Source organism: Mucilaginibacter sabulilitoris, from assembly GCF_034262375.1.
GTDB classification, from domain to species: Bacteria; Bacteroidota; Bacteroidia; order Sphingobacteriales; family Sphingobacteriaceae; genus Mucilaginibacter; species Mucilaginibacter sabulilitoris.
The window spans coordinates 1,384,116-1,441,786 of sequence record NZ_CP139558.1; the positions used below are offsets into that span (position 1 = coordinate 1,384,116).

A 57,671-nucleotide genomic window follows, 5' to 3' on the forward strand; every position below is an offset into this window, starting at 1 on the left:
TATGCCCCTCCAGCCCCGCAGGCCACCAAGTTCTGCCTGCTTTCATACGAAGCTTATCTGCTTACGGGAAGAATAATTTAAATTAAAAATGATGCAATAGATTAAGAATGGTACAAATACTTTATGTCATGCCGAATTTATTTCACTGTTGTCCGGTAAACGATTTTTTCAGAAAAGAATAAGGGGAAGCTTTTAGACTTCCCCTTTTGTGTTGATATTAGAGTTACCACACTTCAATAGGCAACATGAGCAAAAGTACTTTTTTTACCGGACAGCCGGTACTCAACCAGCTACTTAATTTGATTGACCGGAACTCGGTTAAAGCCTTGGCCCGGTCCGGGCAGCATGATCGTTATTATCGCTACTTTGATACCTATACCCATTTGATAACGATGCTGTATTGTGTACTCAATAAGTGCACTAGTAGCCGTGAAGTAGTTAGTGGCCTGCAGGCCTGCAGTAATAAACTACCACATACAGGTATAAGAAAGGCACCAGGAAGAAGTACTTTATGTGATGCCAACATGAAACGTTCCTACCTGGTCTTTGAACAATTGTATGAACAGCTTTACCGCAAATACAAGCGTTTTTTACCGGACAGCCGGACTGGATTTAACGTCAAATTATTTATCGCAGATGCATCAACTATCACTTTATTCCAGCAGATACTTAAGGCGCCAAGTCCCGGTAAACAGAATGGAAAGAGAAAAGGAGGCATCAAAGTCCATACCCTGATGGATGCGGCTGATGATGTAGCCATTCAGGTCAGCTTTACAGCGGCCAGCGCTAACGACATGACCTTTCTGCAGCAGATCAACCTCGAAGCCGGTTCATTCATCGTTTTTGATAAAGGATATGTTGATTATAGTCAATATCAGCGACTGACAAATGAAGGTGTATACTTTGTTACCCGGCAAAAGAAAGACGCCCGTTATGTAGTGACGGCCGCAAACGAGATAGCTGCCCAGGCCAGGGAGGCAGGCATAATGGCTGACCGGATGATCGTTTTAGGAACCCGGACGCATCGTAACAAGGTTAGGCTCCAAAGCCGGCAGATCACTTTCTATGATAAGGAAAAAGGCAGATCGTTTGAATTCCTGACCAATAACTTCTCCTTATCGGCTCAGCAAATAGCTGATCTTTACAAAAAACGCTGGCAGATAGAAATCCTCTTCAAACGAATCAAACAAAACTTTCCACTCAAATATTTCCTCGGTGACAATGAAAATGCTATCAAAATACAGATCTGGTGTGCCTTTATTGCTGATCTGCTTATTAAACTGGTACAGGCACAGCTTAAAAGAAAATGGGCTTTTTCTAATCTCAGATCTATCATCAGACTACACCTGATGAGTTATATTCACCTATTTGACTTTCTCAACAATCCTGAAAGGCTTGCTGCTATCAATACGCATTCAAAGCAACTTAAACTAGGGGGCTTGGATATTTATTTCAAAACATAATCCTTTATCCTGATATAAAAACGAATCCTTTATAGATATTAACATCTTTTACCGGACAACAGAACTTGTTTCGGCACCTCACACGCAGAGCTTTATGGAGGCGGTGTTAAACCCTACATCCCCTTCAACAATTCAACCCCAAACCTTTCAGCAAGCATGTTCAGGTCAACAGCTACGGCGTCGACGAGCGGGATGCCATGAGTGGCACGGTGTGCTTCGGCCTCCAGTTCGGGCTCGCCGGGGATGATCACTTTTTGGGTAGGGTCAACAGTGACCGAGGTTTTAAAGCGCGCTATCCAATTGTCCAGACTGGCTTTAAATTCATCAACCGGACGGAAACCATCAACACGCATAGCACCCACAAAATGGCCTATACCTTTGCCAACCGGGTTTTCAGGTGGATCAAGAAATGCCACAAAAGGGGGCACCCAGGGCCCGTAGTTGGCGCCTGATAACACTGCCGACAAAATATCAACGGTAGCGCTCAGTCCGAAACCTTTATGACTGCCATGGTCACGGTCGCCACCCAGCGGAAGCAACGCCCCCCCGGTTTTTAAAGCATGCGGATCGGTAGTATAATTACCTTTTTTATCCTGTATCCAGCCCTCGGGCACCTGTTTGCCCAAACGTTGGGCAATTTCTAATTTGCCATTGGCAGCGGCAGAGGTAGCCAGGTCAACTACCACGGGCGGATAATGACCGGCAGGGAAAGCGTAACACATAGGATTGGTGCCCAACAAACGTTCACTTGAATAGGTAGGGGCTACCAGCGGACTGGCATTGGTCATGGCAAAGCCTATCATGTCTTTTTCAACAGCCATGAGGGCATGATAGCCCGCAATACCAAAATGATTGGAGTTGCGTACCGATACCCAGCCAGAGCCATATTGTTCGGCTTTTTGAATAGCCACCTGCATAGCAAACGGGGCAACCACCAGGCCGAGGCCCGCATCACCGTCAACGGTGGCGGTGGTGGGTGTTTCATGCGCTATTTGAATATTGGGTGTGGCATTAATGCGGTTCTTCTCCCACAGACGTACATAACCGCTCAAGCGGGCTACACCGTGAGAGTCAATACCCCTAAGATCAGAGCGCAGCAAAACATCGGCAGCAAGTGTGGCATGTTCTGTACTGCAGCCAATGGCCAGAAAAATATTTTGAGTGAAAACACGCAGAACGGAAGGGTTTACAAGCATGGTATGATGTGTTAAAGGACAAACTACAAAATGAAAAATGCGTCATTGCGAGGTACGAAGCAATCCCCGATTAGCAGAGCCGCTCTGTATAGCATAGAGATTGCTTCATACCTCGCAATGACGATTTGGGTTAGGCTAAATATATCAATTATCCAGTTGCTTCAGCAAATCTAATCCCTGGGGCCAGTCGCCAAAGCCAGATGTAACGTTGATATGGCCGGCATCGCCTATGTTAATCAACTGACTACCCCAGCTTTTAGCAAATAAGGCGGCGCGTTCTGCGGTTACATAATAATCGTTACTGCTGACCACTACAATGCTTTTAAAAGGCAGCTTTATTAAAGGTACGGGTTTGAAACCTGTAGTGCCGGGAGGATAAGTATCAGCTTCTGTATCGCTTGGTGCAACCAATAATGCGCCCTTTATATGCACGTTATATTTTTGTGCCCAGTAAGCTATTGCGGTACAGGCCAGGCTATGGCCCACCAGTATTACGTTCTCCGGACCACGCTGTTGCACATAATCATTCATGGTGGTTATCCAATCGGCACAAACGGGCGTTTCCCAATCCTGCTGTTCAACACGCGTAAAGTTAAATTGCTTTTCCCATAGTGACTGCCAATGTTCGGGGCCCGAATTACCAAGACCGGGATGAGTAAGAATAGTAGATTGAAAGGTCATTGAATAAATAAGGTTAATCAGATAAACTATTAAAACACCTAAGCTCCCCCTTTAGGGGGCAGGGGGGGCTCAGCAATTTGCTTTATCACCAGATTGCGTTTCTCTAACAGCCGGGTCATGTACTGCTTTAAAAAAACAACATTGGCAACATGTCCCCAAAAGCCATAGGGCGATTCAAACATAAAGATATCTTTCATCAATGTTTGATCGTTCACCGGGAAAAAGTAATGCTCATGCCTGAAGTTTTTAAAGGCTCCTTCAACCATTTCATCGGTAAAAAAATTAGGGTATTCAAACTCGGTTACCTTTGAGGTTAAGGTTTGCCACCTGCCAAAATGTTTGGCCCGCCAGGTAACAGATTCGCCCAGTTCAATCAAGCCGCTGGTACGACCTGCAATGGCTGTTTCGCCAGTTTGCCTGGTTGACGCCACATGCACATCAATGCTCCTGGCCAGGTCAAAACATCTCCGGATAGGAGCATTAATGTGTGTAGCTAATTCAATGATGGGCATATATATATAGTGATTACACCGATTTGATGAAAATGATTACACCGATTAATCTATGTGGACTAATCGGTGTAATCAAAAATCATCAGTGAAATCATTTATAATTTAAAATTCTGCGTTTTTCGGGAACCTTGGGAAAGGGATCACATCGCGGATATTACCCATGCCGGTTACAAACAACACCAAACGTTCAAAGCCTAAACCAAAGCCGGCGTGCGGACAAGCGCCAAAGCGGCGGGTATCCAGGTACCACCATAACTCATCTTTAGGGATGCCCATTTCGTCCATGCGCTGCTCCAACTTATCTAAACGTTCTTCACGCTGCGAGCCGCCAACAATTTCGCCGATACCCGGGAAAAGGATGTCCATAGCACGTACGGTTTTGCCGTCGTCGTTCTGGCGCATGTAAAACGCTTTGATCTCTTTAGGATAATCTGTAAGGATAACCGGTTTTTTAAAGTGCTTTTCAACCAGGTAACGCTCATGTTCGCTTTGCAGGTCGGTTCCCCAGCCTTCTACGGGGTACTGGAATTTTTTCTTTTTGTTCGGGGTCGATTCCTTTAATATTTCAATAGCCTCGGTATAGGTAAGGCGCTCAAAGTTATGATCTAAGCAAAACTGCAGTTTCTCCAGCAGGGTCATTTCCTGGCGTTCATTCTGCGGTTTTTGTTTTTCCTCTTCCTGCAGGCGTTGGGTTAAAAACTCAATATCATCTGCATTTTTTTCCAATGCGTATTTGATCACGTATTTCAGCATGTCCTCGGCAAGGTCCATGTTGTCAACCAGGTCGTTAAAGGCTACTTCGGGCTCAATCATCCAAAACTCGGCCAGGTGGCGGGTAGTGTTGGAGTTTTCGGCGCGGAAAGTAGGACCGAAGGTATAGATATCACTCAGGGCCATAGCGCCAAGCTCACCTTCCAGCTGCCCGGATACGGTAAGGTTGGTAGGGCGGCCAAAAAAGTCCTGCTTGAAATCAATCTCGCCAGTATCTGTTTTAGGGATATTGTCGAGATCAAAGTTGGTTACGTGGAAAGTTTCGCCGGCTCCTTCCGCGTCAGATGCGGTGATCACTGGCGTATGCAGGTAAACAAACCCACGCTCCTGAAAAAACTGGTGCACCGCGAAGGCCAGACTGTTACGTACCCTGAAAATAGCGCCAAATGTACTGGTGCGGAAACGCAGGTGGGCGTTTTCCCTTAAAAATTCCAGGCTATGCTTTTTAGGCTGAATAGGGTATTTTTCAGGATCACTATCACCCAGTATCTCAATATCTGTCGCTATAACTTCCACAGTTTGACCTTTACCCTGTGATGCCACAAGCTTGCCGGCAACGCTTAAAGCGGCCCCAACAGTGATGCGCTTTAACAGGGTAGGGTCTGTGTTTTCGAAATCGACAACAATTTGGATGTTATTATTAGTTGAGCCGTCGTTTAAAGCAATGAAACGATTGGAACGGAATGCGCGCACCCATCCTTTTACTGTTACATCAATTTCTGTTTGCTGACTTTGCAGCAATGCTTTAATCTTTACTCGCTGACTCATATTATATATTTTTTGAGTCGCAAAAATACAATTATTTATGTAAAGCCACTTTGAATTTTCCGTTTAAAAAGGCAATCTTATCGGGATAACTGCCCGTTGGATTATCATAGGTTTTTATGAATTTTATTTGGAAAGTTCCGGCAATAATTCCGGCGGTCTTGTCGTAGGTGGTAACTTTTACAGTGTTGGCAAAAGTATCGTCAAGCTTATAACCACTAACGGATACATCCTGGCCTACAGTGTTATAATAATAGGCCTGCTTACCGTCTAAATTATAGGTACCCTCAGCATTTACTTTTAACAGAAAACCAAAAACTTCCTCAGGATTGGTTTTATAATTACTTCCATAAACGTTAATGGTATCTTGTGAATAAGTGGCTGTTGCCGGGGACACCTCCCATTGTACGCCGCTTTTTTCGGCAGTAAGAAATGGTTTGTCATTTTTTGGTGTTACGCAGCAGTCTTTTCTGCCACAGGCTGTAAAAAATAATAATGCGAAGGAAAAGCAGATAAGCAGGTTCTTTTTCATGATAACGGGTTTTATTATCATTACGCAGACAGCAAAAAGTTCGCTACAGTGGGTTAAATATTTACTTTACAAATATTTACAAACCGCTTTTTAAAAAGCTAATTGCTTAAGTTTGCGGCTTATTTTTTACGTCTATGAACCCCAAACTTAGCCTTGTTATCGGTATTCTGTGCATCTCATTTTCGCCGATATTTGTAAAGCTGGCGGGGGTATCGCCCATTGGTTCGGCATTTTACCGCATATTTATTGCCTGGCTGTGCATAACGCCTTATTGCATTGTTAAAAAGAAACTCCGCATTGATAAAAAGCAGCTGATTACCGCAGTATTAGCGGGTGTGGTTTTTGCATCAGATGTGGCGGTGTGGAATATTTCGTTATTAAAAATCAGCGCAACAGTATCAACCTTAATTGCCAACCTCGCGCCGGTTTGGGTAGGCCTAATGAGCTTTTTGCTTTTCAGAAAACGTTCGGGTATACTATTTTGGACGGGCACACTGGTGGCCATTGCTGGCATGGTAGTGCTGGTAGGCTATCAGCATATTTTACACCTTGACCTCAATGCCGGCATTTTGCTGGCAACCCTGGCCAGTTTATTTTACGCAACCTATATCATGATCACCAAAAACATTATGGCGCGGATAGATGTATTCACCTTTATGTTTTACAGCATGCTGGGTTCCAGCGTATTTTTACTGCTGGTAAGCTACCTTATGGGAAGCAGCATTACCGGCTTTTCGTTAAATGTTTGGCTGTGTTTTGTGGGGATGGGACTTATTTGTCAGCTGAGTGGGTGGCTAACTATTAATTACTCATTGCGTTACCTTGAATCGACAAAGGTAGCTGTCGCTTTACTGAGCCAAACCGTGTTTGCCGGAATACTCGCGGCATTTTTGCTGAACGAAAAGCTTACAGCTAACGAAATAATTGGCAGTGTAATTGTATTGGCGGGCATAGTAATAACATTTTTAAGGCCACGCAATCAATTAAATAAAACAGTATCTTAACGTTTGTTAATTATCATTTAATGATTTGCCCTACATTTGCATTTTAGCACATGATCCAAAAATCTACCATCGACCGTATTATGGAATCCATCGACATTGTGGAGGTGATAGGGGAATTTGTGCAATTAAAAAAACGTGGTGCAAACTATGTGGGCCTGTCGCCTTTTGCCAATGAACGTACCCCATCGTTCACAGTTTCACCGGCGAAAGGAATCTTTAAAGATTTCTCAACGGGCAAGGGCGGTTCTGCTGTTACCTTTTTAATGGAACTGGAAAAGTTTTCTTATCCAGAGGCGTTAAAATGGCTGGCCAAAAAGTACGGTATCGAGGTTGAAGAAACCATCGATCATCCCGAAAACCGTGAGGAAGACCAGCGCCGCGAAAGCCTTATGATCGTGACGGCTTTTGCCGCCAAGTTTTTTCATGAAAGCCTGCTTGATAGTGATGAAGGTAAAAGCATTGGTTTAAGTTACTTTAAAGAACGCGGCTTCAGCACCGAAACCATTAAAAAATTTGAGCTGGGTTATTCACCCGATCAATGGGAGGCTTTTACCGGTACGGCCATAAAGGAAGGCTACCAGGAACAGTTCCTGGTGGAAAGCGGTCTGTCTGTTAAGCGAGATAACGGCGCTTTGTACGACCGTTACCGTGGCAGGGTGATGTTCCCGATACATAGTTTTACAGGCAGGGTAATTGCCTTTGGCGGTCGTACCTTAAAAAAAGATAAAAACGTACCCAAATATGTAAACTCGCCCGAATCGGAGATATACCATAAATCAAATGTGCTTTATGGCTTGTACTTTGCCAAGAAAGCTATTCGCGAGGAGGATAACTGTTACCTGGTTGAGGGTTATGCCGATGTGCTTTCTGTTCACCAGGCGGGTATCGAAAACGTAGTGGCTTCGTCAGGTACTTCGTTAACGGCTGAACAGATCAGACTGATTGGCCGGTTCACCAAGAATATCACCATTTTATATGATGGCGATGCGGCAGGTATAAAAGCATCCCTCCGCGGGTTGGATATGATACTGGAAGAAGGGCTCAATGTAAAGGTTGTTTCTTTTCCGGATGGGCATGACCCCGACTCGTATGTGCGTCTGGTGGGTACCAGCGCGTTTAAAAAACACATTGAGGAAACCAAAAAGGATTTTATCCTTTACAAAGCAAATCTCCTTTTAAAAGATGCCGGTAATGATCCGATCAAAAAAGCGGAGATCATCCGCGAAATTGTAGAGAGCATCGCCAAAATTCCTGATTCTATCAAAGCTTCGGTTTTTATAAAGGAGTGCAGCTATATTCTACAGATAGACGAGCGTTCGCTGCTGTCTGAATTGAATAAAATGCGGCAGGCTAAAGCAAAAAAGGATGGCCAGCATCAGCAGAATCAAAATACCCGATATGCGCCCCAGCCTGATGAACCTGACTTTTTTGACGAACCCGAGGTAAAGGAACCCAAGGATGAAAGCACACAGGAAAAGGAAATTATAAGATTATTGCTGCTGTATGGTAATAAAATGATTGACTGGGACGGTATTGCCAATACCTATATTGGCCCGTTCATGATAGCTGAATTAGGTGATGTTACTTTTGAGCACCCTGTTTGTAAGCTGTTTACGGAGATATACCGGCAGGAGGTAGAGAACGGTGTGCTGCCCGACGAAACGCATTTTATTCACCACGGGGATAAGGGTATTGTTGATTTGACCGTGACTATGCTGGCTACCAAATATACCCTGAGCGAAAACTGGTATGAAATGCATAACATACTGGTAAACGATGAAACGGCTAATATGAAGGCTGCCATTTTGGGCGCCATTTTCCATCTAAAAAAACATAAAGTGGGCAAAATACTGGAAAGCCTGCGTAATGATCTGCAAAAGGCCGAAACCGAGGCCGACCAGGAAATACTGCTGAACCAGTATATCCGTATGAAAAAAGTTGAAAAAAGCATCTCCGACTTTTTAGGGTCGGTAATTATCAAATAATGGCTCAATACCTTGATCTGGGCCGTGCCGGCGAAGCTTTAGCCAAAACTCATCTTGAAAATGCCGGTTATGAAATACTCGACGAAAACTGGACACACGGTAAAGCCGAGATTGACCTGATTGCTTATAAAGACAAGGTTATTATATTTACCGAAGTTAAAACCCGAACAGGTAACGGCTTTGGCGAACCAGAGGATTTTGTTGACACCCGGAAAAAAAAATTGCTGGCCCAGGCGGCAGATGAATATATCTACCTCATGAACCACCAGGGCGTGCGGTTTGATATTATCGCTATTTTGTTCGACAGAAATAAAAATTATATACTAAATCATATTGAAGATGCGTTTTGGCCATCGGCTACCTAACATATTATGAATAATAAAATAAAAGGTCTTTTTTTTGCCTGCGCTTTGCTGGCGTTTGGTTGTAACAATAATAAACCGCAGGAGAGCGCTTCCGATTTTTCTATAAGCCCCGAAGCGGGTACTACTTACAAAGCAGGCGATGAAGTAAAAATAAAAGTAAGTATCCCAGCAGACACCAAAGTTGATTCGGTTGTGTACATGCTTGATGCCTTAAAATTAGGCGTTGGTAAGGATACATCTGGCATCAGCTTAAAAACCGATACCATTTCTTTAGGCATTAAGGTTATTACCGCAAAAGTTTACGCTGCGGGTAAAGACCAGGATGTAACTACTAATATATTGCTGCTTGCCGCTAAAGCGCCTGAGCAATTTACCTATAGGGTTGAAAAAACTTTTCCGCATGATACCAGCGCCTATACCGAGGGTTTGCAATATATAGATGGTGTAATGTTTGAAAGTACCGGAGAGCCCGGGCACTCAACTATACAAAAGGTAAATCTGCAAACAGGAAAGGCTATTCAAACAACCAAGTTAAGAGATGATTATTTTGGTGAAGGTTTATCGGTTATTGGAGATAAAGTTGTGCAGCTTACCTGGAAAAATAAAATTGGCCTGGTGTATGATAAAGCCAGCCTGAAACTGCTTAGTACCTTTGCTAATAATGTAGGTGTTGAAGGCTGGGGGATGTGCTTTGACGGCAAGAAACTTTATATGGACGACAGTACCAACCGCATCTTTTTTCTGAATAAAGATACTTATCAGCAAATAGGTTTTATTGATGTATGCGACGATAAAGGGCAAATTGATAGCCTAAATGAACTGGAATATATTGACGGTAAATTATACGCCAACGTATACCAAACAGATGATATTTTGGTAATTGACCCTAAAACCGGGGCTGTGCTGCAAAGAATTGATATGAAGGAGCTTTACCCCGAGGCCAGCAGACCGCAGGACAGGGACTGGGGCAATAATGTGCTTAACGGCATTGCCTATGATGCCCCAACTAAACGCATTTTTGTAACCGGAAAAAAATGGCCGCACATGTACCAGGTTAAGTTTGTGAAGAAATAGAGCCTCACCCAACCCTCTCCAAAGGAGAGGGCTTTAATAAAAAAGCGATGAATGTCATTCATCGCTTTTTTATTGTATTGTTTTTTCAAAGTCCTCTCCTTTGGAGAGGATTTAGGTGAGGTCCTATCTCCAGGCTTTATACTGATTAATCAAACCATTGGTTGATGAATCATGGCTGCTGATCTCGCTATTGTCTTTAAGTTCAGGAAGAATTTTGCCGGCCAGTTGCTTGCCCAGCTCAACACCCCATTGGTCAAAGCTGTAAATGTTCCAGATAATGCCCTGAACAAATATTTTATGCTCATACATGGCTATCAGTGAACCCAGGCTGTGTGGGGTGATTTTTTTAAGCAGGAATGAATTTGTTGGCCTGTTGCCCTCAAATACTTTAAACGGTGCAATGGCGGCTATTTCCGCTTCTGATTTTCCGGCAGCTTTCAGTTCTTCAATAACAACCTCTTCGGTTTTGCCGTTCATTAAAGCTTCGGTTTGCGCAAAAAAGTTTGACAGCAGCATGTTATGGTGCTCGCCAAGCGGATTGTGTGATTGTGCCGGGGCAATAAAGTCGCAAGGGATCAGTTTAGTGCCCTGGTGTATCAGCTGGTAAAAAGCATGCTGACCATTGGTGCCCGGCTCGCCCCAGATAATTGGGCCGGTTTGGTATTCCACATGTTTGCCATTGCGGTCCACATGTTTACCGTTACTTTCCATATCGCCCTGCTGAAAATAAGCAGCAAAGCGGTGCATGTACTGGTCGTATGGTAAAATGGCGTTGGTTTCGGCCTCAAAAAAGTTATTGTACCATACGCCAAGCAATGCCAGTGTAACCGGGATGTTTTGCTCAAATTCAGCCGTTCTGAAATGTTCGTCGGTAGCATGTGCACCGTCCAACAGTTCGGCAAAATTATCAAAGCCTATGCTTAGGGCTATAGAAAGACCGATAGCACTCCATAAAGAGTAACGGCCGCCCACCCAATCCCAAAACTCAAACATGTTTTTGGTATCAATGCCGAATTTTTCAACCGCTGCAGCATTAGTAGATAAGGCAGCGAAGTGCTTGGCTACATCAGCTTCTTTGGCGCCCGCAGCTAAGAACCAATCGCGCGCGCTGTGCGCGTTGCCCATGGTTTCCTGCGTGGTAAAAGTTTTTGAAGCAACCAGGAACAATGTAGTTTCCGGATCAACTGCTTTTAAGGTCTCCACGATATGGGTACCATCCACATTACTTACAAAGTGTAGGTTAAGGTGGTTTTTGTAGGCCTTTAATGCCTCGGTAACCATTACCGGACCCAGGTCTGAGCCGCCGATACCTATGTTAACTACGTCGGTAATAGGTTTGCCGGTATAACCTTTCCATTCGCCTGAGATAATGGCGTGGCTAAAGGCCTTCATCTGGTCAAGAACTTTATTTACATCGGGCATCACATCTTTTCCGTCAACATAAATGGGTTTGTTGCTGCGGTTGCGCAGAGCGATATGCAGTACCGGCCGACCTTCGGTAACGTTGATCTTTTCGCCCGAGAACATGGCTTCAATTGCCTTGTTTACTGAACATTCTTTAGCCAGTTGTATCAATAAGGCGATGGTTTGGTCGTCGATACGGTTTTTGGAATAATCCAGCAAAATGTCCTCAAACTGAATGGAGAATTTTTTAAATCGTTGATTATCAGTATTAAAAAGCTCTTTTAAGCTTTTAGATACGATGTCGATGTAGTGGTCTGCTAAATATTTGTAAGACTGCGTGGTAGTGAAATCTGTATTTGGCAACATAATTGAAGTGGTTTTTTAACAAAAGTAGCAAGTTAATTGTTAGGTGGATATTAAATTCAAAACTAACTATTCTTAGTGTTACTTCAACACGGTTTACATAGTGTTTGTTTTACACCAAAAAATTACGAAAATTTTAAAAATATTTGACAATTGTTTTGAAATTTAAAATGATTATTTAATATCTTTGTCTTGTTGGTAATCAAATGAGTGATTTATCATCAATATGTAAATTTAAGTAAAAATATACGAGGTTATGTTTGAGAAACTTTTTTTGCTTGTAAAAGATAACGCCGGGACGGCAGTTGTCAACAATCCGGTAATAGCTGCAAAACATCATGATGCGGTAATGATTGAAGCCTCAAGTTCAATTATTGAGGTTTTAAAAGGCCATATGGAAAATGGTAAGTTGAAAGAACTGGTAAAGTACTTTCAGTCGTCGGGTATTTACAATCATTCTTTAGTGTCGAGCATAGTTAACCGATTTGCCAACCGGTTAAACACTTTTTATCATATTGATCCTGCTCATGCGCTTTCAATTGCAAAAAACCTGATACCTCAGGTGATGCACGAGTTGGTAAAAGCGTCAAAAAGTGAACAGATCAAAGAATTTGGATTAACAAATATGCTTACCAAACTAAATGGTAACCGTGCAGACTTGAGTTTGCTGGTTAACAAATTAATGGTTGCTTAAAAATATTATAATCTACTTGTTAGGCCTGTGAATTGATTAAACAATTTGCAGGCCTTTTTATTTAAGCCGATTATCAAATTGTATATATTTGCCAAATGACTAAAGAACAGATTCAGGATTTAAGGGATAGATTAGTTTCCCTGAGGAGGCATCTTTGACATCGACAAGAAGCTTGAACTATTACAAACAGAACAGGAAATAACAGTAGGCCCTCATTTCTGGGATCATCCCAAAGACGCCGAAAAGGTACTGGCATCCATCAAAACAAAAAAAGTTTGGACAGATGAATTTCAGAAGGTAGCATCGGTAATTGATGATACTGGCGTGCTTTTTGAATTTTACCAGGCCGGTGATGCTACTGAGGCCGAAATGCAGGAGCAGTATAACCAGGCCATTAAGGTGGTTGAAGAACTGGAGTTTAAAAACATGCTCTCGGCCGAAGAAGACCAGTTTAATGCCGTATTGCAAATTACAGCGGGTGCTGGCGGTACCGAAAGCTGCGACTGGGCTGGCATGCTCATGCGTATGTACATTATGTGGGGCGAAAAGAACGGCTATAAGGTTACCGAGCAGGATTATCAGCCCGGTGATGTGGCTGGCGTTAAAACCGTAACCCTGCAATTGGAAGGTGATTTTGCCTACGGCTATTTAAAAGGCGAGAACGGTGTACACCGCCTGGTGAGGGTATCACCTTTTGATGCTAATGCCAAGCGCCATACGTCATTCGCGTCGGTATATGTTTATCCGCTGGTTGATGATACTATTGAGATCGACATTAATCCTGCCGATATCGAGTTTGAAACCTTCCGCTCGGGCGGTGCAGGCGGGCAAAATGTGAACAAGGTAGAAACCGCGGTGCGTTTATATCACAAACCTTCGGGCATTATTATAAAAAACCAGGAGTCGCGCTCGCAATTACAGAATAAGGATAATGCCATCCGCTTATTGAAATCGCAATTGTATGAAATTGAAATGCGCAAACGCATGGAGATCACCAATACCATTGAAGGCAATAAAAAGAAAATAGAATGGGGGTCACAAATCCGCAACTATGTTTTACATCCGTACAAACTGGTGAAAGACTTGCGTACTGACCATGAAACTTCAAATGCGCAAGCGGTACTCGACGGTGAACTCAACGATTTTCTGAAAGCCTACCTGATGGAATTTGGCGGGCCCAAAAGCTAACTCATTTGTAATTAAAAAGATACACGGCGCTGTCAGTTTTGATAGCACCGTTTTTTGTTTCAGATTCAAAATATTGTAGTTTTGGCTCAACCAGCTTTATAACCTAACGTATGAAAATTATTTTATCGGCCCTTATTTTAACTGTTGCAACCACTATGGCTTACAGCCAGGAAAAACCCATCGTACTTTATCCAAACGGTGTACCCAATTCAAAGACTGCACCAGCCGCTTATGTAGAAAATACGAGTAAAGATTTTCATATCAGTAAAGTAACCGATCCTACAATAACCCCTTACTTGCCGGCAAAAGGTACCGCTAACGGAGCTGCTATCGTGGTTTGTCCGGGTGGTAGCTATTCTATATTAGCCTCGGCGCATGAGGGCACTGCCATTGCGCAGGAGTTTAACAAAATAGGAGTAACCGCTTTTGTTTTAAAATACCGCCTGCCCAGTGATGATATTATGAAGGACAAATCCATCGGTCCGCTGCAGGATGCGCAAACCGCTATCATGACGGTACGTAAACGCGCCGTCGAATGGGGTGTTGATCCGAACAGAATAGGTATTATTGGTTTCTCGGCAGGAGGGCACCTGGCCTCAACCGCCGGAACGCATTTTGACAAACCGGTAATTGAAAATAACAACGTCAGCGTACGCCCTGACTTTATGATGCTCATTTACCCGGTAATCACCTTTGGCGAATTTTCACACGTGGGTTCGCGCGAAAACCTGATCGGTAAAACACCATCGGCAGCGCAGGTTGATCTGTACTCCAACGAAAAACAAATTACTGCCAATACACCTCCTACATTTTTGGTACATGCCGAGGACGATAAGACTGTACCGGTGCAAAACAGCCTGATGTTTTATGATAGCCTGCTCAAAAACCATGTAAAAGCCGAAATGCACGTGTTTCAGGAAGGGGGACATGGATTTGGCTTGAACAACTCCAAAAACAAAGGCAAATGGTTTGACTGGGCCGCCAACTGGCTTGATGAAAACGGATTTTTGAAGGGGAAGTAGGATACATTCCAGCCTTACGAAGTTTTTAAAAATTTCGTAAGGCTGTCATTGATAAACTGCTATGAAAGAAATAGACTTCATTGCTGAATTAACATACCTTTCTGCCGAAGATGGGGGGAGATCAACACCTGCTTTTTCGGGCTATCGACCACAAGTTAAGTTTGCTTTTAGCAATATGCAAACTTCAGGACAACAAACATTTTTAAATAAAGATATTGTTTATCCGGGGGAAATGATTCTTGCTAAAATAGCTCTTGCGTCACCTCAATTTTTTGAGAAAAAGCTGTATGTTGGGCTTGATTTTGAATTTAGGGAAGGGGCGAGAATAATAGGGAATGGAAGAATAACCGAAATCTTAAACAGAGATTTGGAAAAATAGTTATGGGAAATATTAAACTTCGTAAGTGCTTTATGAATTTTTAATATATAAAAAAACATACTCCATCCCATCCAACTCATCCATAGCCTCACCAATTTTTATAAAACCTAAGCGGGTTACCAATTGGAGTGACGGTGTGTTGTCAGGCGATATGGATACCGCAAACTTCTGAACACCAAAATTACCTTGCGCCCAGGTCATCATTGCCTTTAATGCTTCGGTTGCGTAGTTAAGCCTTCTGTACCCAGTAAAAATACGATAACCCAGTTCAACCGCATCCCGCACGTAAGTATGCAGGTATTCAGGATCAGGGCGGGTATGAAAACGGATCATCCCTATCATTACTTTCTCCTCCGGCAATATAATGGCCCTTGCCGACCATGGGAAATAATCCGAATCGCTATCCAATTGTTGCTGGCCGTATCTGAAACTGCTGGTATGTTCCAGCAGTTCTTTGGGTATACCGGCGCCAAGCAAATTGCCCGCACTCCGCAGGTTACCGGCCAGGCACGCCTCAATAACATCAGTACTCATGAGGCGAAGTATCAGTCGCGGTGTAATGATATCATCTAAAGGGGTATTCGTCATAAGGGTGGGGGGAGTGTTATTCGAGTATGGCCAGCAGCTCGTTCATTTCGTCAACCTTTTCCATGGCGCCTAAGTTTTCGTAAGCACTGATGAGGTTGCGGATCACCCTTTTAATGATCTCAGTATTGGAGCATGGTTCATAAAACTGCTTATCAAACTTCAGGTTCAGCTGCTTCAGGAACATATCCACATCGCGCCGGCCGAAGATAAACCCCTTGTTAAACGCGTTGATGTAAAATAGAATGTTGCTTTCAAACTCACTTTGCTGGCTTTCGTCAAGGTAGGCTAAAATAAAGTGCTGCGGCAAGTTTACACCATAAACAGGTATATCCAGTTTCTGGGCAATTACAGAGTAAATAATGGCCAATGATATCTGGTTGCCTTTTTTTGTTTCGAGCACCTGGCTCAGATAGCTGTTTTGCGGGTCGAGGTGATTGGATGTGTTGCCGCTAAAACCATATATGTTATAAAACACATGGTTAATCAGCTTTATTTGCTCTTTGGGACTGGCCTCGTGCATCATCTGTATCCAGATGTCGCGTTTAATACCTTCTACCTGGTTAATGATCTTTTGCTCGTCGAGGTCGGGGTATTGGTAGCGGTTAATGATCAGGATGCCCTGTAGCAGGTCAAAAGCCCCGCTCTGGTGCCATAATTTGAGATCATTTTTCAGGGTGCCGAACTGTATTTCGTGTACCAGGTTGGCAATGCGCTCCTGTTGTATGGCGTCAAAAGCCTGCTCAAATGCCGATTCGAGGTAGGCAATGGCCTCTACGCCGTATGACATTAGTTTATCATGCACATGCTCATATATCTCAACGTCGGGGTCGTCGAGCAAGCGGATCAGGGAATTTACTTCAGTGGGATTAATCATACGCCGTAACGCTAAAATACTAAACCTTTATTTATTTTTACAGCGATGTTAAATTTTAGGTTCGTTAAGGATTACCTGTTGCACCGCCTCAGGGCAAAAAACAGGCACGGCTTACACTCTCCATTTGTTTACAAGCTGGTTGATACTGTAATTTACGATTATGCCGGCCAAAAAGTATACCACGAAATTGAAGATATACGCAAAAAGTTACTTGTTGACAATCGCGTGATCACCATAACCGATTTGGGTGCGGGTTCACACCTGAACAATAACCGGCAAAAACAAATAAAGAGCATCGCAGCGAATGCGCTCAAACAACCAAAGCTTGCTCAGTTGCTTTACCGGCTGGCGGCGTATTTTAAACCTCGTAATATTATTGAGCTGGGCACTTGCCTGGGTATAACTACGCTTTACCTGCAAAAGGCGGTGCCAAACGCTAAGGTCTATACCATGGAGGGCTGTCCGCAAACGGCGGGTGTGGCCAGCGAAACTTTTGAGCAGGCAGGTTTAAATAACATCGACCTGATAACCGGTAATTTTGATGACAACCTGCCCGGGGTAATTGATAAGCTTGATAAGCTCGACTTTGTGTTTGTCGACGGTAACCACCAGAAAGATGCTACCCTCAAATATTTTGAATGGTGCCTGCCAAAAGTGCATGAAGGCACCCTGCTCATATTTGATGATATATACTGGAGCGAAGGGATGAAAGAGGCCTGGGCACAGATCAAGGCACATCCGCAGGTTACGGTAACGGTCGACCTGTTTTGGATAGGGCTGGTATTGTTTAAACCTGGCCGGGCCGAAAAGGAGCACTTTCTGATCAGATATTAGTAAGTGGTATGTTATACGTTTGACGTGATACGTTTTTATGCGTACAACGTATTACGTAAAACGTACCACCTCCTCGCCTAAAACGCCTGCCCTAAACCTACATAAAAACCACTTTGACGGGCTTCGCCGGCAACTTTTTGGCCAACGCCGTAATCGGCACGTATACTCAGGCCTTTTTCTATATCAAAAAAGTAACGGAGGCCGCCACCATAGTTCGGTTTAAGTTCGCTGAAGCTGAAATCTTTATTAAATACCTCGCCGGTACCTACAAATCCAACAATACCTATGCGGTCGTTCAGTCGGTAGCGCAGTTCTGTTTGGCCAACGGTAAGGTTGCGGTCGCGGTAACGGCCATTGTAGTATCCGCGCATAATCTCGTCGTTGCCCATAGCCGGGAGTAGGAAAAATGGCGATTGTCCGCCAATCATGCTTTGGTCCTGAATATCTATTCCCAGTACCAATTTTTTAGTGATTAAAAAAAACTGGGTGTACTCTATATTGAAAAAGCCTCCTTTATAATCAAAACCCGATATACCTTTGGTTAGTTGAAGCGACGTGCTGATGAGCGCGCCGCGGGTAGTATAGGTGTTATTGTTACGACTGTCAAAAATAAGACTTGGCCCAACATATATGCTGGTGCCCCCATCCCTGAACTGCACCCGCGGATCTGTATAAAAAATACTTTTAGGCTGGCCGTCGCTAAAACTGTAATGATCGCCGCCCGCAACCAGTCCTACATAAAAATTATCAGCAACCTTTTTTTCGGCGGCAAAGTTTATTTTCAATCTTTTTTGCCCAATACGGTCTTTATTGGCTTTAACGGTGTTGTTGCCTATACCATAAAAATCAAACGGGAAATTGATATAGCCAATGCCGGCGGTATAATGATATTTGTTTTGCGGTGTCCAGTAGCTGGTGCTCAGGCTAAGGCGGTTTTGCCCTTTGGTGGTAATGGTGGCATAGCCAAAAATATTTGATACACGGGTATTGCGACTGGCCGTATCGGTATAAAAAGAATACAAACCTGCGCCGCCTGCTTCCAGGCCTGTTTCGGGCGCCGAACTCAATACAGGCAAGATAACAAAGCTGCTTTTGCGGGTTGTATCTTTATCAAAATACATTTTCCTGATGAATTTGGGCAGCAGGTGAGTTTGCGAAAAAGCAGTTTGTACACTTATAATAATAAGCAGAGTAGTAAGTATTTTTTTCATAGGGTATGTGGTGGCAAATATATGATTTCAAATGTGCAAATGCGCGGGTATGCAAATGTGCGGATTTCAAATGTGCAGATAAAAATCCCGGTTCAGACAAAAATCCACTTATCTACACATTATAAAAATGCCTACTTTTGCACCGAATTTTATTGATATACTATGAGCATCACAAGAGGACCTATTTCGCAGTTTATTGAAAAGAACTATCTGCACTTTAACGCGGCAGCATTAATGGATGCGGCAAAGGGATATGAAACGCACCTTGACGAGGGCGGCAAAATGATGGTTACCCTTGCCGGTGCTATGAGTACGGCAGAACTGGGTATTTCGCTGGCCGAGATGATCCGCCAGGATAAGATAGCCATCATTTCGTGTACCGGCGCCAATCTCGAAGAGGATATTATGAACCTGGTAGCGCACTCGCACTACAAAAGGGTGCCTAATTACCGCGACCTGAGCCCGCAGGAAGAGTGGGACCTGCTTGAAAATCATTATAACCGAGTTACCGATACCTGTATCCCGGAGGAGGAAGCATTCCGCCGTTTGCAAAAACATATCCATAAAATATGGAAAGATGCTGATAACAGCGGTGAGCGTTATTTTCCGCATGAGTACATGTATAAAATATTGCTGAGCGGTGAGTTGGAACAATATTATGAAATTGACCCTAAAAATTCATGGATGCTGGCCGCTGCCGAAAAAAACCTGCCAATTGTTGTACCAGGCTGGGAAGACAGCACCATGGGCAACATTTTTGCATCGTACATAATTAAAGGCGAAATTAAGGCATCTACCATGAAAAGTGGTATTGAATACATGGCCTGGCTTGCCGACTGGTATACCAAAAACTCATCGGGCAAGGGCATTGGCTTTTTCCAGATAGGTGGTGGTATTGCCGGCGACTTCCCGATATGTGTTGTGCCGATGCTTTACCAGGATATGGAGATGCATGATGTTCCGTTCTGGAGCTACTTCTGCCAGATATCCGATTCAACAACTTCTTACGGCTCGTACTCAGGCGCTGTACCTAATGAAAAAATAACCTGGGGCAAACTGGATATACATACGCCTAAGTTTATTGTGGAGAGCGACGCTACAATTGTTGCACCACTGATATTTGCCTGGATATTAAAACAATAATTTAAATTTTCAATAAGTTGACGGTGCAATTGACAATTGAAAAAATTGCGCCGTCAATCAAAAAGCCTGCCTATGTTGTTTAAAGGGCTTTTTGAAGTTATTTAGAACGATTATAAATTATAGGTTACTGTCATTTATGTGTCAGCGATACTGTAATAAATTTTACTTTTGTGCCTGAAATAATCAGATAGAATTACATCTATACAGCGGTTTCAAACATTAATATAAAAATTATTTAGCATAAATACACTTTATGAGAAATTTCTCATTGATTTTTAAACAATTCTCAAGGTCGGTTCTGATCATTGCCGGGTTTGCTTTTTGGGGTTTTTCAAATGCTTATGCACAAGCCGATGTGGCTAAAGGCGAAGCGATCTTCAAAGCCAAATGTACTGCCTGTCATAAAATCGATCAGCAATTAATTGGTCCTGCGCTGGGGCCGCAGCTTACCGAAGAAACGGATGACAAGTACCTAATCCAGTGGATCCAGAACAACCAGGCGTTGATCGCGGCTAAAAATCCTAAGGCCTTAGCTATTTACAACAAGTTTAACCAGGCCGGCATGACGGTATTCACCGAGCTTTCCGACGCTGATGTAACTAATGTTATAGCCTATGCACGCGGCGAGTGGAAAACCATGCAGGAAGAAAAAGCCAAAGGTGGCGGTGCTGGCGGAGCAAACGCTGCGGTTGCAGAAACCGGCCCAAGCAGCATGGTTATCTGGGGGCTGATTGGTGTTATCGTTATCGCGTTCATCGTAATACTGGTATTAAACAGGGTAGTAGCTACTTTAGAGCGCTTGCTGTTAAAAGGTAAAGGTGTTATAATTGAAGACGAAGCTGAACCAACTGCCGAAGAAGCTGCTGCAAAAGCTGCCAAGAAAGACCTGCTTAAACAGATCCTCAAAAATAAGAAACTGGTATTCTTTATTATACTATGTGGTACGATTGCTATGGGCAGCTGGGGCTGGGTTACGTTGTGGAACACCAACGTGCACACCAACTATCAACCGGTACAGCCTATCAAATACTCGCATGAACTGCATGCCGGTACCATGAAAATTGATTGTCAATATTGCCATACCGGTGCATACAAATCAAAAAATGCTTCTATACCATCATTAAACGTATGTATGAACTGCCACAAGGTTGTTAAAACCGAGTCGCCTGAAATACATAAGATATATGACGCGTTAGGGTACGATCCTAAAACACAAAAGTATGACAGCACCGCGGCTAAACCTATCCAATGGATACGCGTTCACAACCTGCCCGATCTGGCTTACTTTAATCACTCACAACACGTAAAAGTTGGCGGTATTAAATGTCAAACCTGCCATGGTCCTATTGAAACCATGAAAGAGGTTAAACAATATTCACCGCTTACCATGAAATGGTGTATACAGTGCCACAAACGTACCGAAGTTAACGGTAAAGGAAACGCTTACTATGATAGCATACTTGCTGCTCACGATAAGATCAAGAAGGGCGAGAAAGTTACTGCCGCGGTATTGGGTGGTATCGAGTGCGGTAAGTGTCACTATTAATAAATAAGAATTTAGCATTACAGTTTATATAGCTTAAATGGACAGCAATAAAAAATACTGGAAAGGTTTAGAAGAACTAAACAGAACACCAGAATTTGTTGAGAAAAATAAAAACGAATTTGCCGAACCAATTCCAATTGAGGAAGTGCTTAGCGGTGATGGTTTATCTGCCAAAACTCCCCGCCGCGACTTTTTAAAGGCGCTTGGCTTTGGTGTTGGCGCGGTAACACTGGCTGCCTGTCAGCGAGTACCCGTACATAAATCAATCCCTTACCTTATAAAGCCAGAAGAGGTTACACCTGGTGTAGCTAACTACTACTCTTCAAGTTATGAGGGACAGGCCATTTTGGTTAAAACACGTGAAGGCCGCCCTATTAAGGTAGAAGGCAACCCTAATGATGTTTTTGCAAAAGGTGGTTTAAGCGCACAGGCACAGGCTTCGGTACTGGACCTGTATGATGTAAACCGTTTAAAAGATCCTAAACTAAACGGCAGCGATGCAGGATGGTCAGAAATTGACGCCTTTGTAATTAAAGAACTTGCCGCTGTTAAAGCTGCAGGCAAAGCCATTCGCCTGGTAACATCAACTGTTCACAGCCCGTCTACCTTAGCGGTTATAGCCGATTTTATTGCGCAGTACCCAACCACTAAACATATCAATTACGACGCGGTATCTTATACAGGTATTATACAGGCCAACCAAAACAGCTTTGGTAAAGCCGTATTGCCTCACTACAATTTTGATAAGGCCGATGTTATAGTAAGCTTCGGGGCCGATTTCCTTGGATCATGGATCTCTGGCGAAGAATTCACCCGTCAGTACGTATCCAACCGTAACAATAAATCGCTTCAAAACAAAAAGATGTCACGTCACATCCAGTTTGAGAGCGGTATGAGCATGACAGGTACCAATGCCGATAACCGTTACCCTGTAAAACCATCAGAAGAAGGTTTGGCAATCATAAGCCTTTACAATGCTATTTCGGGTACTACTTTGCCAGGTTCAAAAAAACTAAGCAGCAAAGCGGTTGATAACGCTATTACCTTAGCAGCAAAAGAATTGGTTGCCGCTAAAGGAAAAGCTTTGGTAGTTGCAGGTTCAAACGATGTGGCTACACAGGTTTTGGTTAACGCTATCAATTCCTTGCTGGGCAGCTACGGTACTACAATTGACCTGGATAACCCATCAAAACAATACGCAGGTAACGATGCCGAGTTTGTTGAGTTTGTAAGCGAAATGACCCGCGGTGATGTAGGGGCTGTATTGTTCCTGAACGTTAATCCTGCTTATGATTACTTTAAAGGCGCTGATTTTAAAGCAGCCCTTAACAAAGTACGTTTAAAAGTATCCTTTGCTGATCATGAAGATGAAACAGCCGGATTATCAAACGTAATAGCGCCAAACCACCATTACCTGGAGTCATGGGGCGATGCTAACGCGCTGGAAGGTTACTACACTGTAGTACAGCCAACCATTAACCCGGTTTACAATACCCGCCAAGCCGAGCATAGCTTATTAGTATGGTCTGCTAACGCGGTTAAAGATTATTACACTTACGTACGTAATGTCTGGAATACCAACCTACTGCCAAAAGGTGGTTTATCTGGCCAAAAAGGCTGGGAAACCTTATTGCAAACTGGTTTTATTCAAACACCTGCCAATACCCCGGGAACTTATACTTTTAGCCGCGACCTGAATGCTGTTGCCCAAACTATTTTAGGCCATAGCAGCTCACTTGCAGCTCCCGAAGGAAAATATGAATTACAGGTTTACCAATCACAAGCTATTGGCGATGGTAAACGTGCCAACAACCCATGGTTGCAGGAGTTGCCAGATCCGGTATCTAAAGTTACCTGGGATAACGTTGCCGCTATATCTGTTGCCGATATCAAGAAATTAAAACTTGAAGAAGGTGATGTAGTTAAAGTAACCGTAAACGGTGTAACTGTTGATGTACCTGTACTGGCTCAGCCAGGCCAGGCTCAGGGCACCATCTCTATAGCGCTTGGTTACGGCCGCACACAGGCTGGTCCGGTAGGTGATAACGTAGGTAAAAACGTTTATCCTTTCTACAGCTTCCGTAATGGAACATTTCAAACCACAGCTGTTGCCTCATTTGAGACTACAAAAATCAAATCGCCGCTTGCGCAAACACAAACGCACCACACTTACGAAGGTCGCAGTATCATCCGCGAAGCCAAGTTCTCTGAATACAAAAAGAACCCGGCTATACACAGCGGTAACGAAGGCGGACACAAAAACTACGATGAGGAAAGCATGTGGGATATTCCAAGCCATGACCGCCCTGTTTATGACTGGGTTATGGCTATCGACCTGAATGCCTGTACTGGTTGCGGTGCCTGTGTGGTTGCCTGTAGCGCAGAAAATAACATACCTGTTGTAGGTAAAGACGAAGTACGCCGCCGCCGCGAAATGCACTGGATACGTATCGACCGCTACTACAGCTACCAGGAAAAAGACGAATCGGTTACTGAAGAGTATGAGATAGCCAAACTGGAAGATGAGGCTTTTGATCATGTAACAGTAGTACATCAGCCAATGCTTTGCCAGCACTGTGACCACGCTCCGTGCGAAACAGTTTGCCCGGTACTGGCTACCGTTCACTCATCAGAAGGTTTAAACCAGATGGCTTATAATCGTTGCGTAGGTACACGTTACTGCGCAAATAACTGCCCTTACAAAGTACGCCGCTTTAACTGGTTCAACTACTGGAACGATTCTCGTTTTGATAACTACCTGAACAATGAGCATACTCAACTGGTGTTAAACCCGGATGTTGTAACCCGTTTCCGTGGGGTAATGGAAAAGTGCTCAATGTGCGTACAACGTATACAAGCAGGTAAACTGAAAGCTAAAATGGAAAAACGTCCTCTTAAGGATGGCGAAATCAAAATGGCTTGTCAGCAAACATGTTCAGCAAACGCTATTGTTTTCGGTAACAGAAATGATCCTAACTCTGAAGTTTCAAAAGCACTGAAGAGCGAAAGAACTTACTACGTGCTTGAAGAGCTGAACGTACAGCCTGGCATTGGTTATCAGACAAAAATTAGAAACGTATCTGAATTAGAGGCTTAAAATTTTTATATACAGAGATTAAAATATATGGCATCTCATAGTGAATCAATAATAAGGGAACCGTTAATAACGGGTAAAAACATTACCTACGGTCAGATTACTGACGATATTTTACGCCCCGTAGAAAATATGCCAGGGAAAGCCTGGTGGATCGGCTTTACTGTAGCTTCATTGGGCGCAATGCTTTGGGTGTTTTCCATCAGCTACACATTCTGGTTCGGTATCGGATCATGGGGGCTAAATAAAACAGTAGGTTGGGCCTGGGATATCACCGGTTTCGTATGGTGGGTAGGTATTGGTCACGCCGGTACGCTTATATCAGCTGTATTGTTACTGTTCCGTCAAAACTGGCGTAACTCCATTAACCGCTCGGCCGAGGCGATGACGATCTTTGCGGTAATTTGTGCGGCCACTTATATCGGTGCGCACATGGGCCGTCCGTGGATGGCAGTTTACTCGCTTCCGCTACCAAATCAGTACGGTTCTTTATGGGTTAACTTTAACTCGCCGCTTATCTGGGACGTATTCGCGATATCAACTTACTTCTCGGTTTCACTGGTATTCTGGTACACAGGTTTATTACCTGATATGGCCTCTATCCGTGACCGTGCTACAGGTATCCGCCGCCGTATTTACTCGGTAGCATCATTCGGCTGGACAGGCTCTGTTAAAACCTGGCAACGTTTTGAAACCGTGTCATTAATCCTGGCAGGTTTATCAACACCACTGGTACTTTCGGTACACACCATTGTATCCATGGACTTTGCCACATCGCTTGAACCGGGATGGCACACAACCATTTTTCCTCCATACTTCGTTGCGGGAGCTATCTTCTCAGGTTTTGCCATGGTGCAAACTCTGCTGCTGGTAACCCGTAAAGTGTTGGGATTAGAAAACTATATCACCATGTTCCACATTGAATCCATGAATAAAATTATTCTGGTAACGGGTTCGGTAGTAGGTGTGGCATATATTACTGAGTTCTTTATCGCTTACTATTCTGGCGGCGAGTATGAGCAGTATACATTCTTAAACAGGTTTATTGGTCCGTATTGGTGGGCTGCCTGTATGATGTATGGCTGTAACGTATTGATGACCCAGATGATGTGGTCGAAAAAAGTAAGAACAAACATCCCTATTTCATGGGTGCTTTCTATCATCGTGAACATAGGTATGTGGTTTGAGCGTTTTGTGATCATCGTTGTTTCATTACACCGCGATTACCTTCCTTCAAGCTGGGCTATGTTTTATCCAACATGGATAGATGTGGGTGTGTTTATTGGCTCTATCGGTATATTCTTTACCATGTTCCTGTTGTTCATCAGGGTGATGCCCGCTGTGGCAATAGCCGAAGTGAAACTGCTGCTGAAGAGCGCGAGTGAACAAGCTAAGAAAAAACAAATAGAAGAAGGCCATTTTGACGAAAGTCACGTTGAGTTCTACAAAGAGAATTTAATCAAATTTGATAGCGTTGACCATTCTGAATACGAAAAAGCATAATAACTGATGAGCAGCACCAAATATATATTAGGCGTTTTTGATGATCCCGATGAAATGATGCACGGGATTGACAAACTACAAAAAAATAGTGTCCCTATTTATGATGTTTACACGCCAATGCCTATCCACGGTATTGACGCTAAGCTGGGAGTAAAAGATTCAAGATTAGGTTATGCGGCCTTTATGTTCGGCTGCATGGGCGGTACAACCATTTTTACATTGGTTTATTACTTCCTGGTACATGATTGGCCTATGGACATCGGCGGTAAGAATGCTTTTGCTATCCCTGATTTTATCCCGGTAACTTTTGAGTGGACAGTACTGTTCGCTTCGTACGGTATGGCCTTTACCTTCTTTTTCGCCACGCACCTTTTCCCGGGCCGTGCGCCAAGGGTAATGGACCTGAGAGCAACTAACGACAAGTTTGTAATTGCTATTGACGCAAAAGGAAACATACCACACGAGGATATAACCAATATATTAAAAGAAGCAGGAGCAAGTGAAGTTAAGCATAACGACAGAAAATATGTTAGCTATGAATAAATTTAGAATATTAGGAACAATAGTTATCATTATCGCTGCTTCGATTGTAGTTACATCGTGCAAGGATAAGAGGAGTACCGGATGGGAGTACGCCCCTAATATGTATGAGCACATCGCATACGATCCGGATCAAAAGAATCCGAATTTTAAGGACGGAAAAACAGCGCAGGTACCACCGGCCGGAACTATACCGGTAGGCTTTACCAGGTTTGATTATCCTAACACAAAAGACGGTTATGAACTGGCAAGCGTTGAGGTTAAAAGCGTAATAGCACAAACCCAGGCTAACTATAAAGATGGAAAAATTTTGTTTGAGCATTTTTGCTCACCTTGCCATGGTATTACTGGTCAGGGCGATGGTTTGGTAGTGCAGCACGGTTATCCACCGCCGCCATCATATTCAAAAGGCCAATCATCACGCGGTGGCGCTATGAAAGACTTAACAGACGGTAAAATATATCATACCATTACTTACGGTGTAAATGCCATGGGATCTTACGCTTCGCAGCTGGCTCCTGAAGAGCGCTGGAAAGTGATCATGTATGTTCACCATTTACAAACTTTATAAGAATTAGAATTGAATGAAGACTCACAATAGTTTTGACGAGCAATTTGAATTTTCCGGACAGGCAAAAACATTGAGCTTAGCCGCCATAGTTATTGGCGTGGTAACCATAATTGGTGGCTTTTTAGCCGGTTACGGTGAGCGTACATTTGCCAACTTATTGCTGTGCGGTTATTACTTTGCCTGCGTTTGTACGGCCGGTGTATTTTTCTGCGCGCTGCAGTATGTGGCGCAGGCCGGTTGGTCAGCTTCTTTACTGCGTGTACCACAGGCATTTGCCAAGGTATTGCCAATAGCTGCGGTAACATTAATAGTTATAATAGCGGCTGGCTTGTTTACAACCCATACTACCGAGGTAGAGGGTAAACAAGTTGTTGCACCCTTTTTATATAAAATATGGCATGCACCAGGTGTAACAACGCCAGGCAGCGAAAACTATGACCCTATTTTAGCAGGTAAATCGGGCTTTTTAAATGTACCGTTCTTTTTTATCCGCTTAATTGCGTTTTTAGGTGCGTATACCATTTTTGGCTGGTTGCTTTCAAAATACTCTAACACTGAGGATGAAATGGGCGGTTTGTTTTACTACAAAAAGAGCTTTACTATTTCGGCAGCGTTCCTGGTGATATTTGGATTTACTCAACCCCTGTTTTCATTTGATGTGGTAATGTCATTAGAGGCACATTGGTTCTCAACTATGTTTGGCTGGTATAACTTTGCCGCCATGTGGGTGAGCTGTTTAGCAGTTATTACGCTTACCATTATATTGTTAAGGCAAAAAGGTTATATGCAATGGATCACACAAGATCACTTACATAACCTGGGCCAGTTGATGTTTGGCTTCTCTATATTCTGGACTTATGTATGGTTTGCACAGTTCTTACTTATTTACTATGCCAACTTACCAGAAGAGTCGGTATATTTCTTTAAAAGATGGGAGCCTGAATTTAAACCATGGTTTTGGCTAAGCATCATATTGAACTTTATGGCGCCGTTACTTATCATCATGTCACGTGATTCAAAACGGGCAACAAGCGTATTAAAAACTACCTGTATTATACTGATATTAGGTCACTGGCTTGATTATTTTGTGATGATAATGCCGGGTACCGTAGGCATACATGGCGAATGGTGGTCACAGATCACTCCTATAGAAATAGGTATGTTTATAGGATTTGCAGGCTTATTTACATTCTTGGTGTTGAATGCTTTAAGCAAATTCAAATCGCTTATCCCTAAAAAACATCCGTTCTTGCAGGAGAGCCTTCATCATCACATATAATAATTGTTATTTTTGCATCAAAATACAGAATACCAAACTGACATTAAAATGGGATTCAGAAAATTTATAAATTCTAAAAAGTTACTATCATTCTTCGCGGCGTTTACGCTCATGGGTACAAATTTGCTTATGGCGCAAACTGAAGCAGCTGCCGGTGCCGGTGGCCAAACAGATGCCCCACAGGTTGACTGGGCCGGTGTTGCGTATTATTTGCTCCTGTTTTTCCTGGTATGCCTTGGTGTAGCTGTAATAGGTAAAATCCTGAAGATATATGACCTTACACTCAAAATACAAGGCAAAAAAGGTATCAAGTGGAATACCATCATGGCCGTAGTTTGCCTGGTATTCTTATTGGCCGGCTTATATGGTGCTTACTGGTCATTTACCGTACAGGGCAGCATGACTTTACCAGAGGCCGCGTCAGTTCATGGAGTTAAAATTGATGAGATGTTTACCGTCACTACCGTTTTAACCATGATAGTGTTTTTTGCAACCCAGATATTACTGTTTGGATTTTTATTTGGGTACAGGCATTCTGAAAAACGCAGGGCACACTTCCTGCCGCATAATAATACCATTGAAAAGGTTTGGACTATAGCGCCTGCTATTGTTTTAACTATATTGGTTGTGTTTGGCTTTTTCACCTGGCAAAAAATTATGGATAATACCGATGCCAAAGGTGAGGCCGCTTCTATCAACGTTGATATTACCGGACATCAGTTTGCATGGGAACTACGTTACCCGGGCAAAGATGGTAAGTTAGGACCTAAAGATTTCAAATTAGTATCTGCAGCCAATAAGTTAGGTGTTAACTTTAAAAAGAAAAGCAGCTTTGATGATTTAGCTGTTGATACCATGTATCTGCCTGTTAATAAATCAGTAAGATTGAATATACAGGCACTTGATGTAATACACTCTGTTTACATGCCTCATTTCAGGGTTCAGCTTAACGCAGTACCGGGATTACCTACCTTCTTTAAGTTTACGCCTACTATTACTACTGCGCAAATGCGTACTAAACTTGACGATCCTAAATTTGAATACTTAGTTTATTGTAATAAAATATGCGGTGGCGGTCACTACAACATGCAAAAGGTTGTTCGTGTAGTTACCGAATCTGAATACCAGGCCTGGTTGTCAAGGCAAAAACCTTATTTATCTGATCAGTTAAGAAAGGAATTACATTTTGCCGCTGCAGATCAGCCAAAAACAGAGTCACAAAATAGGTTAGCGTTAAATAATTAATATAGAAAGATAAGCGATATGTCAACATTAGCAGTTCACGACCACGGAGTAGCACATCACGACGATCACGGTCACGAACATCATCATAACGAAACTTTCCTGTCTAAATACGTATTTAGCATGGATCATAAAATGATTGCCAAGCAATTCCTGATTACAGGGATTACCATGGCAGTTATTGCAATGATATTATCTATCCTTTTCAGGATCCAGTTAGCCTATCCTGATAAAACATTCCCTTTGTTAACTACATTGCTTGGCCGCTTTGCACCTAACGGGCGCATCAGTGCCGACTTTTACTTGTCGCTGGTTACCATACACGGTACTATCATGGTATTCTTTGTGTTAACAGCCGGTTTGAGCGGAACCTTTGCCAACTTGCTGATACCTCTTCAGGTTGGTGCCCGTGATATGGCATCGCCTTTTATGAACATGTTGTCATACTGGTTCTTCTTTTTAGCCAGTGTTATTATGCTGTCGTCATTCTTTGTGCAAAAGGGGCCTGCCAGTGGCGGCTGGACTATTTACCCGCCGCTATCCGCGCTGCCAAAAGCTATGCCGGGTTCGGGTGAGGGTATGACGCTATGGCTTATCAGTATGGTACTGTTTGTGGCATCATCATTAATGGGTGGTATCAACTACGTAAGTACTATATTAAACATGCGTACAAAGGGTATGGATCTTTGGAAGATGCCTTTAACTGTATGGGCTTTATTCCTTACCGCTATCCTGGGTATCCTTGCATTCCCTGTATTGGTTGCAGGTGTTGTATTATTGATATTTGACCGCAGCTTTGGTACCAGCTTCTACCTCTCAGACATTGTACTGAACGGTGTACAGCAGCCTTATGAGGGTGGTAGCCCTATTTTGTTCCAGCACTTGTTCTGGTTCCTGGGTCACCCGGAGGTGTATATCGTGATTATGCCTGCAATGGGTATCTCATCTGAGGTAATGTCTGTAAACTCACGTAAACCGATTTTTGGTTACCATGCGATGGTTTACTCACTGATAGGTATTACCGTATTATCATTCATTGTTTGGGGTCACCACATGTTTGTAACCGGTATGAACCCATTCCTTGGTGGCGTGTTCATGATCACTACGCTCATCATTGCGGTACCATCGGCGGTAAAAACATTTAACTGGCTGGCCACGTTATGGCGGGGTAATATCAGGTTTACACCTGCTATGCTTTTCGCTATTGGAATGGTGTCATTCTTTATATCAGGTGGTTTAACCGGTATATTCCTGGGTAACGCTGCATTGGATATTAACCTGCACGATACTTACTTTGTGGTAGCTCACTTCCACCTGGTAATGGGCTCTGCTGCTATATTTGGTATGCTTGCCGGTGTTTACCACTGGTTCCCTAAAATGTTCGGAAAAATGATGGACGAGAAATTGGGCTATCTGCACTTCTGGTTAACTTTTATTGGTGCTTACCTGGTGTTTTTCCCAATGCACTTTATGGGCCTTGACGGTGTACCACGCCGTTACTATGCCTTTACCGAATTTGTGAGCATGCAACGCTGGTTAACAGTAAATACCTTTATTACATGGGCAGCTATTATGGCCGCTTGTGCACAGGTAGCATTCCTGTATAACTTTATATCTTCTATATTCATCGGCAAAAAAGCTACTCAGAACCCGTGGGAGTCAAATACACTGGAGTGGACTACTCCTGTAGAGCACCTGCATGGCAACTGGCCTGGTGAAATACCAACTGTTTACCGTTGGCCTTATGATTACAGCAAGCCAGGTGCCGAGGAAGATTATATACCTCAAACAGTTCCTTATTCTCAAACCATGAGTTCAAATCTTCCGCATGATTTTGAAGATAACCCTAAAGGTTTGGAGGAGCTGAACAAGTATACAAGTACGCTGAAAGCAAACGAACAAGTAAAATAATTAGCTGATATTTTAGAGTGATTGGTGGGTAGTGAGTGGTGAGTGAACAAAGTCTGATAACAAGACGCTCACTGCTCACCACTCACTACCCACTACTCACATTAAATGAGCATCTCCGCATCCAAAAACAGATTCCAGAAGATCAACCTCATAACAATTATTACACTTTTTGTTTTGATATTGGCTGGCGGAGTTGTGCGTAGTTCTGGTTCCGGGATGGGGTGCCCCGATTGGCCTAAGTGTTTTGGCAGATATATTCCGCCAACAACCAATGCAGATTTACCTAAAGATTACAAGCAAAAATATGTGGAGAAACGACTGGCTAAAAACCAGCGTTTTGCTAAAACACTTGATGTATTCGGTTACAGCGATCTGGCTAAACGAATCCGCGACGATCGCTCAATACTTGTCCCGGAAGAGTTTAATGCGGGCAAAACTTGGACAGAGTATATTAACCGCCTCATAGGCGCCATATCTGGTTTGTTTTTGCTGTTATCGGCTGTATACGCGTTCGGTTACTGGAAAAGCAGCAAGAGAATAGCTCTTTTAAGCATCTTTAACGTAATACTGGTTGGCTTTCAGGCCTGGCTTGGTTCAATAGTGGTATCAACGAACCTGGTTGCCTGGATAGTTACTGTACACATGTTGCTGGCATTAGCCATATTGGCAGTAGTTATATATACCTATCACAGGGCCAGGGTGCTAGGTAGCGGTAAATTAAATACCAGTCCATTTATATATATAGTAATGGTGCTTGCTTTGCTGTTAAGTATTTTACAGATTGCTTTTGGTACCGAGGTGAGGGAAAAGATTGACGCCGTAGCAACACATTTTCAGGGAGGCTACCGTAACAACTGGATCACAAGCGCAGGCGATATATTTTTGCATCACCGCGATATGGCCATATTGGTATTTATCATTAATGTTATGTTATATGCTTTATTGCGCAAGCGGTTCAGCAGGCATTCGATACAGCAGCAGTTAATGAGTTTTACATTTTTAATGATTATGCTGCAGATAGTTACAGGTATATTATTATCATATTGGGCGTTGCCTCCGTTTGCGCAGGCAGCACATATTGTTTTAGCAAGCCTGATATTTGGGGCTCAGTTTTATTTGCTTTTGAATTTACATCAGTCGGTTAACGTTAGGGGAGTAAGCAAATGAATTGGAGTGATTTTTCAAAGCTGATTAAATTGAGACTCACCTTTTTGGTGGTGTTTTCGGCATCCATATCATTTTTAATAGGCAGCAGGGCAAATGGCCATATTGATTGGGTGAACTGGGTTAAACTTATTGTAGGGGGCTTTTTGGTAACATCGGCAGCCAACGCTTTTAATGAGATCATTGAAAAGGACCTGGATAAGCTTATGAAGCGCACCATGGACCGCCCGATTCCGTCAGGGAAGATGAATACCGGGCAGGCACTTGTTCTGGGTTTGGGCATGGGTATGGCCGGAACTTATTTATTAGGGGGCCTTAACCTGTTAACCGGATTACTATCGGTATTCTCTATTTTATTATACGCGTTTGCTTACACACCGTTAAAACGTAAATCACCGATTGCTGTATTTGTGGGTGCTATACCGGGTGCTTTGCCACCGCTTATTGGTTATGTAGCCGCGCATGAAAGAATTGACGAGATAGCCTTAATACTGTTCGCAATACAATTTGTATGGCAATTTCCGCATTTTTGGGCTATTGCCTGGGTTTTGGATGATGATTACAAGCTTGCCGGCTTTAGGTTGCTGCCAACTGGTAACCGCAATTTAGGAAGTGCGGTAATTACCTTTATATTTACATTAATATTGTTACCTGTTAGTTTATTACCATATTTTTATCATCATGGAGGTTATTGGTTAGCCGGGGTATCCTTAATATGTAGTTTAATATTCTTGTACCAGGCTTTTGGCTTGTTACGTACACGGCAAATAGAGGCGGCCCGCAAGTTAATGTTTGGCTCGTTTATGTATTTGCCCATAGTGCAGTTAATGTTTTTGTTTGATTTTATAGGAAACGCGAAATGATGGCTCAGATTCAGAAAGACAACGACAGGCTTGATCTGGCACCCAAAAAATTCAACATGTGGGTATTTATATTCACCTCGTTTATGTTTTTTGCGGCGTTAACCAGCGGGTTTATCGTTTATAGCGGGGGTAAAGGGCATGGCCTTAACGTAATTATGCCCAGCGCTTTTTTATATAGCACAATTATAATAGTACTAAGCAGCGGTACATTGTTTTTAGCCTCAAAAGCTTCAAAGGCATTGCAGTTTTCAAAACAGCGCATGTATTTATGGCTCACGTTTGCATTGGGCATTGCCTTTTTCGCTATGCAGGTTTATGCCATGTACGTGCTGACCTACAAAATGCACGTTTACTTTGTAGATACTAACGCGTCCCGCACGTTTGTTTATGTGTTTGCCGGGATGCACTTAGCACACATTATTGCAGCAATATTGTTATTGTTAAATACCCTTTCGGGTTCATACAGGAATGTTCCGCAGGTACGTAACCTTTATAAAATGGAAATGACCTCTATTTTTTGGCATTTTCTCGGAATTATATGGATTTATCTGTATGTTTTTTTACTTTTGAACCAAAATTAATACACCCATATATTAAGTACAAATGAGTACAGCAGTATCACAAATTGATGAAGTAAAAACAACTCCGTGGTCAGGAGGGAGATCCCCTTTCAATGTGGAGTATGGAAAAATAATGATGTGGTTTTTTCTCCTGTCGGATGCATTTACCTTTTCGTCGTTATTGATTTCTTACGGTGCTTTACGTTTCAGTGCAAGCGTATGGCCCGCGGCAGATAAAGTATTCCAATCGGTACCCGGTGTAACGGATAGCGGAGCACCACTGGTATTTGTGGGTATAATGACTTTTATTCTGATCCTTAGTTCAGTTACCATGGTATTGGCTGTTGAGGCCGGTCATCGTAATTCTAAAAAAGAAGTGATCTGGTGGATGATTGCTACAGTTATAGGTGGTTTCATGTTCCTGGGTTGTCAGGCTTTAGAATGGACACACCTGCACCATGAAGGTTTCTGGTGGGGTAGTACACCTGCCTTAGAAGAGTTAGGAAAGTTCTTTAACGAGGGTGGTACCGAGGCTGCAAGGCACATGACCGCGCAGGAGTTCGCAAACTTATTCTTTACCATAACAGGTTTCCATGGTTTTCACGTATTTACCGGGGTTATCATCAATATCATTATTACCGTTAACGTACTGTTAGGTACTTACGAAAAACGCGGAAGCTATTTAATGGTTGAAAAAGTTGGCCTTTACTGGCACTTTGTAGACCTTGTATGGGTATTCGTATTTACATTCTTTTACTTAGTATAAAAAATATTATATGTCAACAGAATCACACGAGGTTCACCACGATGGTGGGGATCATCAATCAATGACCAAGGGAAGGATAATAAAAGTAGCTCTTATCTTGTCGGCAATTACTGCTGTAGAGTTTATTATAGCGCTCTTATTGGTACCCCATGGTTATTTAGATATTAAATATGCTAATCCTGTTTATATCGTTTTAACGCTGTTTAAAGCTTTCTATATAGTAGCATACTTCATGCACTTAAAATTCGAGAAAATGGGTCTGGCATTATCTATCATTGTGCCTATCCTGTTCATAATCGGTTTAATCCTGGTACTTACAAATGAAAGCCACCACTGGGTTGACCTGAGGCTCTTTTAATGAAAGCCGCTTTGTGGAAAAAAGTTACAGTCCTGGTGCTCATATTAGCAGTACCAGGATTTTTGTATTATTTACTCACCGCTAAAGGTAAAAACAGGTATAAACCACTCGCCATTTACGGGCCCAAAGTGGTAGCCAAAACAGGCCATAAGTTTCATGGCAACTTTATTCCCGATACCATTTATCACCAGCTGCCACCCTTTACGCTTACAGGGCTGGATGGCAGACCTGTATCGGAAGCTGCGTTTAAAGGAAAAATATTTGTAGCTGGGTTTTTTTATACGCATTGCCCATCAGTTTGTGCCACTATTAACCGCAATTTAGGTTACCTTGTTGATACCTACCGTAAAAACAAGATGGTATATTTTACCTCCATTACGGTTGATCCGCAGCGTGACTCATTAACTGTTTTAAAAAAATATGCCGAAAGCTTTAAACCGGCATCAAACCGCTGGCTGTTTTTAACCGGCGATACTACCTCAATTTACAGCCTGGCCCGCAAGGGATTTTTGGTTGATGCCCTGAAGGCCGGTGACGACGATTTTATTTACAGTGATAAGCTGATCCTGATTGACGCCGAAAAACGCATCAGGGGATATTACTCAGGGGCTAATACCAATGATATTAACCGCCTCACCGACGAAATTAAAGTGCTGATAGCTGAAGAGCTGCGAAAAGTTGATAAGGCCTTATATTGATTAATTTATGTCTGATAAATTTATATTCCGTTTTGTAGCTGTTATTACCATAGTGGTGATTGCGCTGGTAGTTTTGCTCAACAGGCATTTAATACCGGGGCCCGCTGTAGCGCCATCTTTTACACCTTATTTGCCCATGCTTAATGCCATATTGAATGGCACATGTACCATACTGTTATTGGTATCGCTGTACTTTATCAGGCAAGGCAATATCAAAGTGCATAAAAATTTGAATATCCTTACGTTTAGCCTGTCGGCATTGTTCCTGATTTCGTATGTGCTGTTTCATTACCTGATGCGTAATGAGATTATATATGGCGATATTAATGGCGATGGAGTTTTGTCAGACGCAGAACGTGCGTCGGCCGGTGGTATGCGCACATTATACCTTTGCATACTTACACCGCACATTATACTCGCTGCCGGTGTGTTACCACTTATTTTGCTGAGTTTTCACCGCGGATTGCAAATGCAGATAGCCAAACACAAGAAACTGGTAAGATGGACGTTTCCTATATGGTTGTATGTTACAGCATCAGGTGTTATTGTTTATCTGATGATAAAGCCGTATTACCACTTTTAACTACTTGATACGCGTTTAATAAATAGTTAAATTTGCCATTATGAAAACAGGTTTTAAATTTTTATTATTTGTATTTGCCCTGGGCCTTTTGGTTTGCAGCAGGCAACCTGTAAAAGCCCAGTGCGCCCAGTGCGCGGCAACCGTTGAAACTAATACCCAAAGTGGTGGCAACGCGGCAAAAGGCTTAAATAACGGTATCTTATTCTTATTAGGTGCACCGTATCTGGCGGCTGCCGCCGGTGGTTATATCTGGTATAAAAAATATCGCCGTAAAAATATTGATATCAACGTGCGTAAAGAAAAGCTGCATCTGAACTAAGTTGCGCGTTTCGTTGCCGGGTTCGTGTATTGTTTACTATGATCCCCGAACCCCGAACCTCGCTTCCCGACCCACACCTAAGTACAACATTATGCCTGAAACGCCAAAGTCATGGGCCATGCTTCATTGTAAATGCCCGCGTTGCCGCAGGGGTAGTATGTTTCAGGGAAGCGCTTATAGTTTTTCGAACAAAATAAACCTTAACTGTCCGCACTGCAACTTGTACTTTGAAATTGAACCGGGATATTTTTACGCGGCCATGTATGTGAGCTATGCCTTAAACGTAGGCGAAGCCATTGGCCTTGCATGGCTTACGTACCTCGTTACGCATAATTCCGATTCGCCCTGGCTGTATCTAAGTGTCATAATTTTAGGTTGCTTTGCACTTGCGCCCATAAATTTCAGATATTCGCGTGTGCTATTGTTATATTGGCTATCGCCCAAGATACATTACCAGCCCTATTTAGATACCGATGATATACCAGGAAAGTCTTGAATTTTTAAAAGATCTCGCAGCGAACAATAACCGGGAATGGTTTTTAGATAATAAGGAACGTTACGATAAGGCCCGGGAAAATGTGATTGAATTTACCCGGAATTTATTAACCGAAATGCACAAGGTTGACCCGGGTATTGACGAGGCGCTCGACCCCAAAAAGTGTGTGATGCGCATCTATCGCGACATCCGCTTCAGCAAAAACAAAACACCGTACAAAAATAATTTTGGCATCAGCTTGCCTACTACCGGGTTGAGACCGGGAGGGGCCGAATATTATTTGCAGATACAGCCCGGCAACTCATTTATAGGTGGCGGCTACTGGATGCCCGAAGCTGAGCATTTAAAAGCCATCAGGCAGGAGATTGATTATAATGCCCATGATTTGCGACAGATAATTGATGCACCGGAATTTATTAAACTGTTTGGCGATTTTAAGAACCAGGAGCAGCTGAAATCCGTACCGCAGGGTTACAGTGTGGATAATGAAAATATTGACTTATTGAAGCTTAAAAGCTTTGTGGCATGGCACAAGATAACTGATAAGGAAATTGTGAACAAGAACGCGGCCGGGCAGATTGCTGATGTGTGCAGACACATACAACCGCTCAACGTGTTCCTGAGAAATGCGCTTGCCTGATACAATTTTATAAACCCTATATTACAATGAAGATTAAATATTACCTGTTTGCCTTTGCCTTGAGCCTTACATTCTACTCCTGTAAGATCATGTCGCCAAAGGCATACAAAGCCTTAATTGCCGAGCGCGATTCCTTAACTACCCGCACCGAAACACTGGAAGCCCAGGTTTTTGAATTAAAGGCCGATACCATGCGCCTCAACCGCGAACTGGCCAATCTGCGCAATAACAATAGCACGCTTAACAGTAACCTGAATACCAGCTCGTCAAAATTAAAGCGTTTGGCTGCCGACCTGGAAAAACGCGAAGCCCGTTTAAAGGAGGTAGAGGATATTTTACGCAAACGCGATGAAGCCGCCAATGCGCTTAAAAATAAATTACAGCAGGCGCTGCTCGGCTTTCAGCAAAGTGGTTTAACGGTCGATATCCGTAACGGTAAGGTTTATGTATCTCTGGCGGATAAACTGCTGTTCCCTTCGGGCAGTATTATTATTGATGATAAAGGTAAGGCTGCGCTGAAACAGCTGGCCCTTGTGCTGAATAAAGAGCCTGATATTAATATGGCTATTGAAGGCCATACCGATGATAAAAAGGTAATAAACCTGGGCCAGATCAAAGATAATTGGGATTTGAGCGTATTGCGCGCCACATCGGTAACTCGCTATTTAACCGAAACTGAAAAGGTTGATCCGCACCGTTTAACCGCTACCGGCAAAAGCGAGTTTCAGCCTATTGACCCGGCTCCAACCAACGAGGCCCGTGCCAAAAACCGCCGCATTGAAATTGTGCTCACGCCTAAACTTGATGAGTTGTATAACCTCATTACCAAATAAACAAAAAGGCTCCCGGTAATCGGGAGCCTTTTTGTTGGGAATCTTTACACACCAAGCTATTGCAGGCCTGTCCACTATGCTTCGTACCTCACAATGACGCGCGGGGATAGTAACTTGTAATGAAAGAGACGTAATAAACTTATTCCACCTCTTTCATCAAGGTATTGAACATTACAAACTTTTCATCAAAGCGTTCCTGGTGAATAGACTGGAACTTGTGCAGGTGGTTCATATAGAATTGCTGAAACTGCTCAATATTATCGGCAATGTACTGGATGCAATAAGTAACCCCTTCGTTAGGCGAATCAATTACAGTTAACATTTTATAGGAGTTGAAACAACCGGTAGCCATTATGGCCGGTATATGAACTGTTTTAATCCAGTTTAACCATTCTTCCTCAATGGAGTTCTCAATTATTATGGTGTCGTTGTATACTATCATGGTGATGCAAAAGTAGGAAAATTGTTGATGTAGAGACGCAAATAACGTCTCTACAAAATAATCAGGAATCCGTCTTATCGCCCCGCAACAGCCTGAAACGTTTGCGGGCTTCGTTAATCCAGAGGCTACCGGGATAGGTAGTTATAATTTTTTCGTACCATATTTTGGCGATTGCTTTATCGTTAAGGCGGTTCTCATAAATATCGCCCAGCATAAAAACAGCATCATCAGCCCACAGATCGTTAGGGTGGTCGTCGGCTATCTTCTTTAACAGCGGTACAGCGTCGGCGTAGTTTTTCTGTTGTATCAATATGCGCGATTTTGACATCAGTATATCATCGCTCAAACTGTTGTTCGGGAATTTTTTGTCGATACTATCCAGTGTCATAATCGCCTTATCGGGCTGTTCGGCAAATATATGCAAATCAGCCCGGGCATAAATTTTCAGAGCAGCGCCGGTGCTGTCGGCAGCGGTATTATCGTCAATCAGTAGCAATAAATTAAGCGCATCGTTGGCAATAAGCTGCGATGTGGCCGCTTTAAGCACATCAAGCTGACCTTTGGCCCAGGTAAAATCACCGGTGTAATAAGCCAGCTTGGCATTCCTGAATTTGGCATCCTGGTTTATATCGGTATTGGGGAAATCCTTTTCAACCTGGCTGTAAAGCAGGGTAGCCTCCCAGGGCTGGTTATTGATGAGATACACATCGCCAAGATCAAGCTTGCAGGAGGCCAGCAGCTCGGGCCTGATGTTGGGGATTGCCACGGCTTCTTCCAGCAGTTTTTGCGCGTCGTTAAACTTATGCAGTTTAAAGGCTTGTAACTGGGCCAGCTTTTGCATGGCAAAAACCGTACTGCTGTTGCGGCCAAATTCGGTAAGCAAACTAATGTAGTCCTGTTCCAGGCCAAACAGGTCGGCAGGCAGGTATTTATCTGAGGTTATCTTTAAGTTTTTAGTATTGATGAGCTCAATTTTAGCAGGGATATACAGGGGCAAGGTTTTGCCTTTGCTTATAATATATTCATAGCCCCGTATGGCGGTATCATAAGCTTCATTAGCGTTAAGCGTGCGGCACAGTTCAAAAATACTATTACCATCGTCATTTTGCCGGCGACTTAAAGCCAGCGCCTGGTTAAGGGCAAGATCAAACTCCTTTTGCTGCATATATTGCCAGGTAAGCAGTTCGGTATAAATAATTTGCTGCGGATCTTTTTGTAGCCGCCTGAGCAACGCACCTTTCAGCATATTGTAATCGGCATCCCCCTCGAAGATACTGGCGAAAGCATTTTCTGCCTGCGTAATAAAATTAGCGTTTGACGGTAAAAAGTTGAGGTATTCCTCGGTTAGGGCCACCTTATCTCTTTTAAAACGGTAAAGGTTTATCAGTTCGTAAGTGAAGGCCTCGTTATTGTTCATTATTTTGCGGCCCTGAAGAAATATCTTTATCGCATAATCAATATTGGAGCTCTGATAAAACTGCCCCGCAAGCATGGCTATTTCATTGCGGTCGGCGGGCATGTTTTTTATCAGGTCGTCATAAATGGCATTTGCCTTGTTAAGGTTGCCCTGCTGGCTGTAAATAGTGCCAAGCAAAATCTGGTATTCATGTGCCTCGGGATGTTTGCGTGCCAGTTTTTTAGCGGCGCTTTCGGCCTCGTCAAATTTTTTAAGGCCCAGGAGGGTATTAATGTAGTAGGAATAATAAGCCTCGTTATTTTGCTTATACAGCTTCTGGTATATTTCAAGGGCTTTTTGTGGCTCACCATTGGTACTGTATTGTTTGGCGAGCAGCAGATCGTTGTCCTGGGCAAAAAGCCCGGTAACCATGCTAAAAACAAGTATAATAACACCAAATACAATCCTCATCTGTTCAAAAATAGGTAAATATTATTAGTATCAAGTAGCGGCGGTTATCAAGTATCAAGATTTTTGGGGCTTATAAAATGACTGCAGCTGTCCTGATACCTGATACTCACTACTTGATACTAATTCGATACTTCGGCTTAAGGGTAAAATTGTAGTGACATTTTGCTATCGTTAAGTTATTTAATTAATTTGACCAGAATAATAAATTGGGGCAATTTTATAATGTTGGGCCGACTACGACATCTACTGCTTTTTGTTTCTATAATAGCTTTGTATTCCTGCAAGGATAAAGTGAGGCAGATACCTATTGTTGATTTTTTTAAGACACCTGAAAAAAGCTCCTACAGAATATCCCCCGACGGTAAATATGTATCGTATTTGAAGCCGTACAAAGACAAGCAAAACCTTTTTATACAATCGCTGGCCGATGGCAAGGAGCACATGGCCACCAACTTCGACGATTACTCGGTAAGGGGCGATTATTTCTGGACATACAATAACCAACTGATTTTTAGTCAGGATTTGATTGATTATGATAGTTTAAAAATGTACGCTATAGATGTGGCTACCAATCAGAAACGGATCATACTGTCGCAGCAAAAGGTAAGGGTTAGCCTGGTGAACCGCAATAAGCTACAGCCTGATGTGATAACCATCAGAATGAATAAGCGCGACCCGGCAAATTTTGACATATACCGCCTTAATACTAAAAATGGTGAGCTGACACCTTACCTTATAAACCCGGGTAATATTACCGAATGGTTTCCCGATGCCGATGGTAAAATACGCCTCGTTAAATCATCAGACGGGGTAAACGAAACCATTTTATACCGCCCCGATGATAATGCTCCGTTTAAGCCTATTATTGAGAATAATTTTAAAAACTCGGTAAAACCAGTTGCGTTTACCGGGGTGAAAAACTATTTCTACGCCCTGTCAAACGTTAACCGCGATAAAACTGCCCTGGTTGAAATTAATGCCGAGGACGGTAAAGAGCAGCGAACAATTTTTGATTGCAGTAAGGCCGATGTGCTGTATGTTGAATATTCAAGAAACAAGCACCGTGTTGAGTTTGCGGGCTGGGAGGAGGCTAAACCGCGTAAACATTTCTTAATACCGGGAATTGAACGTATATATCATAACCTGCAGCAGCGCCAGCAGCTTAAGGGTAACGAAATAAGGGTGATTGACCGTGATAGTGCCGAAAATAAATTTATTTTAAACACCTATACCGACCGCAACCCGGGCTCATATTACCTGTATGAAAACAGCACAGATAAACTGACTAAACTGGGCGATATGAACTCGAGCCTGGTACCCGCAGATTTGTGCTCCATGCAGCCCATAGCCTACAAAGCACGTGATGGTTTGCTGATAAACGGATATTTAACTTTGCCCCTCGGCGAAAAACGGACTAACCTGCCGGTCGTGGTTATGCCTCATAACGGCCCTTGGAGCCGAGATTCATGGGGTTATGATGAGCAGGTGCAGTTTTTGGCCAATCGCGGATATGCTGTTTTTCAGGTTAATTACCGTGGTTCAACAGGTTATGGTAAAGCGTTCAGGAGCGCTGGCTTTAAGCAGGTAGGCGGTAAAATACAGGATGATATAACCGATGGCGTACACTGGCTTATTAATCAGAAAATTGCTAATCCTAAAAAGATCGCCATATTTGGCGGCGGTTTTGGCGGCTTTTCGGCATTGTATGGTGTGTCGTTCCATCCGGAGCTTTATAACTGCGCCGTTGTGCAATACGGGCTCATTAACTTTTTTACGTATATTAAGGATGCGCCGCCGTTTTTTAAGCCGTATTTAAAAATGACGTACGAAATGGTTGGCAACCCCGAAACTGATGCCGACCAGCTGCGGGCTATTTCGCCTGTGTTTCATACTGATAAGATAAAAGTTCCGTTAATTATTTTTCAGGGCGCAAAAGATCAGCGTGCAAACATCAGCGAACTGAACCAATTTGTACGCGAGTTGCGTAAACGTAATGTAGATGTGAAATATTTTTTGAAGCCCAATGAACGGGCCTTTTTCAGAAGTGAGCATACCCGCATGGAAATGTATGCCGAAATAGAAAAATTCCTGGATAACAATATGCGGGTTAAACCTTAAACCCCTATGCCCGTATATAAAAATGTTTACCGTAAAAATTTTTCACTGATCATCATATTCTTGGTGCTCATATCGGTAACTTTTGTGGTAGCGCTTTTTGTATCCTATAACTTAACCGCCAAGTATGTGGAGAACGAGTTTTCCTCAAAAAAGATAGAGGTGCTTGAACAAACCATAAAGCCTTACAATGATTTTTTTCAAAATAAGATACCCGAAATTACTTCATATCAAGGCTTTTTAGATTCGGCTTCGGCGGCCAAGTATGCTACCTCGGTTTTTCATGATTATGCCTTTGTGAAAAAAATTGTTTTTTATGATGTATTGATCGGCAATAAGAGTAACATATCTGTGCAGCGGAATAATCTCGATATTTCAATCAGGGCAACATATCAATACTGGTATCAAAACAATAAAACATACGGAGCTAAACAAAGCCTGCCTGCAGACGAGTCGGATTTTAAGGAGATGGCTGTAAAACTCAGCGACTTTATAGCTTTTTCTGATACAACGCGTGTATCTACTCAGGATGAATTATTCAAAACTTTTTGGGATGTAAAGCCCGACAAAATAACTTATACCAATATTTTAAGGCGCGAAGACATTAAAATATACCGTGAGCTGCAGCAACAGGATAATATTACATCGGCATCGTATAAGCAAAACATGATGACCTTTCATCTTGATCCATATTTGCTGAAGGTCAAAAATACACGCCATGAATTATATCAGAGTGTATCCATACAACCGGTTGTTTATGACCCGATTGATAGCGAGGGTGGTAAGCTGATCACCGAGGTATCATTCCCGGGTGCTTTTTCTGATTATAAATTGTTTTTCAGTTCGGGACAAGGTTATCTTACACAGGAAATTAATCGCCGCTTTATGCCTATTGGCGCCGCGGTATTATTGATCTCACTGTTTTTAGTGCTAATAGGATGGCTTATTTACCGCAACTTAAATGTTAATATTAAGCTGTTTAAATTACAGTATGATTTTATAAACAACTTTACCCATGAGTTTAAAACTCCGGTAAGTGTGATAAAAATTGCCGGCTCCAATTTGCGCGGCGACGGTGAGCTTACCGAAAGGCAGCGCAAGCACTATGGAAAAATTTTGGATGAAGAGGCTGATAAGTTGAATGAGCTCATGAATAAGCTGTTGTCATTTACCCAGCTTGAAAATAAATCTATCACCCTTAATAAAGAAGAAATTGTTATTGAGGCCTTTGTAAGCCGGTATATTGATACCTTTAAAATAAAATACCCTGATTTTAAATTATATTATAAGGTTAGCGGAGCTCATACGTTTTATACAGATCCGGTACTTTTAGGCAGTGTGTTTCAAAACCTTATAGAAAATGCTTACAAATACTCGCACCCACAAAAAAGGGAGCTCAGGATAAACATAGTACATGAAAAGCGGAATATTGTATTTTCATTTATTGACAGGGGGATCGGTATTCCGAGAGAAGAATTGAATAATATATTTAAAAAGTTTTACCGGATAGAGAACCAATACAATCAAAATGGCAGCGTGGGCTTGGGTTTGGCATTTTGTAAAGAACTGGTTAATTTTATGGATGGAGAGATAACTGTTCAAAGTAAAGTTAATGAAGGTTCGGAATTTAGGGTTACGCTTCCATACGAAAATTAAAATATGAACAAAGAAATTAAAATTGCGCTGGTTGAAGATGATGAAAACCTGCGGTTCCTGGTTGCTGAGCGTTTGCAATCAGAAGGATACAAAGTATTGGAAGCCGATAACGGCGACGATGCCGAAAATATAATATTGGAAGAACAGCCCGATATTGTTTTGCTCGACTGGATGCTGCCCGGTAAACCCGGTTCGCAGGTGTGCAACAACATCAGGGAAAAAGGTTATGATAAATTGATTATCATGATGACCGCCAAGGCGCAGGATGTTGACAAGATAGAGGCCTATAACTTTGGCGTGTCTGACTATATTACCAAGCCGTTTAATATGGATGTTTTGGTGGCCATGATTGACAATAAGATCAAATTTTCGCTAAACAGCGAAAAAACGGAATCATACAAGTTTGCCAACATGGAGCATTTGCCCAACACGCACCTGCTCATCAGGGACGGCCGCAAGATTGAGCTTACTATACTGGAAAACCGCATACTGCTCTACTTCCTGAAAAACAAAAACAAGGTTATTAACCGCGAAGAACTGATGATGGAGGTTTGGGGCTATAATGCCGATGTAAACACCCGTACCCTTGATATGCATATTGTACGCCTCCGCAAAAAAATTGAAACCAACGCCGATTCGCCGCAGTACCTGCAAACCGTAAGGGGAATAGGGTATAAGTTTGTTTATAATCAATAAGAACCAATATGTCATTGCGAGGAACGAAGCAATCTCATAGGACAGGTAGCCTGCTTAGCAAGAGTGATTTGCATAACGAGATTGCCACGCTACGCTCGCAATGGCAAATACTGTTTTTGATAATAACCAACCAATATGTCATTGCGAGGAACGAAGCAATCTCATAGGATGGGTAGCAACTTAGTAGGAGTGACTTGCATGATGGGATTGCCAGGCTGCGCTCGCAATGACAATTTAATGATTAATTCTACTTCCCCCTATATACCTTCGCCATTATAAATTCATTAAAAAAAGTTTTTTCAGCAATAGCATTGTAACCGTTCTGAGTGAAGTGGGTTTCTATTGCCGGTAATTTGCTGGCCTCTATGTCGCATATTACTTTAAAGAATAGGAACATGCTTTTGAGCAAAAATCCCTGCCACCATTTGCCCGTGAGCTGGAAATCGGCATTAAGCCACAAACCGCCCGGTATAAGCAGGCTATGGATATGGTTAAATACGGTTGTTAAAGTTTGTTCGGTAAAGTTATCAAACAGGAAAGGGGTTATCACCACATCAAAATTGGGCGTAAGGCTTACGTTTTCAATAGCATCATTAATATAAACTACTTCATTTTGGCCGGTATTCCTTTTTTGCGAGAGGGCCATCATGCCGGCAGCTATTTCAACATAGGTAATGTGCAGGCCTGTTGGATGAAGTTTTGTAATTTCATCCAGGATCCAGCCGGTGCCTCCACCTGCTATTAATACGTTACTTCCCGGTTCAATAAAATCAAGCAGATATAGCTGTGCATTTACAAGGGCCTTACTATAAACCAGGCGCGAAAGCCTGTCATAAAACCAGGCCGAGTTATTGTAGTTAGCAGCCATAGCTTATTAATGACCAATCAAAAAACGAAATGCCATGAGTATTACACATTGTAAAATGAGCACTCCATCCATATAAAAGAAGTAATAATATTCATCTTTTTTCCATGCCGATTTAAATATGAGCCATCCGGTTAAAAAAACGGTAAACGAAAGCGCCCAGAAGTCGGTGTTAAAGCCATTATGCCTGAAAAGAAATAATAACGCTATATAACCGGCAAGCAGCACCTGACAAAACAAGTAGGCATTTTTTTCGCCCCAGGCTACAGGTATAGTTTTTAAACCTTGTGTGCGGTCGTCAAATAAATCGCGGATATCAAAAGGGATGGTAAGCGCCCCAATAAACAAAAAGCGTTTGGCTATCAGTATAGTGGTATCGCGCATAGATATATCATCAGTATGGCGGTGCAGTACTTCCAGTACCGGAAATAGTACGCAGCTCATTGTCCACACCAGGGTAATGAGGAATGGTTTTAGCCCCGGGATATTGCGCAGTCCAAATTTATGGTCGCCGACGGTAAACAAGGGAAGGCTATAACTGAATGATAAACCACCCAAAAAAATGAGCAATATTTTTGATTCGGTAGTAATTAAAAAGAACAAGGGTATCAGCGAAAGCAGCGAAACAATGGTAAAGGTCACCATAAGCCGGTAATGGCCAAAAAACCAGCGGACCCGTTTATGGGGCGATGATTCAGGTTGTTTGGGCCGGGTTATCAGTATACAGAAATTATATATGCCAAGGGTTGATGTAAACAACAGGCCCAAAACAACAAACATAGGTTTTACACCTATTAATTGAAAAGTTAGCAATGCCTGCGCAACAGCACAAAGCGACATGAAAATATTACTGAACAGCAGAAAGTCAAAAACAGATTGAAATATTTTTTTCATTTAGTAATGAATATCCGCCTGCATTAACCTTTATGATATATTTTTAGAAGGATCGTGGCCGGCTTTTAATGTAAATATCGTAATCTCCGGTAATATTCCAACCCTGCCGGTTAAACCAACAAAGCCAAAGCCCACATTTACGTACAATTGCTGGTGTGCTTCCTGGTATATGCCTGCCCATTCTTTATAAACATATTCAATAGGGCTCCATTGAAAATCGTTGGTACGTACGCCAAATTGCATACCGTGGGTATGGCCCGAGAATATGGCATCTATCTGCGGATATTTGGGTAATACCTCGGCACGCCAATGCGAAGGATCGTGTGATAAAAGTAATTTAACAGGCAAATCATCGGTGTTTTTGGTAGCCAGATCCATACGGCCATATTTAGGGAACATGCTTAGCTCACCCCAGTTTTCAACGCCTAAAATCCCTATTTCTTCACCGTCAACCTTTAAGCGGCGGTGCGTGTTAAGCAGCAGGTCCCAGCCCATATTTTTATGTGTGGCTATCAAATCGGCATGGTTTTTTTGTTTATCAGCCAAAGAGGGCCAATCACCATAATCGCCATAATCATGGTTACCCAGCGAACTGTAAACTCCCAGAGGAGCTTTTATTTTAGCAAAAATATCCTGGTAATGGGTCATTTCCGATGCCTGGCCATTAACCAGATCGCCGGTAAAAAATATCAAATCGGGCTTTTCATTCAGTAACATGTTAACACCGCCGCGCACCGCTTTATAATTAAAAAAACTACCCGAATGGATATCGGATATCTGGCCAAGCTTTATACCGTCAAACGCTTTTGGCAGGTTGGGCAAGTACATGGTTTGGTATCTGATATGATAATCATACAAACCTTTGGGCATGCTTATCTTGATGCCAGCCAGCGGTATAGCGCCTGCAAGCAATCCGGCCTTCATTAAAAATTCTGAGCGGGGTATGGCGTGTTCATGCGGTGGGATAGGGGTGCCCTCAGTTTTTCTTTTTAACCGGTTACGCCTCACAATAAGCATCCGCCTCAGATCGTCTATCAGCAGAAAGGGTAAAAATGATATTTTGCCTAAAAAGATGAGGAAAAAGGCCAGCATAAATGCCGCGCGCATACCAACGCCCAGGTTAATATAAACGGCGAGTAGTAAACCTGTTATCAGCAAACCGGAAACAAGCCAGTAAAAAAAAGTAAAGTCGCCCGAGTGGGGCAACTTCCATTTTTTAAATGCGCCGCGTATGCCGTGCAGTACATACAGGTCAATGAGCAGCAGTACCGTAACTATAAGGATAATGTTGAGCGTATGTTCCCTCATTTTATTTTCAGTATCGGGCAGTTAAAATCAAGTATCGCGAAAGTCGCATTTTTATAATGCACTTTAAAATCCTGATACCAGCTACTTGATACTATTTTTTAGTTAATAACGGTCGTCGTCAAGATCGAGATCGTCATCATCATCGGGCTGCAAATTAAACAAACTGTTAAACATATCCGAAAAAGCGAAGCCATTATCTAAAAAGCCTTTATTAAGCTGCGAAAATTCTGACAGGCCATGCAGTACAAACTCCATAAGCAGCAGTTGCTGATTTTCGCTGATGCGGGGATGTATCTTTTTAACCAGGTCTTTTAAACCTGTAACCTCATTAAGCGCTTTTTTGTACTCAGTTAGCGGCATATCATCAACCAGTGCCAGGTTGTTACCTTCACCAAACCAGTTGATAATGGCGGCATAAGGGTTAGGAGCTTTGGCTTTTTTAGCTTTCTCTGGATCGGGGAAAAACTCCAGTAGCGAAGTTTTAATGGCTTTGCCTATCAATATATTGGCAACCTTGCCGGGGCCTTCCAGTTCACCTTCATAAACCAGTTCAATTTTACCGGTAATGGCGGGGATTACACCTAAAAAGTCGGTTACGCGCACAAAGGTCTGGGTTTCGTTATTGATGATCATGCGGCGCTCGGCATTGCTGATCAGGTTTTCGAAAGCCGAAATGGTTAAACGTGCCGATACGCCCGATTTTTTATCAACATATTCGGAGTTGCGGGCTTCAAAAGCAATTTGCTCAATAAGGTTTTTTACCAGGCCGTCGGCTTCAATATTGATACGCTGCTCGTCGGTAAGTGAAGCCTCTTGCTGGGTTATTTTTCTTGACACCTCAATAGAGCGTGGGTAATGTGTCAGGATCTGGCTCTCTATACGGTCTTTAAGCGGTGTAACGATGGAACCGCGATTGGTATAATCCTCAGGGTTGGCAGTAAATACAAACTGGATATCCAAAGGTAAACGCAGTTTAAAACCACGTATCTGTATATCCCTTTCCTGCAGTATGTTGAATAACGATACCTGGATACGGGCCTGTAGATCGGGCAGCTCGTTGATAACAAAAATGCCGCGGTGCGCGCGGGGTATCAGCCCGAAATGGATCACCCGCTCATCAGAGTAGGTTAACTTAAGCGTAGCGGCTTTGATGGGGTCAACATCGCCTATTAAATCGGCAACGGTAACATCAGGAGTGGCCAGTTTTTCGGTATAGCGTTCAGAACGGTGTATCCAGCCTATGGGCGTATCGTCGCCCAGTTGGGTTACGGTATGATGGCCGTACCAAGAAATTGGATTATAAGGATCATCAAACAGGTCAGAGCCCTCAATGTAAGGTACATATTCGTCGAGTAAATTGACCAGCAGACGTGCTATACGTGTTTTGGCCTGCCCGCGTAAGCCAAGCAGTAAAATGTTATGCCTTGATAGTATCGCAGTTTGCAGATCGGGTATAACGGTATCTTCAAAACCAATAATACCTTCAAAACCACCTTCGCGTTTTTTTAGCTGGGCAATTAAATTGGCGCGTAATTCATCTTTAATCGACCGGCTTTTATAATCAGTTTTTTTTAACTGGCCGAGCGTTTTTATATCGAGTAATTTATTCATTCTGTATATTTTGATTGCACCGATCACGTTGCTTTTTGTGTAAGCGCTACCCTTTTAGGGGGTTGGGGGGCTTATCTAACTGTTTTTCTTCTGTTCCTAATATAGTCTTCAAAAATATATTCGCCCAAACCATTCAGTGAGCTGTAAAATGCTTTACCGCCGTTGGTTTCTGTAAATTTACGTACAAATTGTTGCAGGTAGGGGTCCTTTGCAATCATAAAAGTGGTGATGGGTATTTTTAGGCGTTTACACTGGGCCGCCATGTTCAGGGTTTTGTTTACCACCTTTCTATCCAATCCTATACTGTTTTTATAATATTTGGTGCCTTCCTTTAAACAGGTAGGCTTACCATCAGTAATCATGAATATTTGTTTATTGTGTGTTTTACGGCGGCGCAATAAATCTGTTGCCAGTTCCAGGCCTGCATAGGTGTTGGTATGGTAGGGGCCAACCTGTAAATAGGGTAGATCCTGCAAGGTTATGGGCCATGCATCGTTGCCAAAAACAACAATGTCCAAAGTATCTTTCGGGTATTTGGTGCGGATAAGCTCGGCCAGGGCCATGGCCACTTTTTTAGCCGGGGTTATCCTGTCTTCGCCGTATAATATCATGGAGTGCGATATATCGATCATGAGCACTGTTGAGGTAAGGGTTTTATAATCCATTTCCTCCACTTCCAGATCACGTTCGGTCATCATAAAATCGCCTATGCCATGATTCACTTGTGCGTTGTGGATAGATTGGGTCATATCAATCTGATCCAGACTGTCGCCAAATTCAAACTCGCGACGTTCGGCATTTTTTTCGTCGCCCTGTCCCGACTGCGGTGTGCGGTGGTTGCCTTTTCCCGATTTTTTTAGTTTCCCGAAGATCTCTTCCAAAGCCGACTGGCGGATGCTTTGCTCCGTTTTAGCGGTAATATTAAAGCCTCCGTTTTGGTTATCTTCATCCAGATAGCCTTTTTGTTTCAGCTCATCAATAAAATCGCCCATACCATAGTCATCGTTGGTAAGGTTATATTGTTTATCGAGCTCATTAAGCCAGGCCAAAGCTTCGCCTGCATCGCCCGAAGTATAATTGAGCAATTCAAGAAATAATTTTAATAATTCGTCAAATCCCCCTTTAGGGATCTGGTTGGGCTTAAATTTGGAAAATCCAAAACCGCGCATATCATGTCCTTTCTTACATAAAGAAACGGATAATTATTCTTAAAAGTTTCCTGTTAAAGGGGATTAAAGCAAATTGTTAGGTAAGTATGACAAAAGGAGTTATAAGTTGAGCGTAATAAGTCATGAGTTAAAATAGTGAAATACCTTCAGAACAATAAAACTCTTTTAAAGACTAGTAGGTTCTACTCACTACTCACTACTCACTACTCACTACTCACTACTCACTACTCACTACTCACTACTCACTACTAAATATACGCCAGGCTATGCAGCAACTCAGGGGGGTAAACCGGGTTGGCCCCGCGTTGGCTGGCTACAAATGCCCCTACAGAGCATGATTTATCAACGATAGTTTGCATGGGGTGTTTATTGAGTAAGCCGGCCACAAAGGTGGCCAGGAATGCGTCGCCGGCACCTACCGAATCGCCCACTTTTACAGGGCAGCCGGGACTTTCATAAAATTCATGATCGTGCCATACTATGGCTCCGTTTTCACCACGGGTTACACAAATGGTTTGATTATGATATTTGGAACGGAATTCGTTGATCTGGTCGCGCAGCGAGCTGCTGCTGCCGCCTATTAACAAATTAGCTTCCTCTTCGTTCATCTTCACTACATTGGCACTGGCTGCTAAGGTTTCAATGGTCGAGAGCGTGTAATGAGGCGGCCTTAAGTTTACATCAAAAATTTTAAGGGCGTGGGTTTCATCGAGCAGGTTTAATAAGGTTTCACGGGTAGCGGTTTCACGGCAGGCAAGGCTGCCGAATACGATTGCCGGGGCTTGTTTAGCAGCCTGAATGAGCACATCAGTGGTACGGATGCTATCCCAGGATACGGGTTCTGGTATAATATAGGTTGCCTGGTTATTTTCATCAAGCTGCACGGTAACCTCGCAGGTAGGCAGTTCGTCATCACGCTGGATGAGCGGAGAATACAGGCCGCTTTTTTGCAGAAAGGCTATTAGCGTATCGCCGCTGTTATCCATACCTACCGAGCTTGCAAAGGCAACATCAACACCTTGCTGCACCAAATGTCTGGCCACATTCATTGGAGCGCCGCCTGCTTTTTTGCCATCGCCAAAGGCATCCCATAAAACTTCGCCGAAGCTTAATACCCGATTTTTCATAAAAATTGATGTAAAGGTTGGTGTAGAATAATTCAAATATAACAGGATTTTTGACAGGATAAAGGGATTTAACAAGATGCAGGTGGTTAACGGAGATTTTTTAGCTGAGAAAGGGCAATCCTTTTAATCCTGAAAATCCTGTTTATATTTATTGTATGAAAAAACTCTTTCTCTTTTGTCTTGTGATTATTGTTTCAAACAGCTCAAAAGCCCAGGACAGGCAGGCCATATTAAAGGTAATGCATGACCAGGAGCTGGCCTGGAACCGGGGCGATATCAATAGCTTTATGCAGACTTACTGGAAATCAGACTCGTTACTGTTTGTGGGTAAAACCGGACCTGTTTTTGGCTGGCAAACCACGCTCAACAATTACAAAAAGCGTTATCCTGATAAGGCAGCCATGGGGCAACTTAAGTTTACCATATTACAGGTAAAAGTGCTTGACGCAACCAACGCGTTTTTATATGGTGGCTGGCAACTGAAACGAGCCAAAGATGCGCCGGGCGGATATTATACACTTTGGTTTAGAAAAATTAAAGGCGAATGGAAGATTGTTTGTGATCATACTTCTTAGCTTTGCAAAAGTTTAAATAGCTGTTTGGGTTATGAAAAGAGGTTTGATCACGGGCAAGTTTATGCCTGTTCATAAAGGACATATAGCCTTAATTGATTTTGCGCTTGACCATTGCGATGAGCTGATTGTACTGGTTAGCGCCAGTTATGACGAACCCATTCCCGGTAGTCAAAGACTGGAATGGATCACGGAATTGTATAAAGATAACCACAAAGTGAAGCCATGGTTACTAAATTACGATGAAGTGGTTGTGCCTGGCGTCTCCGAATCATCTGATAACCTTACCCGAATTTGGGCTAATTATTTGCAGCAGCAATTACCACCCATAGATGTCATTTTTGCATCAGAAGCCTACGGCGCCTATATGAGCCGGTTTTTAAATTGCGAAAGCATGATTTACAGCGAACCCTGTAAAATAGTACCAGTTGCAGCCACCCAAATCATGAAAGACCCTGCTGGTTATTGGGATTATTTACCCGGCATAGTTCAGGAATATTTCAGTAAAGAAAAATAGCACTTTATAGCCTGATAACCAGTATCAGCGCGATCATAAAAAAGCGATGGATTTTATCCATCGCTTTTTTTATAAATATCATTCCAATTCCAAACCCTGCAAATTTAATGAGGCTTTCCTGCGGCAAGTTCGCGGTTGGCCCATTTGATAGCCAGCTCCTCGCGGAATTTGGCATATTTTTCTTTAAAGGCCATTTTTAGTACACTGTCTACCCCGCCTTTAATGGCAAGGTTATACAAACTTGCTGCTTTACGGGTAATGGAAGCATCCCAGGCACGAAGGCTCAACGAGTACGAACCTTCCAGGTACTTCATCCAGTGCCAGTAACCTGTAGGCATAAATAAGGTATCACCATGCTCCAAAAATGCTTCAATACCTTCAACACCATCAAGTGCGGGGAATTTTTTAACATCGGGATTGGCTACATCGTAATCTTCCAGGGCATAGGTGGCATTTGGTATGCAGTACAAACGACGTTTCCATTTATTTTCGAACAGGATCACATGTTTGCGACCAACAAAATGAGTATGGAAAATATGTGGAAGGTCGATATCGTAATGTAAAAAGGTAACCGAATTGGAGCCGCCGAAAAACATAGCCGGCATGCTTTCTAAAAAGCCACCCATGAGGTCTTTAGGTAATACAACATCATCTAAAAGCTGAGGCGCCTGCTTAAAAATATTAAAGAAAAAGATTCTTAGTTCGGTAGGTTTGCTGCGGATAAGATCAATATACTCATCAAAAGGCATCTCCGTTGCCGACGAGTTGATGGGTTTTGACGGGTCGGCTTTTGAATTATCATATAAAGGCACCACCTTATTGCCAACTACCTGTTTTAAATATTCAGGTGTCCATTTTTCGCGCGCGGGCCAGCTTTTAGTAAGTCCTTTTATAACAAGTGGTCGACGTGGATCTAAATAATTCTTCTTGAAATCTTCAGGAGAAATATTTTCAACAGTATCAATAGGGCGGAGAATAAAACTCATATTATGTTAACTTTTCGGGCTGTTTTATTAAAACAATATCAACTTGTTTTACCGAAAAGTAAACAAAATAACGAAATAAAAAATCAAAAGGTATAGCATTGATGTCAAAAAAGTTAGGGCAGCGTTAACATAATGCTATCAAAACCTACCAATACCCGGTCGATTTGGTTGTACTACACTTTGCCTTTCATCTCACTTTATTGTGGTCTGGGAACTCTAAAAAAAGAAGCCCGGTATTGCGGGCTTCTTTTTGAATTATAAGTTTTAGTATTGGGGTTTGAGTTCGCCTGCACGTTCCTTAAACTCAAAACTCATCACCCAATACTTTTAAAACTTAATTAGGCATCAATACGGTGTTTATAACGTGTATTACATCGTTGCTTTGATTAACATCGGCAATGGTGATCCATGATTTGCCCCCTTTTTCATCAACCAGGTATAGTTTTTTGCCTTGTTGCATAACAGTTAGTGTGCCGCCGCTAACAGTACTTAATTCGGCTTTTCCTTTACCTTCTTTTACTTTGTCCATCAGGTCGGCAGCGCTTAATTTACCGGCTACCACGTGATAGGTTAAAATTTTGGTGAGCGTTACCTTATTAGCTGGTTTTGCCAGGTTATCAACAGTGCCTGCTGGTAATTTATTAAAAGCTTCGTTAGTTGGCGCAAATACAGTAAACGGTCCTGAAGATGATAGTGTTGGTACCAGGCCTGCAGCCTTAACCGCCGCTACCAGCGTAGTATGATCTTTGGAATTTACAGCATTTTGAATAATATTTTTTGTTGGGTACATGGCCGCGCCGCCTACCATTTTAGTTTGGGCGTATAATTTAGGTGCTATTGCAAAAGCAGCTATTGTTAAAGCCGCTATGATTAATTTTTTCATTTTGTGATGAGTTTATAAATTGTTTTAAAATGACACCAAAAGTGCCTGTTTGTTTGGTTTTTAAATGTAACAAAGCTATCACGAGCTCTTGATAGTTTTATTAAATTTATTGTTGTTATTTGATTGAAGATACGACACGCGTTATACTCCGGTTTTGTAAACGGAGTTATTTCTTACAACCTGCAGATTTGGAATTTAAAAAAACAGGCCTGCCGCTATATTATCGGCATATAATTTACCTGTGTGGGTCAGGTATAAAACGTCATCTTTTTTTGTTATCCAGCCATTGTCAAAGTAACGCCGGGCCGCAATGAGCAGCTCATCTGCAGATGCCTGGGCAATTGAATTGAGACGATTCAGGTCAAGCCCCCACATGGTGCGTATGGAGGTCATGATATATTCGTTCAGGCGGTTTTCCTGGGTAAGGGTTTCTGTTTCTGCGGGTAGTTTACCGGTTTCAATGCCCTGTATGTATTTAGCATTATTGGCTACGTTCCATTGCCGGGCCTCGCCGTTATACGAATGTGCCGATGGTCCGATACCTAAATATTTTACGCCTTGCCAGTAGTTGGAGTTGTGCCTGGAATAATGTCCTGGCTTGCAAAAGTTTGATATTTCGTAATGTTCAAAATCATGATCGGCCATGGCTTGCATCAGTACTGTAAACTGCGCTGCGCTTTGCTGATCGTTCATTGGCGGCTGTTTGTTTTTATTGATCAGTACTGCCAGTGCGGTTTGCGGTTCAACCGTCATGGAATAGGCAGATACATGGGGGATGTCCAGTTCAAACAGTTTATCCAGGTTTTGTTTCCACTTGGTGTCGGTGAGCAGGGGATAACCATAAATCAGATCGGCGGTGATGTTTTCAAAACCTGCATCCTGCGCCCGTTTTACCGATGCTTCAGCATGGCGGCTGCGGTGCGCGCGGTTCATCCAAAGCAGGTCGTCATCAAAAAAAGATTGTATACCAATGCTGAAACGGTTCACATCGGTTTGCCGCAGCGATTTTATTTTGGCATCATCCAGGTCATCGGGATTGGCCTCCAGGGTAATTTCGGCAGTCGACGATACCGTATGGAGCTCTGTAATGGTATTAAGGAGACGATTTATTTCATCGGCCTCCAACAACGATGGTGTGCCGCCGCCAAAATAAATAGTTTCAATGGTTTCGTTATTCAGATAATTTTTTTGCAGTCGTATCTCTTTCACCAGCGCCTGCAGCAATTCGTCCTTATATTTTAACGAGGTGCTGAAATGGAAATCACAATAATGACATGCCTGTTTGCAAAAAGGGATATGTATGTAGATGCCTGCCATGCGGCAAAGGTAGATATAAGCTTAGCTTATTTTAAAAAACTTCATTTTTAAGGTATATTTATATACCAATTATATAGTACCCCTTTAAATGAAACCTAAAACAATTGTGTTGTATGCATTCAGTATGCTGATTACAACGCTGGTCCACGCTCAGCAACCCGGCCGCGCCATCCAGATCAATATTGATACGCTTTTAAATGCCCGGCCTGTAACCACTTTAACCGGCGGTAAACTGGTAACCTGGACAAAAGGCATTGATGGCGATGGGCAGGGCGATGGCTACCTCACCATGAAAGCTGCTTTGTTTAATGGCGACAAAGATCCGCATGCGCTGCCAAATAACTCGTTCATAGACGCTACGCCTGCCCACCCGGCTATTAAACTACATTATTCAAACAGCGATGGGATAAAAAATCAGGCGCGTTACGTTTCTGGTGTTGGTAGCTTTGGCTTTTATGTGCCGCCAAAAAGATATATGGGTATGTATTTAAGCCTTACCAGTGCCGAGGGCGGATCACAACTGCATTTTGAATTAACGTATAAAGATGGCGTGGAGAAAAAGGATTTCTGGCTGCCCGATTACTATAATGATATTGTTGCAAAGGATAGCTGCCTGAGTTATGTGGTGCATG

Annotated in this window: 56 protein-coding genes (1 of these 56 only partly in view); 36 read left to right on the forward strand and 20 right to left on the reverse strand. The window is 42.7% G+C overall.

The genetic code is table 11. From position 1 onward, the window contains the following. Positions 1–245 precede the first annotated feature (245 nt). Positions 246–1,463: an IS4 family transposase gene (locus SNE25_RS06065; protein WP_321564200.1), complete on the forward strand. Its 1,218-nt coding sequence runs from the start codon at positions 246–248 to the stop codon at positions 1,461–1,463. A 113-nt stretch (positions 1,464–1,576) separates the two neighbouring features. Here SNE25_RS06065 and SNE25_RS06070 read toward each other — a convergent pair whose 3' ends face one another. The 5 genes from SNE25_RS06070 to SNE25_RS06090 form a co-directional block, all read right to left on the reverse strand. Continuing rightward, on the reverse strand, positions 1,577–2,659 hold the full coding sequence (locus SNE25_RS06070) for an Ldh family oxidoreductase (protein ID WP_321564201.1): 1,083 nt from the start codon (positions 2,657–2,659) through the stop codon (positions 1,577–1,579). Between the two features lie 144 nt (positions 2,660–2,803). Next, a complete protein-coding gene (locus SNE25_RS06075) occupies positions 2,804–3,340 on the reverse strand; it encodes an RBBP9/YdeN family alpha/beta hydrolase (RefSeq protein WP_321564202.1) in 537 nt (178 codons plus the stop codon). Positions 3,341–3,378: 38 nt separating this feature from the next. Beyond that, a complete protein-coding gene (locus SNE25_RS06080) occupies positions 3,379–3,852 on the reverse strand; it encodes an SRPBCC family protein (RefSeq protein ID WP_321564203.1) in 474 nt (157 codons plus the stop codon). 102 nt (positions 3,853–3,954) lie between these two features. Next, on the reverse strand, positions 3,955–5,391 hold the full coding sequence (gene asnS, locus SNE25_RS06085; RefSeq protein ID WP_321564204.1) for an asparagine--tRNA ligase: 1,437 nt from the start codon (positions 5,389–5,391) through the stop codon (positions 3,955–3,957). A 31-nt stretch (positions 5,392–5,422) separates the two neighbouring features. Next, positions 5,423–5,920 carry a hypothetical protein gene (locus SNE25_RS06090; RefSeq protein ID WP_321564205.1) on the reverse strand — a complete coding sequence of 166 codons (498 nt, stop codon included), beginning with the start codon at positions 5,918–5,920 and terminating at the stop codon, positions 5,423–5,425. A 134-nt stretch (positions 5,921–6,054) separates the two neighbouring features. Here SNE25_RS06090 and SNE25_RS06095 point away from each other — a divergent pair, with 134 nt between their 5' ends. Genes SNE25_RS06095 through SNE25_RS06110 form a run of 4 tightly spaced genes read left to right on the forward strand, consistent with a single transcriptional unit; the run spans position 6,055 to position 10,348 of the window. Then, on the forward strand, positions 6,055–6,924 hold the full coding sequence (locus SNE25_RS06095) for a DMT family transporter (RefSeq protein ID WP_321564206.1): 870 nt from the start codon (positions 6,055–6,057) through the stop codon (positions 6,922–6,924). Positions 6,925–6,974: 50 nt separating this feature from the next. Beyond that, the gene (gene dnaG, locus SNE25_RS06100; protein ID WP_321564207.1) at positions 6,975–8,909 is read left to right on the forward strand and encodes a DNA primase; all 1,935 of its coding nucleotides are present in this window, start codon (positions 6,975–6,977) and stop codon (positions 8,907–8,909) included. Then, positions 8,909–9,274, forward strand: coding sequence for a YraN family protein (locus tag SNE25_RS06105; RefSeq protein WP_321564208.1), 366 nt, complete (start codon positions 8,909–8,911; stop codon positions 9,272–9,274). The genes dnaG and SNE25_RS06105 overlap by 1 nt, the downstream gene beginning before the upstream one ends. A 6-nt stretch (positions 9,275–9,280) precedes the next feature. Next, positions 9,281–10,348 (forward strand): glutaminyl-peptide cyclotransferase, encoded by a 1,068-nt coding sequence (locus SNE25_RS06110; protein ID WP_321564209.1) that lies wholly within the window; start codon positions 9,281–9,283, stop codon positions 10,346–10,348. 123 nt (positions 10,349–10,471) lie between these two features. Here the strand turns inward: SNE25_RS06110 and pgi are convergent, their stop codons facing one another. Further along, positions 10,472–12,118, reverse strand: a complete 1,647-nt coding sequence (pgi, locus tag SNE25_RS06115) for a glucose-6-phosphate isomerase (RefSeq protein ID WP_321564210.1) — start codon at positions 12,116–12,118, stop codon at positions 10,472–10,474. A gap of 253 nt (positions 12,119–12,371) precedes the next feature. On the opposite strand from pgi, the gene SNE25_RS06120 reads away from it, so the two are divergent. From SNE25_RS06120 to SNE25_RS06135, 4 genes are all read left to right on the forward strand, one after another. Beyond that, entirely contained in the window at positions 12,372–12,809 is a 438-nt protein-coding gene (locus SNE25_RS06120) for a hypothetical protein (protein WP_321564211.1), read from the forward strand. A 95-nt stretch (positions 12,810–12,904) separates the two neighbouring features. Further along, a protein-coding gene (gene prfB / locus SNE25_RS06125) for a peptide chain release factor 2 (RefSeq protein WP_321564212.1) occupies positions 12,905–13,997 on the forward strand; the annotation gives its coding sequence in 2 pieces (ribosomal slippage) (positions 12,905–12,964 and positions 12,966–13,997; 1,092 coding nt in all). A gap of 110 nt (positions 13,998–14,107) precedes the next feature. Then, the gene (locus SNE25_RS06130) at positions 14,108–15,019 is read left to right on the forward strand and encodes an alpha/beta hydrolase (protein ID WP_321564213.1); all 912 of its coding nucleotides are present in this window, start codon (positions 14,108–14,110) and stop codon (positions 15,017–15,019) included. Positions 15,020–15,080: 61 nt separating this feature from the next. After that, entirely contained in the window at positions 15,081–15,398 is a 318-nt protein-coding gene (locus tag SNE25_RS06135) for an EF-Tu C-terminal domain-related protein (RefSeq protein ID WP_321564214.1), read from the forward strand. A 30-nt stretch (positions 15,399–15,428) separates the two neighbouring features. Here SNE25_RS06135 and SNE25_RS06140 read toward each other — a convergent pair whose 3' ends face one another. Together SNE25_RS06140 and SNE25_RS06145 are read right to left on the reverse strand one after the other, a co-directional pair. After that, complete coding sequence (locus SNE25_RS06140) at positions 15,429–15,986, reverse strand: GNAT family N-acetyltransferase (protein ID WP_321564215.1); 558 nt, start codon at positions 15,984–15,986, stop codon at positions 15,429–15,431. A 16-nt stretch (positions 15,987–16,002) separates the two neighbouring features. Beyond that, entirely contained in the window at positions 16,003–16,860 is an 858-nt protein-coding gene (locus SNE25_RS06145) for a transglutaminase-like domain-containing protein (RefSeq protein WP_321564216.1), read from the reverse strand. A gap of 45 nt (positions 16,861–16,905) precedes the next feature. Between SNE25_RS06145 and SNE25_RS06150 the strand changes: the two genes are divergently transcribed. After that, the gene (locus tag SNE25_RS06150; RefSeq protein ID WP_321564217.1) at positions 16,906–17,694 is read left to right on the forward strand and encodes an O-methyltransferase; all 789 of its coding nucleotides are present in this window, start codon (positions 16,906–16,908) and stop codon (positions 17,692–17,694) included. A gap of 77 nt (positions 17,695–17,771) precedes the next feature. Here the strand turns inward: SNE25_RS06150 and SNE25_RS06155 are convergent, their stop codons facing one another. Beyond that, entirely contained in the window at positions 17,772–18,905 is a 1,134-nt protein-coding gene (locus SNE25_RS06155; protein ID WP_321564218.1) for a BamA/TamA family outer membrane protein, read from the reverse strand. A 162-nt stretch (positions 18,906–19,067) separates the two neighbouring features. On the opposite strand from SNE25_RS06155, the gene SNE25_RS06160 reads away from it, so the two are divergent. The 20 genes from SNE25_RS06160 to SNE25_RS06255 all read left to right on the forward strand — a co-directional run bounded on the left by SNE25_RS06160 (position 19,068) and on the right by SNE25_RS06255 (position 39,014). Further along, positions 19,068–20,048, forward strand: coding sequence for a deoxyhypusine synthase family protein (locus tag SNE25_RS06160; RefSeq protein WP_321564219.1), 981 nt, complete (start codon positions 19,068–19,070; stop codon positions 20,046–20,048). A gap of 253 nt (positions 20,049–20,301) precedes the next feature. Further along, positions 20,302–21,594, forward strand: a complete 1,293-nt coding sequence (locus tag SNE25_RS06165; RefSeq protein WP_321564220.1) for a cytochrome c3 family protein — start codon at positions 20,302–20,304, stop codon at positions 21,592–21,594. 37 nt (positions 21,595–21,631) lie between these two features. Beyond that, complete coding sequence (locus SNE25_RS06170; protein ID WP_321564221.1) at positions 21,632–24,691, forward strand: TAT-variant-translocated molybdopterin oxidoreductase; 3,060 nt, start codon at positions 21,632–21,634, stop codon at positions 24,689–24,691. A 27-nt stretch (positions 24,692–24,718) separates the two neighbouring features. Next, positions 24,719–26,191, forward strand: a complete 1,473-nt coding sequence (gene nrfD / locus SNE25_RS06175; RefSeq protein WP_321564222.1) for an NrfD/PsrC family molybdoenzyme membrane anchor subunit — start codon at positions 24,719–24,721, stop codon at positions 26,189–26,191. A 6-nt stretch (positions 26,192–26,197) separates the two neighbouring features. Further along, positions 26,198–26,734: a DUF3341 domain-containing protein gene (locus tag SNE25_RS06180; protein ID WP_321564223.1), complete on the forward strand. Its 537-nt coding sequence runs from the start codon at positions 26,198–26,200 to the stop codon at positions 26,732–26,734. After that, positions 26,718–27,302 (forward strand): c-type cytochrome, encoded by a 585-nt coding sequence (locus SNE25_RS06185; RefSeq protein ID WP_321564224.1) that lies wholly within the window; start codon positions 26,718–26,720, stop codon positions 27,300–27,302. Before SNE25_RS06180 ends, SNE25_RS06185 begins: the two co-directional genes overlap by 17 nt. A gap of 13 nt (positions 27,303–27,315) precedes the next feature. After that, positions 27,316–28,581: a quinol:cytochrome C oxidoreductase gene (locus SNE25_RS06190; protein ID WP_321564225.1), complete on the forward strand. Its 1,266-nt coding sequence runs from the start codon at positions 27,316–27,318 to the stop codon at positions 28,579–28,581. A 48-nt stretch (positions 28,582–28,629) separates the two neighbouring features. Beyond that, a complete protein-coding gene (locus SNE25_RS06195) occupies positions 28,630–29,826 on the forward strand; it encodes a cytochrome c oxidase subunit II (RefSeq protein WP_321564226.1) in 1,197 nt (398 codons plus the stop codon). A gap of 18 nt (positions 29,827–29,844) precedes the next feature. Further along, positions 29,845–31,734 carry a cytochrome c oxidase subunit I gene (locus SNE25_RS06200; protein WP_321564227.1) on the forward strand — a complete coding sequence of 630 codons (1,890 nt, stop codon included), beginning with the start codon at positions 29,845–29,847 and terminating at the stop codon, positions 31,732–31,734. A gap of 105 nt (positions 31,735–31,839) precedes the next feature. Beyond that, positions 31,840–32,901, forward strand: coding sequence for a COX15/CtaA family protein (locus SNE25_RS06205; protein WP_321564228.1), 1,062 nt, complete (start codon positions 31,840–31,842; stop codon positions 32,899–32,901). Continuing rightward, positions 32,898–33,761 carry a heme o synthase gene (gene cyoE / locus SNE25_RS06210; RefSeq protein WP_321564229.1) on the forward strand — a complete coding sequence of 288 codons (864 nt, stop codon included), beginning with the start codon at positions 32,898–32,900 and terminating at the stop codon, positions 33,759–33,761. Before SNE25_RS06205 ends, cyoE begins: the two co-directional genes overlap by 4 nt. Next, on the forward strand, positions 33,758–34,342 hold the full coding sequence (locus SNE25_RS06215) for a cytochrome c oxidase subunit 3 (RefSeq protein ID WP_321564230.1): 585 nt from the start codon (positions 33,758–33,760) through the stop codon (positions 34,340–34,342). The genes cyoE and SNE25_RS06215 overlap by 4 nt, the downstream gene beginning before the upstream one ends. A gap of 22 nt (positions 34,343–34,364) precedes the next feature. Continuing rightward, positions 34,365–35,087, forward strand: a complete 723-nt coding sequence (locus SNE25_RS06220; protein WP_321564231.1) for a cytochrome c oxidase subunit 3 — start codon at positions 34,365–34,367, stop codon at positions 35,085–35,087. A gap of 10 nt (positions 35,088–35,097) precedes the next feature. Continuing rightward, positions 35,098–35,445, forward strand: coding sequence for a cytochrome C oxidase subunit IV family protein (locus SNE25_RS06225; protein ID WP_321564232.1), 348 nt, complete (start codon positions 35,098–35,100; stop codon positions 35,443–35,445). Then, complete coding sequence (locus SNE25_RS06230) at positions 35,445–36,143, forward strand: SCO family protein (RefSeq protein WP_321564233.1); 699 nt, start codon at positions 35,445–35,447, stop codon at positions 36,141–36,143. The genes SNE25_RS06225 and SNE25_RS06230 overlap by 1 nt, the downstream gene beginning before the upstream one ends. A gap of 7 nt (positions 36,144–36,150) precedes the next feature. Beyond that, complete coding sequence (locus SNE25_RS06235; protein ID WP_321564234.1) at positions 36,151–36,726, forward strand: DUF420 domain-containing protein; 576 nt, start codon at positions 36,151–36,153, stop codon at positions 36,724–36,726. A 40-nt stretch (positions 36,727–36,766) separates the two neighbouring features. Next, positions 36,767–37,045 (forward strand): hypothetical protein, encoded by a 279-nt coding sequence (locus SNE25_RS06240; RefSeq protein ID WP_321564235.1) that lies wholly within the window; start codon positions 36,767–36,769, stop codon positions 37,043–37,045. Between the two features lie 91 nt (positions 37,046–37,136). After that, complete coding sequence (locus SNE25_RS06245; RefSeq protein WP_321564236.1) at positions 37,137–37,541, forward strand: DUF983 domain-containing protein; 405 nt, start codon at positions 37,137–37,139, stop codon at positions 37,539–37,541. Continuing rightward, positions 37,519–38,181, forward strand: coding sequence for a DUF2461 domain-containing protein (locus SNE25_RS06250; RefSeq protein ID WP_321564237.1), 663 nt, complete (start codon positions 37,519–37,521; stop codon positions 38,179–38,181). Before SNE25_RS06245 ends, SNE25_RS06250 begins: the two co-directional genes overlap by 23 nt. A 26-nt stretch (positions 38,182–38,207) precedes the next feature. After that, on the forward strand, positions 38,208–39,014 hold the full coding sequence (locus tag SNE25_RS06255; RefSeq protein WP_321564238.1) for an OmpA/MotB family protein: 807 nt from the start codon (positions 38,208–38,210) through the stop codon (positions 39,012–39,014). A 139-nt stretch (positions 39,015–39,153) separates the two neighbouring features. On the opposite strand, the gene SNE25_RS06260 is transcribed toward SNE25_RS06255, so the two are convergent. Together SNE25_RS06260 and SNE25_RS06265 are read right to left on the reverse strand one after the other, a co-directional pair. After that, positions 39,154–39,456 carry a DUF4286 family protein gene (locus tag SNE25_RS06260; RefSeq protein WP_321564239.1) on the reverse strand — a complete coding sequence of 101 codons (303 nt, stop codon included), beginning with the start codon at positions 39,454–39,456 and terminating at the stop codon, positions 39,154–39,156. Between the two features lie 61 nt (positions 39,457–39,517). Continuing rightward, on the reverse strand, positions 39,518–41,323 hold the full coding sequence (locus SNE25_RS06265) for a tetratricopeptide repeat protein (protein WP_321564240.1): 1,806 nt from the start codon (positions 41,321–41,323) through the stop codon (positions 39,518–39,520). A gap of 291 nt (positions 41,324–41,614) precedes the next feature. Between SNE25_RS06265 and SNE25_RS06270 the strand changes: the two genes are divergently transcribed. From SNE25_RS06270 to SNE25_RS06280, 3 genes are read left to right on the forward strand one after another with little or no spacing between them, the layout of a single operon-like run. Continuing rightward, positions 41,615–43,441 carry an alpha/beta hydrolase family protein gene (locus tag SNE25_RS06270; protein WP_321564241.1) on the forward strand — a complete coding sequence of 609 codons (1,827 nt, stop codon included), beginning with the start codon at positions 41,615–41,617 and terminating at the stop codon, positions 43,439–43,441. Between the two features lie 6 nt (positions 43,442–43,447). After that, positions 43,448–45,094 (forward strand): sensor histidine kinase, encoded by a 1,647-nt coding sequence (locus SNE25_RS06275; RefSeq protein ID WP_321564242.1) that lies wholly within the window; start codon positions 43,448–43,450, stop codon positions 45,092–45,094. A 3-nt stretch (positions 45,095–45,097) separates the two neighbouring features. Further along, a complete protein-coding gene (locus SNE25_RS06280) occupies positions 45,098–45,790 on the forward strand; it encodes a response regulator transcription factor (RefSeq protein WP_321564243.1) in 693 nt (230 codons plus the stop codon). 247 nt (positions 45,791–46,037) lie between these two features. On the opposite strand, the gene SNE25_RS06285 is transcribed toward SNE25_RS06280, so the two are convergent. The 6 genes from SNE25_RS06285 to SNE25_RS06310 all read right to left on the reverse strand — a co-directional run bounded on the left by SNE25_RS06285 (position 46,038) and on the right by SNE25_RS06310 (position 52,764). Then, positions 46,038–46,658: a class I SAM-dependent methyltransferase gene (locus SNE25_RS06285; RefSeq protein WP_321564244.1), complete on the reverse strand. Its 621-nt coding sequence runs from the start codon at positions 46,656–46,658 to the stop codon at positions 46,038–46,040. Between the two features lie 6 nt (positions 46,659–46,664). Beyond that, positions 46,665–47,549, reverse strand: a complete 885-nt coding sequence (locus SNE25_RS06290) for a UbiA prenyltransferase family protein (protein WP_321564245.1) — start codon at positions 47,547–47,549, stop codon at positions 46,665–46,667. 30 nt (positions 47,550–47,579) lie between these two features. Next, complete coding sequence (locus SNE25_RS06295) at positions 47,580–48,857, reverse strand: metallophosphoesterase (RefSeq protein ID WP_321564246.1); 1,278 nt, start codon at positions 48,855–48,857, stop codon at positions 47,580–47,582. A gap of 102 nt (positions 48,858–48,959) precedes the next feature. Continuing rightward, entirely contained in the window at positions 48,960–50,468 is a 1,509-nt protein-coding gene (locus SNE25_RS06300; RefSeq protein WP_321564247.1) for a sigma 54-interacting transcriptional regulator, read from the reverse strand. Between the two features lie 71 nt (positions 50,469–50,539). Then, the gene (locus tag SNE25_RS06305) at positions 50,540–51,637 is read right to left on the reverse strand and encodes a vWA domain-containing protein (RefSeq protein ID WP_321564248.1); all 1,098 of its coding nucleotides are present in this window, start codon (positions 51,635–51,637) and stop codon (positions 50,540–50,542) included. Positions 51,638–51,885: 248 nt separating this feature from the next. After that, on the reverse strand, positions 51,886–52,764 hold the full coding sequence (locus SNE25_RS06310; RefSeq protein WP_321564249.1) for a carbohydrate kinase family protein: 879 nt from the start codon (positions 52,762–52,764) through the stop codon (positions 51,886–51,888). A 155-nt stretch (positions 52,765–52,919) separates the two neighbouring features. On the opposite strand from SNE25_RS06310, the gene SNE25_RS06315 reads away from it, so the two are divergent. Both SNE25_RS06315 and SNE25_RS06320 read left to right on the forward strand, forming a co-directional pair. After that, entirely contained in the window at positions 52,920–53,339 is a 420-nt protein-coding gene (locus tag SNE25_RS06315) for a YybH family protein (RefSeq protein WP_321564250.1), read from the forward strand. A 31-nt stretch (positions 53,340–53,370) separates the two neighbouring features. Then, entirely contained in the window at positions 53,371–53,853 is a 483-nt protein-coding gene (locus tag SNE25_RS06320; protein WP_321564251.1) for an adenylyltransferase/cytidyltransferase family protein, read from the forward strand. 104 nt (positions 53,854–53,957) lie between these two features. On the opposite strand, the gene SNE25_RS06325 is transcribed toward SNE25_RS06320, so the two are convergent. From SNE25_RS06325 to hemW, 3 genes are all read right to left on the reverse strand, one after another. Beyond that, entirely contained in the window at positions 53,958–54,839 is an 882-nt protein-coding gene (locus tag SNE25_RS06325) for a cupin-like domain-containing protein (protein ID WP_321564252.1), read from the reverse strand. A 334-nt stretch (positions 54,840–55,173) separates the two neighbouring features. Further along, complete coding sequence (locus SNE25_RS06330; RefSeq protein WP_321564253.1) at positions 55,174–55,722, reverse strand: fasciclin domain-containing protein; 549 nt, start codon at positions 55,720–55,722, stop codon at positions 55,174–55,176. A gap of 195 nt (positions 55,723–55,917) precedes the next feature. Then, positions 55,918–57,039, reverse strand: coding sequence for a radical SAM family heme chaperone HemW (gene hemW, locus SNE25_RS06335; protein ID WP_321564254.1), 1,122 nt, complete (start codon positions 57,037–57,039; stop codon positions 55,918–55,920). 88 nt (positions 57,040–57,127) lie between these two features. On the opposite strand from hemW, the gene SNE25_RS06340 reads away from it, so the two are divergent. Further along, positions 57,128–57,671, forward strand: partial view of a hypothetical protein gene (locus SNE25_RS06340; protein ID WP_321564255.1) — the 5' portion only. It continues 170 nt past the right edge of the window; the window shows 544 of its 714 coding nt (coding positions 1–544); it begins with the start codon at positions 57,128–57,130; its stop codon lies off the right edge, out of view.

Excerpts from the sequence above, each read along its gene's own strand:
- SNE25_RS06065 (WP_321564200.1), top strand. The coding sequence starts at position 246 with ATGAGCAAAAGTACTTTTTTTACCGGACAGCCGGTACTCAACCAGCTA.
- SNE25_RS06070 (WP_321564201.1), bottom strand. The coding sequence starts at position 2,659 with ATGCTTGTAAACCCTTCCGTTCTGCGTGTTTTCACTCAAAATATTTTT.
- SNE25_RS06075 (WP_321564202.1), bottom strand. The coding sequence starts at position 3,340 with ATGACCTTTCAATCTACTATTCTTACTCATCCCGGTCTTGGTAATTCG.
- SNE25_RS06080 (WP_321564203.1), bottom strand. The coding sequence starts at position 3,852 with ATGCCCATCATTGAATTAGCTACACACATTAATGCTCCTATCCGGAGA.
- asnS (WP_321564204.1), bottom strand. The coding sequence starts at position 5,391 with ATGAGTCAGCGAGTAAAGATTAAAGCATTGCTGCAAAGTCAGCAAACA.
- SNE25_RS06090 (WP_321564205.1), bottom strand. The coding sequence starts at position 5,920 with ATGAAAAAGAACCTGCTTATCTGCTTTTCCTTCGCATTATTATTTTTT.
- SNE25_RS06095 (WP_321564206.1), top strand. The coding sequence starts at position 6,055 with ATGAACCCCAAACTTAGCCTTGTTATCGGTATTCTGTGCATCTCATTT.
- dnaG (WP_321564207.1), top strand. The coding sequence starts at position 6,975 with ATGATCCAAAAATCTACCATCGACCGTATTATGGAATCCATCGACATT.
- SNE25_RS06105 (WP_321564208.1), top strand. The coding sequence starts at position 8,909 with ATGGCTCAATACCTTGATCTGGGCCGTGCCGGCGAAGCTTTAGCCAAA.
- SNE25_RS06110 (WP_321564209.1), top strand. The coding sequence starts at position 9,281 with ATGAATAATAAAATAAAAGGTCTTTTTTTTGCCTGCGCTTTGCTGGCG.
- pgi (WP_321564210.1), bottom strand. The coding sequence starts at position 12,118 with ATGTTGCCAAATACAGATTTCACTACCACGCAGTCTTACAAATATTTA.
- SNE25_RS06120 (WP_321564211.1), top strand. The coding sequence starts at position 12,372 with ATGTTTGAGAAACTTTTTTTGCTTGTAAAAGATAACGCCGGGACGGCA.
- SNE25_RS06130 (WP_321564213.1), top strand. The coding sequence starts at position 14,108 with ATGAAAATTATTTTATCGGCCCTTATTTTAACTGTTGCAACCACTATG.
- SNE25_RS06135 (WP_321564214.1), top strand. The coding sequence starts at position 15,081 with ATGAAAGAAATAGACTTCATTGCTGAATTAACATACCTTTCTGCCGAA.
- SNE25_RS06140 (WP_321564215.1), bottom strand. The coding sequence starts at position 15,986 with ATGACGAATACCCCTTTAGATGATATCATTACACCGCGACTGATACTT.
- SNE25_RS06145 (WP_321564216.1), bottom strand. The coding sequence starts at position 16,860 with ATGATTAATCCCACTGAAGTAAATTCCCTGATCCGCTTGCTCGACGAC.
- SNE25_RS06150 (WP_321564217.1), top strand. The coding sequence starts at position 16,906 with ATGTTAAATTTTAGGTTCGTTAAGGATTACCTGTTGCACCGCCTCAGG.
- SNE25_RS06155 (WP_321564218.1), bottom strand. The coding sequence starts at position 18,905 with ATGAAAAAAATACTTACTACTCTGCTTATTATTATAAGTGTACAAACT.
- SNE25_RS06160 (WP_321564219.1), top strand. The coding sequence starts at position 19,068 with ATGAGCATCACAAGAGGACCTATTTCGCAGTTTATTGAAAAGAACTAT.
- SNE25_RS06165 (WP_321564220.1), top strand. The coding sequence starts at position 20,302 with ATGAGAAATTTCTCATTGATTTTTAAACAATTCTCAAGGTCGGTTCTG.
- SNE25_RS06170 (WP_321564221.1), top strand. The coding sequence starts at position 21,632 with ATGGACAGCAATAAAAAATACTGGAAAGGTTTAGAAGAACTAAACAGA.
- nrfD (WP_321564222.1), top strand. The coding sequence starts at position 24,719 with ATGGCATCTCATAGTGAATCAATAATAAGGGAACCGTTAATAACGGGT.
- SNE25_RS06180 (WP_321564223.1), top strand. The coding sequence starts at position 26,198 with ATGAGCAGCACCAAATATATATTAGGCGTTTTTGATGATCCCGATGAA.
- SNE25_RS06185 (WP_321564224.1), top strand. The coding sequence starts at position 26,718 with ATGTTAGCTATGAATAAATTTAGAATATTAGGAACAATAGTTATCATT.
- SNE25_RS06190 (WP_321564225.1), top strand. The coding sequence starts at position 27,316 with ATGAAGACTCACAATAGTTTTGACGAGCAATTTGAATTTTCCGGACAG.
- SNE25_RS06195 (WP_321564226.1), top strand. The coding sequence starts at position 28,630 with ATGGGATTCAGAAAATTTATAAATTCTAAAAAGTTACTATCATTCTTC.
- SNE25_RS06200 (WP_321564227.1), top strand. The coding sequence starts at position 29,845 with ATGTCAACATTAGCAGTTCACGACCACGGAGTAGCACATCACGACGAT.
- SNE25_RS06205 (WP_321564228.1), top strand. The coding sequence starts at position 31,840 with ATGAGCATCTCCGCATCCAAAAACAGATTCCAGAAGATCAACCTCATA.
- cyoE (WP_321564229.1), top strand. The coding sequence starts at position 32,898 with ATGAATTGGAGTGATTTTTCAAAGCTGATTAAATTGAGACTCACCTTT.
- SNE25_RS06215 (WP_321564230.1), top strand. The coding sequence starts at position 33,758 with ATGATGGCTCAGATTCAGAAAGACAACGACAGGCTTGATCTGGCACCC.
- SNE25_RS06220 (WP_321564231.1), top strand. The coding sequence starts at position 34,365 with ATGAGTACAGCAGTATCACAAATTGATGAAGTAAAAACAACTCCGTGG.
- SNE25_RS06225 (WP_321564232.1), top strand. The coding sequence starts at position 35,098 with ATGTCAACAGAATCACACGAGGTTCACCACGATGGTGGGGATCATCAA.
- SNE25_RS06230 (WP_321564233.1), top strand. The coding sequence starts at position 35,445 with ATGAAAGCCGCTTTGTGGAAAAAAGTTACAGTCCTGGTGCTCATATTA.
- SNE25_RS06235 (WP_321564234.1), top strand. The coding sequence starts at position 36,151 with ATGTCTGATAAATTTATATTCCGTTTTGTAGCTGTTATTACCATAGTG.
- SNE25_RS06240 (WP_321564235.1), top strand. The coding sequence starts at position 36,767 with ATGAAAACAGGTTTTAAATTTTTATTATTTGTATTTGCCCTGGGCCTT.
- SNE25_RS06245 (WP_321564236.1), top strand. The coding sequence starts at position 37,137 with ATGCCTGAAACGCCAAAGTCATGGGCCATGCTTCATTGTAAATGCCCG.
- SNE25_RS06250 (WP_321564237.1), top strand. The coding sequence starts at position 37,519 with ATGATATACCAGGAAAGTCTTGAATTTTTAAAAGATCTCGCAGCGAAC.
- SNE25_RS06255 (WP_321564238.1), top strand. The coding sequence starts at position 38,208 with ATGAAGATTAAATATTACCTGTTTGCCTTTGCCTTGAGCCTTACATTC.
- SNE25_RS06260 (WP_321564239.1), bottom strand. The coding sequence starts at position 39,456 with ATGATAGTATACAACGACACCATAATAATTGAGAACTCCATTGAGGAA.
- SNE25_RS06265 (WP_321564240.1), bottom strand. The coding sequence starts at position 41,323 with ATGAGGATTGTATTTGGTGTTATTATACTTGTTTTTAGCATGGTTACC.
- SNE25_RS06275 (WP_321564242.1), top strand. The coding sequence starts at position 43,448 with ATGCCCGTATATAAAAATGTTTACCGTAAAAATTTTTCACTGATCATC.
- SNE25_RS06280 (WP_321564243.1), top strand. The coding sequence starts at position 45,098 with ATGAACAAAGAAATTAAAATTGCGCTGGTTGAAGATGATGAAAACCTG.
- SNE25_RS06285 (WP_321564244.1), bottom strand. The coding sequence starts at position 46,658 with ATGGCTGCTAACTACAATAACTCGGCCTGGTTTTATGACAGGCTTTCG.
- SNE25_RS06290 (WP_321564245.1), bottom strand. The coding sequence starts at position 47,549 with ATGAAAAAAATATTTCAATCTGTTTTTGACTTTCTGCTGTTCAGTAAT.
- SNE25_RS06295 (WP_321564246.1), bottom strand. The coding sequence starts at position 48,857 with ATGAGGGAACATACGCTCAACATTATCCTTATAGTTACGGTACTGCTG.
- SNE25_RS06300 (WP_321564247.1), bottom strand. The coding sequence starts at position 50,468 with ATGAATAAATTACTCGATATAAAAACGCTCGGCCAGTTAAAAAAAACT.
- SNE25_RS06305 (WP_321564248.1), bottom strand. The coding sequence starts at position 51,637 with ATGCGCGGTTTTGGATTTTCCAAATTTAAGCCCAACCAGATCCCTAAA.
- SNE25_RS06310 (WP_321564249.1), bottom strand. The coding sequence starts at position 52,764 with ATGAAAAATCGGGTATTAAGCTTCGGCGAAGTTTTATGGGATGCCTTT.
- SNE25_RS06315 (WP_321564250.1), top strand. The coding sequence starts at position 52,920 with ATGAAAAAACTCTTTCTCTTTTGTCTTGTGATTATTGTTTCAAACAGC.
- SNE25_RS06320 (WP_321564251.1), top strand. The coding sequence starts at position 53,371 with ATGAAAAGAGGTTTGATCACGGGCAAGTTTATGCCTGTTCATAAAGGA.
- SNE25_RS06325 (WP_321564252.1), bottom strand. The coding sequence starts at position 54,839 with ATGAGTTTTATTCTCCGCCCTATTGATACTGTTGAAAATATTTCTCCT.
- SNE25_RS06330 (WP_321564253.1), bottom strand. The coding sequence starts at position 55,722 with ATGAAAAAATTAATCATAGCGGCTTTAACAATAGCTGCTTTTGCAATA.
- hemW (WP_321564254.1), bottom strand. The coding sequence starts at position 57,039 with ATGGCAGGCATCTACATACATATCCCTTTTTGCAAACAGGCATGTCAT.